This window comes from Amorphoplanes friuliensis DSM 7358, assembly GCF_000494755.1.
Taxonomy (GTDB): Bacteria; Actinomycetota; Actinomycetes; order Mycobacteriales; family Micromonosporaceae; genus Actinoplanes; species Actinoplanes friuliensis.
This window is the reverse complement of record NC_022657.1, coordinates 2,163,966-2,221,173: the sequence shown is the minus strand read 5'-3', so window position 1 is coordinate 2,221,173 and position 57,208 is coordinate 2,163,966. Positions and strand designations below refer to the sequence as shown.

General features: G+C 71.1%; 55 protein-coding genes and 1 pseudogene (2 of these 56 only partly in view). 15 read left to right on the top strand and 41 right to left on the bottom strand.

Features of this window, described 5'->3' with window-relative positions:
- Positions 1–113: the final stretch of a TetR/AcrR family transcriptional regulator gene (locus AFR_RS10370; RefSeq protein ID WP_023360126.1), read on the top strand. 490 nt of this gene lie to the left of the window's left edge; 113 of the gene's 603 nt are visible here — the last part of the coding sequence; its start codon lies off the left edge, out of view; it ends in the stop codon at positions 111–113.
- Positions 114–119: 6 nt separating this feature from the next.
- On the opposite strand, the gene AFR_RS10365 is transcribed toward AFR_RS10370, so the two are convergent.
- Positions 120–860, bottom strand: a complete 741-nt coding sequence (locus tag AFR_RS10365; RefSeq protein WP_023360124.1) for a DUF2470 domain-containing protein — start codon at positions 858–860, stop codon at positions 120–122.
- 86 nt (positions 861–946) lie between these two features.
- Between AFR_RS10365 and rpsD the strand changes: the two genes are divergently transcribed.
- On the top strand, positions 947–1,555 hold the full coding sequence (gene rpsD, locus AFR_RS10360; protein ID WP_023360122.1) for a 30S ribosomal protein S4: 609 nt from the start codon (positions 947–949) through the stop codon (positions 1,553–1,555).
- Between the two features lie 10 nt (positions 1,556–1,565).
- Here rpsD and AFR_RS10355 read toward each other — a convergent pair whose 3' ends face one another.
- Together AFR_RS10355 and AFR_RS10350 are read right to left on the bottom strand one after the other, a co-directional pair.
- Entirely contained in the window at positions 1,566–3,311 is a 1,746-nt protein-coding gene (locus AFR_RS10355; RefSeq protein ID WP_052359681.1) for an ABC transporter ATP-binding protein, read from the bottom strand.
- A gap of 32 nt (positions 3,312–3,343) precedes the next feature.
- Positions 3,344–5,140 carry an ABC transporter ATP-binding protein gene (locus AFR_RS10350; RefSeq protein WP_052359353.1) on the bottom strand — a complete coding sequence of 599 codons (1,797 nt, stop codon included), beginning with the start codon at positions 5,138–5,140 and terminating at the stop codon, positions 3,344–3,346.
- A 167-nt stretch (positions 5,141–5,307) separates the two neighbouring features.
- Here AFR_RS10350 and AFR_RS10345 point away from each other — a divergent pair, with 167 nt between their 5' ends.
- Both AFR_RS10345 and AFR_RS10340 read left to right on the top strand, forming a co-directional pair.
- Complete coding sequence (locus AFR_RS10345; RefSeq protein WP_023360116.1) at positions 5,308–5,937, top strand: TIGR03085 family metal-binding protein; 630 nt, start codon at positions 5,308–5,310, stop codon at positions 5,935–5,937.
- A 67-nt stretch (positions 5,938–6,004) separates the two neighbouring features.
- Positions 6,005–7,294, top strand: coding sequence for an APC family permease (locus AFR_RS10340; protein WP_023360114.1), 1,290 nt, complete (start codon positions 6,005–6,007; stop codon positions 7,292–7,294).
- On the opposite strand, the gene pdxR is transcribed toward AFR_RS10340, so the two are convergent.
- Together pdxR and AFR_RS10330 are read right to left on the bottom strand one after the other, a co-directional pair.
- Complete coding sequence (gene pdxR / locus AFR_RS10335) at positions 7,189–8,583, bottom strand: MocR-like pyridoxine biosynthesis transcription factor PdxR (protein WP_041840758.1); 1,395 nt, start codon at positions 8,581–8,583, stop codon at positions 7,189–7,191. The genes AFR_RS10340 and pdxR overlap by 106 nt on opposite strands.
- 63 nt (positions 8,584–8,646) lie before the next feature.
- Positions 8,647–9,132: a hypothetical protein gene (locus tag AFR_RS10330; RefSeq protein WP_238547260.1), complete on the bottom strand. Its 486-nt coding sequence runs from the start codon at positions 9,130–9,132 to the stop codon at positions 8,647–8,649.
- Between the two features lie 101 nt (positions 9,133–9,233).
- Between AFR_RS10330 and AFR_RS10325 the strand changes: the two genes are divergently transcribed.
- The 4 genes from AFR_RS10325 (at position 9,234) to AFR_RS43515 (ending at position 12,434) form a co-directional block, all read left to right on the top strand.
- Positions 9,234–9,917 carry a response regulator transcription factor gene (locus AFR_RS10325; protein ID WP_023360108.1) on the top strand — a complete coding sequence of 228 codons (684 nt, stop codon included), beginning with the start codon at positions 9,234–9,236 and terminating at the stop codon, positions 9,915–9,917.
- A complete protein-coding gene (locus tag AFR_RS10320; RefSeq protein WP_023360106.1) occupies positions 9,914–11,188 on the top strand; it encodes an ATP-binding protein in 1,275 nt (424 codons plus the stop codon). Before AFR_RS10325 ends, AFR_RS10320 begins: the two co-directional genes overlap by 4 nt.
- Before the next feature lie 20 nt (positions 11,189–11,208).
- Positions 11,209–11,940, top strand: a complete 732-nt coding sequence (locus AFR_RS10315; RefSeq protein ID WP_023360104.1) for a class I SAM-dependent methyltransferase — start codon at positions 11,209–11,211, stop codon at positions 11,938–11,940.
- Positions 11,941–12,029: 89 nt separating this feature from the next.
- Positions 12,030–12,434, top strand: a complete 405-nt coding sequence (locus AFR_RS43515; protein WP_023360102.1) for a PepSY domain-containing protein — start codon at positions 12,030–12,032, stop codon at positions 12,432–12,434.
- A gap of 79 nt (positions 12,435–12,513) precedes the next feature.
- Here the strand turns inward: AFR_RS43515 and AFR_RS10305 are convergent, their stop codons facing one another.
- Positions 12,514–13,713, bottom strand: coding sequence for a S8 family peptidase (locus tag AFR_RS10305; protein ID WP_023360100.1), 1,200 nt, complete (start codon positions 13,711–13,713; stop codon positions 12,514–12,516).
- 320 nt (positions 13,714–14,033) lie between these two features.
- Here AFR_RS10305 and AFR_RS10300 point away from each other — a divergent pair, with 320 nt between their 5' ends.
- Positions 14,034–15,857, top strand: coding sequence for an AMP-dependent synthetase/ligase (locus AFR_RS10300; RefSeq protein WP_023360098.1), 1,824 nt, complete (start codon positions 14,034–14,036; stop codon positions 15,855–15,857).
- Positions 15,858–15,886: 29 nt separating this feature from the next.
- On the opposite strand, the gene AFR_RS10295 is transcribed toward AFR_RS10300, so the two are convergent.
- A complete protein-coding gene (locus tag AFR_RS10295; RefSeq protein ID WP_023360096.1) occupies positions 15,887–16,741 on the bottom strand; it encodes a sigma-70 family RNA polymerase sigma factor in 855 nt (284 codons plus the stop codon).
- A gap of 91 nt (positions 16,742–16,832) precedes the next feature.
- On the opposite strand from AFR_RS10295, the gene AFR_RS10290 reads away from it, so the two are divergent.
- Positions 16,833–17,174 carry a VOC family protein gene (locus AFR_RS10290; RefSeq protein ID WP_023360094.1) on the top strand — a complete coding sequence of 114 codons (342 nt, stop codon included), beginning with the start codon at positions 16,833–16,835 and terminating at the stop codon, positions 17,172–17,174.
- The gene (locus AFR_RS10285; protein WP_023360092.1) at positions 17,171–17,638 is read left to right on the top strand and encodes a pyridoxamine 5'-phosphate oxidase family protein; all 468 of its coding nucleotides are present in this window, start codon (positions 17,171–17,173) and stop codon (positions 17,636–17,638) included. Before AFR_RS10290 ends, AFR_RS10285 begins: the two co-directional genes overlap by 4 nt.
- Here the strand turns inward: AFR_RS10285 and AFR_RS10280 are convergent.
- Positions 17,635–18,411, bottom strand: coding sequence for a polysaccharide deacetylase family protein (locus tag AFR_RS10280; RefSeq protein ID WP_041840756.1), 777 nt, complete (start codon positions 18,409–18,411; stop codon positions 17,635–17,637). The genes AFR_RS10285 and AFR_RS10280 overlap by 4 nt on opposite strands.
- A gap of 887 nt (positions 18,412–19,298) precedes the next feature.
- Positions 19,299–20,753, bottom strand: a complete 1,455-nt coding sequence (yczR, locus tag AFR_RS10275; protein WP_041840755.1) for a MocR-like transcription factor YczR — start codon at positions 20,751–20,753, stop codon at positions 19,299–19,301.
- Positions 20,754–20,812: 59 nt separating this feature from the next.
- Between yczR and yczE the strand changes: the two genes are divergently transcribed.
- Positions 20,813–21,460 carry a membrane protein YczE gene (yczE, locus tag AFR_RS10270; RefSeq protein ID WP_041840754.1) on the top strand — a complete coding sequence of 216 codons (648 nt, stop codon included), beginning with the start codon at positions 20,813–20,815 and terminating at the stop codon, positions 21,458–21,460.
- Between the two features lie 117 nt (positions 21,461–21,577).
- Positions 21,578–22,006, top strand: a complete 429-nt coding sequence (locus AFR_RS10265) for a hypothetical protein (RefSeq protein ID WP_023360084.1) — start codon at positions 21,578–21,580, stop codon at positions 22,004–22,006.
- A gap of 446 nt (positions 22,007–22,452) precedes the next feature.
- On the opposite strand, the gene hisF is transcribed toward AFR_RS10265, so the two are convergent.
- Positions 22,453–23,229 (bottom strand): imidazole glycerol phosphate synthase subunit HisF, encoded by a 777-nt coding sequence (gene hisF / locus AFR_RS10260; RefSeq protein WP_023360082.1) that lies wholly within the window; start codon positions 23,227–23,229, stop codon positions 22,453–22,455.
- 256 nt (positions 23,230–23,485) lie between these two features.
- Complete coding sequence (locus AFR_RS10255; protein ID WP_023360080.1) at positions 23,486–24,730, bottom strand: EamA family transporter; 1,245 nt, start codon at positions 24,728–24,730, stop codon at positions 23,486–23,488.
- 72 nt (positions 24,731–24,802) lie between these two features.
- On the opposite strand from AFR_RS10255, the gene AFR_RS10250 reads away from it, so the two are divergent.
- Entirely contained in the window at positions 24,803–25,696 is an 894-nt protein-coding gene (locus AFR_RS10250) for a LysR family transcriptional regulator (protein ID WP_023360078.1), read from the top strand.
- A gap of 23 nt (positions 25,697–25,719) precedes the next feature.
- Here AFR_RS10250 and AFR_RS10245 read toward each other — a convergent pair whose 3' ends face one another.
- The 8 genes from AFR_RS10245 to hisD are packed head-to-tail and all read right to left on the bottom strand — an operon-like array spanning position 25,720 to position 30,966.
- Entirely contained in the window at positions 25,720–26,130 is a 411-nt protein-coding gene (locus tag AFR_RS10245; protein WP_023360076.1) for a RidA family protein, read from the bottom strand.
- Positions 26,127–26,852, bottom strand: coding sequence for a bifunctional 1-(5-phosphoribosyl)-5-((5-phosphoribosylamino)methylideneamino)imidazole-4-carboxamide isomerase/phosphoribosylanthranilate isomerase PriA (gene priA / locus AFR_RS10240; protein ID WP_023360074.1), 726 nt, complete (start codon positions 26,850–26,852; stop codon positions 26,127–26,129). Before priA ends, AFR_RS10245 begins: the two co-directional genes overlap by 4 nt.
- A 30-nt stretch (positions 26,853–26,882) precedes the next feature.
- Positions 26,883–27,203, bottom strand: coding sequence for a hypothetical protein (locus tag AFR_RS10235; protein ID WP_023360072.1), 321 nt, complete (start codon positions 27,201–27,203; stop codon positions 26,883–26,885).
- Positions 27,200–27,823 (bottom strand): imidazole glycerol phosphate synthase subunit HisH, encoded by a 624-nt coding sequence (hisH, locus tag AFR_RS10230; protein ID WP_023360070.1) that lies wholly within the window; start codon positions 27,821–27,823, stop codon positions 27,200–27,202. The genes AFR_RS10235 and hisH overlap by 4 nt, the downstream gene beginning before the upstream one ends.
- Positions 27,823–27,990, bottom strand: a complete 168-nt coding sequence (locus tag AFR_RS47105; RefSeq protein ID WP_023360068.1) for a CG2302 family histidine operon protein — start codon at positions 27,988–27,990, stop codon at positions 27,823–27,825. The genes hisH and AFR_RS47105 overlap by 1 nt, the downstream gene beginning before the upstream one ends.
- Positions 27,987–28,598: an imidazoleglycerol-phosphate dehydratase HisB gene (gene hisB, locus AFR_RS10225; RefSeq protein WP_023360066.1), complete on the bottom strand. Its 612-nt coding sequence runs from the start codon at positions 28,596–28,598 to the stop codon at positions 27,987–27,989. The genes AFR_RS47105 and hisB overlap by 4 nt, the downstream gene beginning before the upstream one ends.
- Positions 28,595–29,659: a histidinol-phosphate transaminase gene (locus AFR_RS10220; protein WP_023360064.1), complete on the bottom strand. Its 1,065-nt coding sequence runs from the start codon at positions 29,657–29,659 to the stop codon at positions 28,595–28,597. Before AFR_RS10220 ends, hisB begins: the two co-directional genes overlap by 4 nt.
- On the bottom strand, positions 29,656–30,966 hold the full coding sequence (gene hisD / locus AFR_RS10215; protein ID WP_023360062.1) for a histidinol dehydrogenase: 1,311 nt from the start codon (positions 30,964–30,966) through the stop codon (positions 29,656–29,658). Before hisD ends, AFR_RS10220 begins: the two co-directional genes overlap by 4 nt.
- Positions 30,967–31,114: 148 nt before the next feature.
- Here hisD and AFR_RS10210 point away from each other — a divergent pair, with 148 nt between their 5' ends.
- The gene (locus AFR_RS10210) at positions 31,115–31,825 is read left to right on the top strand and encodes an LON peptidase substrate-binding domain-containing protein (protein ID WP_023360060.1); all 711 of its coding nucleotides are present in this window, start codon (positions 31,115–31,117) and stop codon (positions 31,823–31,825) included.
- Here the strand turns inward: AFR_RS10210 and AFR_RS10205 are convergent.
- The 22 genes and pseudogenes from AFR_RS10205 to AFR_RS10095 form a co-directional block, all read right to left on the bottom strand.
- Positions 31,740–32,474 carry a DUF2567 domain-containing protein gene (locus AFR_RS10205; protein ID WP_023360058.1) on the bottom strand — a complete coding sequence of 245 codons (735 nt, stop codon included), beginning with the start codon at positions 32,472–32,474 and terminating at the stop codon, positions 31,740–31,742. The genes AFR_RS10210 and AFR_RS10205 overlap by 86 nt on opposite strands.
- A gap of 43 nt (positions 32,475–32,517) precedes the next feature.
- Positions 32,518–36,054 carry a DNA polymerase III subunit alpha gene (gene dnaE, locus AFR_RS10200; protein WP_023360056.1) on the bottom strand — a complete coding sequence of 1,179 codons (3,537 nt, stop codon included), beginning with the start codon at positions 36,052–36,054 and terminating at the stop codon, positions 32,518–32,520.
- 84 nt (positions 36,055–36,138) lie between these two features.
- Entirely contained in the window at positions 36,139–37,800 is a 1,662-nt protein-coding gene (locus AFR_RS47720; protein WP_023360054.1) for a MinD/ParA family ATP-binding protein, read from the bottom strand.
- 182 nt (positions 37,801–37,982) lie between these two features.
- Positions 37,983–39,014: a hypothetical protein gene (locus tag AFR_RS10190; RefSeq protein ID WP_084297959.1), complete on the bottom strand. Its 1,032-nt coding sequence runs from the start codon at positions 39,012–39,014 to the stop codon at positions 37,983–37,985.
- A gap of 27 nt (positions 39,015–39,041) precedes the next feature.
- Positions 39,042–39,968: an RluA family pseudouridine synthase gene (locus tag AFR_RS10185; protein ID WP_023360050.1), complete on the bottom strand. Its 927-nt coding sequence runs from the start codon at positions 39,966–39,968 to the stop codon at positions 39,042–39,044.
- On the bottom strand, positions 39,965–40,555 hold the full coding sequence (lspA, locus tag AFR_RS10180; RefSeq protein WP_084297958.1) for a signal peptidase II: 591 nt from the start codon (positions 40,553–40,555) through the stop codon (positions 39,965–39,967). Before lspA ends, AFR_RS10185 begins: the two co-directional genes overlap by 4 nt.
- The gene (locus AFR_RS10175; RefSeq protein ID WP_023360046.1) at positions 40,552–40,974 is read right to left on the bottom strand and encodes a TraR/DksA family transcriptional regulator; all 423 of its coding nucleotides are present in this window, start codon (positions 40,972–40,974) and stop codon (positions 40,552–40,554) included. Before AFR_RS10175 ends, lspA begins: the two co-directional genes overlap by 4 nt.
- A gap of 293 nt (positions 40,975–41,267) precedes the next feature.
- Entirely contained in the window at positions 41,268–42,779 is a 1,512-nt protein-coding gene (locus tag AFR_RS10170; protein WP_023360044.1) for a potassium/proton antiporter, read from the bottom strand.
- Positions 42,776–43,114, bottom strand: a complete 339-nt coding sequence (locus AFR_RS10165; protein WP_023360042.1) for a DUF167 domain-containing protein — start codon at positions 43,112–43,114, stop codon at positions 42,776–42,778. The genes AFR_RS10170 and AFR_RS10165 overlap by 4 nt, the downstream gene beginning before the upstream one ends.
- Positions 43,115–44,442: 1,328 nt before the next feature.
- Positions 44,443–44,622, bottom strand: a pseudogene (locus AFR_RS48780) (hypothetical protein); the annotation flags it as partial.
- Between the two features lie 43 nt (positions 44,623–44,665).
- Positions 44,666–45,487, bottom strand: coding sequence for a DivIVA domain-containing protein (locus tag AFR_RS10150; protein WP_023360038.1), 822 nt, complete (start codon positions 45,485–45,487; stop codon positions 44,666–44,668).
- Positions 45,488–45,545: 58 nt separating this feature from the next.
- Entirely contained in the window at positions 45,546–45,851 is a 306-nt protein-coding gene (locus tag AFR_RS10145) for a YggT family protein (RefSeq protein WP_023360037.1), read from the bottom strand.
- Between the two features lie 23 nt (positions 45,852–45,874).
- Positions 45,875–46,567 (bottom strand): cell division protein SepF, encoded by a 693-nt coding sequence (locus tag AFR_RS10140; RefSeq protein WP_023360035.1) that lies wholly within the window; start codon positions 46,565–46,567, stop codon positions 45,875–45,877.
- Positions 46,568–46,790: 223 nt separating this feature from the next.
- Positions 46,791–47,504, bottom strand: coding sequence for a YggS family pyridoxal phosphate-dependent enzyme (locus AFR_RS10135; RefSeq protein ID WP_023360033.1), 714 nt, complete (start codon positions 47,502–47,504; stop codon positions 46,791–46,793).
- A 4-nt stretch (positions 47,505–47,508) separates the two neighbouring features.
- Positions 47,509–48,645 carry a cell division protein FtsZ gene (ftsZ, locus tag AFR_RS10130; RefSeq protein WP_023360031.1) on the bottom strand — a complete coding sequence of 379 codons (1,137 nt, stop codon included), beginning with the start codon at positions 48,643–48,645 and terminating at the stop codon, positions 47,509–47,511.
- Between the two features lie 282 nt (positions 48,646–48,927).
- Positions 48,928–49,698, bottom strand: a complete 771-nt coding sequence (locus AFR_RS10125; protein ID WP_041840753.1) for a cell division protein FtsQ/DivIB — start codon at positions 49,696–49,698, stop codon at positions 48,928–48,930.
- A 19-nt stretch (positions 49,699–49,717) separates the two neighbouring features.
- Positions 49,718–51,136, bottom strand: coding sequence for a UDP-N-acetylmuramate--L-alanine ligase (gene murC / locus AFR_RS10120; RefSeq protein ID WP_023360027.1), 1,419 nt, complete (start codon positions 51,134–51,136; stop codon positions 49,718–49,720).
- 31 nt (positions 51,137–51,167) lie between these two features.
- A complete protein-coding gene (murG, locus tag AFR_RS10115) occupies positions 51,168–52,277 on the bottom strand; it encodes an undecaprenyldiphospho-muramoylpentapeptide beta-N-acetylglucosaminyltransferase (RefSeq protein WP_023360025.1) in 1,110 nt (369 codons plus the stop codon).
- On the bottom strand, positions 52,277–53,731 hold the full coding sequence (locus AFR_RS10110) for an FtsW/RodA/SpoVE family cell cycle protein (RefSeq protein WP_023360023.1): 1,455 nt from the start codon (positions 53,729–53,731) through the stop codon (positions 52,277–52,279). Before AFR_RS10110 ends, murG begins: the two co-directional genes overlap by 1 nt.
- A 64-nt stretch (positions 53,732–53,795) precedes the next feature.
- Positions 53,796–54,899: a phospho-N-acetylmuramoyl-pentapeptide-transferase gene (gene mraY, locus AFR_RS10105; RefSeq protein WP_023360021.1), complete on the bottom strand. Its 1,104-nt coding sequence runs from the start codon at positions 54,897–54,899 to the stop codon at positions 53,796–53,798.
- Positions 54,896–56,293 (bottom strand): UDP-N-acetylmuramoyl-tripeptide--D-alanyl-D-alanine ligase, encoded by a 1,398-nt coding sequence (locus tag AFR_RS10100; RefSeq protein WP_041840751.1) that lies wholly within the window; start codon positions 56,291–56,293, stop codon positions 54,896–54,898. Before AFR_RS10100 ends, mraY begins: the two co-directional genes overlap by 4 nt.
- Positions 56,290–57,208, bottom strand: the 3' portion of a protein-coding gene (locus tag AFR_RS10095) for a UDP-N-acetylmuramoyl-L-alanyl-D-glutamate--2,6-diaminopimelate ligase (RefSeq protein ID WP_023360017.1). The gene runs 596 nt beyond the window's last position; only the last 919 of its 1,515 coding nucleotides appear in the window; its start codon lies off the right edge, out of view; its stop codon occupies positions 56,290–56,292. The genes AFR_RS10100 and AFR_RS10095 overlap by 4 nt, the downstream gene beginning before the upstream one ends.

Genomic DNA, 57,208 nt, shown 5'->3' with positions numbered 1-57,208 from the left:
GCTACGTCCTCAAGGTCGAGCCGGTGGCGTCCGCACCGGCGGAGCAGCTGGTCGCGGCGATCGGGCCCAGCGTCCAGCGGTACCTGACGGAGGATCTGCCCGGCGTTTTCTGAGCGACCTCAGGCGGCCTCGTGCTCGCTGGTGCAGCGGTGGCAGAGCACCGGGTGCAGCAGGTGGGCCAGGTCGTGGCGGTCGGCCACCGGGCGCGGGAAGGACAGGCGGGCCAGGCGCTCGCCGAGGCGGACGACAAAACCGTAGCGGTCGAGGCGGACGACACGCGGGTCGTCGCCGGGGCGGGCGGCCGGGCCGAGCTGACGGCGGACGTAGCCGGCCATCTCCTCGACGTGGTGGTCGGACAGGTCGGCGATCAGGTCGAACTCGATCGCGCTCAGCGGGTCCGGCGAGGCCAGGGCGTAGTCGTCGGGGTCGACGTCGGCCAGTACGCCGTTGCGTTCGTAGCGCACCTCGGCGACGTCCATGCGGTGCAGGACCTGGGTGTCGCCGACGTCGAGCAGGTCGGACGCCGGGTCGGTGTCGGCGTACTCGAGGGCGGCCTCGCGGGCCTCGTCCCCGGAGAGGGCGACGGCCCAGCCGGCCACCCAGACCCGGCCGAGCGACGGCGCGCCGGCCACGGGCGGGACGTCGCTGATGTCGAGCACGAGCGCCGTGTCGTCGGCGCCTTCCATCGGCCGCAGCGCCGTGGTCAGGGCGCCGTTCCTCGGCGCGAGCAGCAGCACCCGGCCCTGCGAGTCGGCCACGTGCCGCACCGGGTAGGGGCCCTGCCGGCACGCGATGTGCGCGGTGGCCGGCAGGTGGCCTGCGGCGAGGGTACGGGCGACCTCGGCGTGGGTGGGCTGCATGTCAGGTACCTCCGGGCGCAGGTTAGGCTGTCCTTAGTAAGGACAGGCTAACCGTACAGCACCCCTGAAACGAAGTGAGATCGCCCGTGAACAACTCCCGACCCAAGGCCCGGCTCTCGCGGGCTCTCGGCATCCCTTTGACGCGCAAGTGCGTGAAGTACTTCGAGCGGCGGCCGTTCCCGCCCGGCGTGCACGGCCGTGGCCGGCGCAAGGCCTCGGACTACCAGGTCCGACTGCTGGAGAAGCAGCGCCTGCGGCACCAGTACAACATCAGCGAGGCCCAGATGCGGAAGGCGTACGACGACGCCCACCGCAAGGAGGGCAAGACCGGCGAGAACATGGTGCAGCTGCTGGAGAGCCGCCTGGACGCGACGGTGCAGCGCTCCGGCCTGGCCCGCACGATCTACCAGGCCCGCCAGCTCGTCGCCCACGGCCACTTCACCGTCGACGGCAAGAAGGTCGACCGCCCGTCCTACCGGCTCAAGCCCGGCCAGGTCGTCGAGGTCCGCGAGAGCAGCCGGCAGAAGCCGCCGTTCCAGATCGCCGCGACCGGCGCCCACCTCGACGGCCCGACCGCGCCCTACCTGTCGACGGTGCTGGAGGACCTGCGCACCACGGTGATCCGCAAGCCGCTGCGCACCGAGGTCCCGGTCGTCTGCGACGAGCAGCTCGTCGTCGAGTTCTACGCCCGCTGAGCCGGTCTGTTCAGCGGGTCTGCTCGAGCCAGGACGCGTAGAGCTTGGCGTAGATCGAGTCCTCGTCCTGGATCAGGGTGGAGTGCGGGCCGCGTTGCACGACGCGGCCCGCGTCCACGACGATCACCTCGTCCGCCGACTGGGCGGTCGAGAGCCGGTGTGCGATGGCCACCGTGGTCCGGCCGCGGGTCACGGTGTCGAGCGCCCGCTGCAGGCGCACCTCCGTGGCCGGGTCGACGGCACTGGTCGCCTCGTCCAGCACGAGCAGGTCGGGGTCCGCGACGTACGCCCGGACCAGCGCGACCAGCTGCCGCTCCCCCACGCTGAGCGCCTCGCCGCGTTCGCCCACCGGGGTTTCGACGCCCTGCGGCAGCCCGGCCAGCCAGTCGGAGAGCCCGAGCTCGATGAAGGCCAGCTCGAGATCCTCGTCGGTCAGGCCGGGCTGGGCGAAGCGGATGTTCTCCGCCACGGTGGCGTCGAAGAGGAAGCCGTCCTGCGGGACCATGACCACCCGCGACCGCAGCGACGTGAACCGCACCGAGGTCAGCGGCGTGCCGGACAGCAGCACCTCACCACCGGCGGGGTCCATCAGACGCGTGAGCAGCTTGGCAAAGGTCGTCTTGCCGCTGCCGGTCTCGCCGACCACCGCGACCTTGGTCTTCGCGGCGATCTCCAGGTCGACGTCGTCGAGCACCACCGGACCGCCGGGATAGCGGTAGGAGACGTCGGAGAAGCGGATCGACAGCGGGCCCGGCGGCAGCGGCACACCCTGGGCGTCCGGGTCGGCCACGTCCGGCTCGATGTCGAGCACGTCGAGCACCCGGCGCCAGCCGGCCACGGCGTTCTGGGCCTCGTTGAGGACCTCGGTCGCGATCTGCACCGGCTGGATGAAGAGCGTGACCAGGAACAGGAACGCGGTGAGCTTGCCGACCGTCAGGCCCCCGCCGACGCCGAGCAGCACCCCGACGACCACCACGGCGGCCAGCGCAACACCGGCGGCGATCTCACCGGTGGAGAAGCTGATGACACTGGTACGCAGGGCCCGCTGTTGCGACACCCGCAGGCTCTCGATCGACGTGTCGAGACGCTTCTCGGTCCGCCCCGCCACGCCGTACGCCCGGATGACCGTCGCGCCGACCACACTCTCGGCCACCGCACCGAGCATCGTGCCGGTGCGCTCGCGCACGACCCGGTAGGCGCCGGCGAGCCTCTTCTGGAACAGCCGGATGACAATGACCGCCGGCAGGAACGCCGCGAACACCACCAGCGTGAGCTGCCACGAGTAGACGAGCATGACGATCGTGGTGACGACCAGCTGCCCGGAGGTGAGCAGCAGCATCACGCCGCCGGTCTGCAGGAACTGCGTGATCTGGTCGACGTCGCCGGTGACCCGCGAGACCAGTGAACCGCGCCGCTCGGACTGCTGGTGCAGCATCGAGAGGTCGTGGATGTGCCGGAACGTGCGCGACCGCAGCGCCGCCAGGGCGGTCTCGCTGACGGTGAAGAGCCGGCGCGTCATGGCGTACCCGCAGGCGGTCGAGACGACGAGGACCGCGAGGGTGAGACAGACGATCAGGGTGACGACGCCGAGGTCGGGGCCGCCGGGCGCGCGCAGGCCGCGGTCGATGCCCTGCTGGATGGCGATCGGCACGGCAACCCGGCCGGCCATCGAGACCAGGGCGAGCGCCAGGGTGCCGATCAGGCCGGGACGCAGCTCGGGTGAGAGCGCGATCCCCCGCCGCACGGTGGCGAGCATGCCCTCCTCGGGCTTCTCCAGCACGGCGGTGCTCACGCGATCACACTCTCGTCCTCACGGGCGGCCTCGGCCTGCTCGTACGCGGTGACCAGGTCCAGGTAACCGGGCTGGGTCGCCAGGAGGTCATGGTGGGTGCCGGTGGCGACGACGCGGCCGTTCTCCAGGAAGACCACCTCGTCGGCGAGCGCGATGGTCGCCCGCCGGTAGGCCACGACCAGGATCGACGCGCCGGAGTCGTGCCCGCGCAGCGAGGCCAGGATCGCCGCTTCGACCCGCGGGTCGACGGCGCTGGTGGCGTCGTCGAGCACGAGCAGCCGCGGGCGTCCGGCCAGCGCCCGGGCCAGGGTGAGCCGCTGCCGCTGGCCGCCGGAGAGCGAGGTGCCCCGCTCGCCGACCGCGGTGTCGAGGCCGTCGGGGAGCTTCTCGACGAAGCCTTCGGCCTGGGCGAGGCGCAGCGCAGTCCAGGCCGCCTCGTCGTCGAGGCCGTCGCGGTCGAGGGTGACGTTGCCGCGCACGGTGTCGTCGAAGACGAACGGGATCTGGGGCACGAGCGCGGTGGTCTCCGCCAGCGCCGGCACCGACAGCTCGGGCAGCGGTGTGCCGTCGGCGCGGACGCTGCCGCTGTCCGGGTCGACCAGCCGGACCGCCAGCGAGGCGATCGTCGACTTGCCGGCGCCGGTCGCCCCGACCAGCGCCACGGTCTTGCCGGCGGGGACGGTGAACGAGACGTCGTGCAGGACGTCGCCTCCGGTCGCGTACGAGAAGGTGACCCGGTCGAAGGTCAGGGCGGCCGGACCGGTGCGCTCGAGGGCGGACGTGCCGTAGGCGAGGTCGCCCTCGGCGCCGAGCACGGCCTGGACCCGCTCCCAGCCGGCCACGCTGCGCGGCAGCTCGGCGACGACCCAGCCGATCGCGCGGACCGGGAAGGCGAGCACGGTGAAGAGGAACGCGACGCTGACCAGCTCGGCCACGCTGACCGCGCCGGACTGCAGGCGGTACGCGCCGAGCAGCAGGACGGCGAGCGTGCCGACGCTGGGCAGGCTGTCCATCAGCGGGTCGAAGAGACCACGCAGCCGCCCGACAGAGATCAGCGCGTCGCGCAGCTCGGTCACGTGGACGGCGAAGCGCCGCGACTCGTCGGCCTCGCGGCCCATCGTCTTGACGACCAGCGCGCCGTCGAAACTCTCGTGCGCGACAGCGCTGACCTTGCCGCGCAGCTGCTGAGCGCGGATCTGGCGGGGCGACATGCGCCGCGAGTAGACCAGGTTGAGCAGGAACAGCGCCGGGAAGAGGCAGACGCCGACCAGCGCGAGCACCCAGTCGGTGAAGAAGAGGGAGACGATCGCGGCCGCGATCATCACCAGCGTGCCGACGGCGAACGGCAGCGGCGCGATCGGGACGAACGCGGCCTCGACGTCGGAGTTCGCGTTCGACAGCAGGGTGCCGGTGGCGTGCCGCTGGTGCCAGGCCGGAGGCAGCGCGAGATAACGCCGGGTCACGGCGCTGCGGTAACGCGCTTGGAGGCGGAATTGCATGTAGCCCGCACCTAGTCGCCGGCCGAAGATGCTGGCCACCCGCAGCAGCGCGATGCCGATGAACGCGCCGGCGATCAGGCCCAGCTCACCGGCGCCGGCGCGGTTCTCGGCGAACGCGGGCACGACGACGTGGCCGATGACATAGCCCACGACGTAGGAGTTGGCGATGACCAGCAGGCCGAAGAGGCTGCTGCCGACGGTGCCGATGGTGAAGAGGCGGGGTTCGGTGCGGATCGCACTGCCGAGCACGCGCAGGCCCCGGCCCAGCACGTCCCGGCTGGCCCTCGTGGTCAAAATGATCGCCCTGACGTAAGTCCGTGCCGGCTGTTCCGGCCTTACCGGTCCATCCTGCCGAACCGCCCGCGAAACACCACGGGTTTACATTGTGTCCACCATTACATCGCTGCGCAGCCCCGGACCGCCGACGGGCGGGGCGACGCTGGTCACCCTACGATCCGGGTATGACGGACTATGCGCGCTCGGAACGCCGGCAACTGGCCGACCTGCTCCTCGAGGTGGGCCCGGACGTGCCGACCGTGTGCGTCGGCTGGACGACCCGTGACCTGGCCGCGCACCTGGTGGTCCGCGAGCGCCGCCCGGACGCGATGATCGGCGCGCTGATCCCGCCGCTGGCCGGTCACGGCGAGCACGTCCGCCTGGCCAAGGCCGCACAGCCCTACACCGAGATCATCCACGAGATCCGTACGCCGCCCTGGTGGAGCCCGGTGAGCAATCCGCTGGTCGACTCGCTGAGCAACACCGTGGAGTTCTTCATCCACCACGAGGACGTCCGCCGCGCCGCACCCGGCTTCACCCGCCGTGAGCTGGACCCGGGTGAGCAGAAGGCGATCTGGAACGCCGCCAAGCTGACCGCCCGGCTGGCCCTGCGCAAGGTCGGCTTCGCGGTCCTGGTCGAGGCGCCGGGCCACGGCTCGGTCCGCATCGGCGACGGCGAACCGCGCGCGACGATCACCGGCGACCCGGGCGAGCTCGCCCTGTTCAGCTCCGGCCGGCAGCGGGTGGCCGAGGTCGACGTGACCGGCGATCCGGACGCGGTGGAGAAGCTGACCAACGCCCGGCTCGGCTTCTGAATTGGCTCCTCTGATCACCGCCTGATTGGCCCAGACGCAGGTCCAATCAGCCGCCTACGGTAGGCGCATGACACCTACCGGCGGGCTGTCCCGCGCACAAGGCACCGCGCTCTGCGTCGGCGCGGTCCTGGGCACCGGCGTCATCTCGATGCCCGCGCTGGCCGCGTCGGTCGCCGGGCCGGCCTCGTTGCTCGCCTGGCTCGCTCTGATCCTGCTCTCCGCGCCGCTGGCCTGGACCTTCGCCGCCCTGGGCGCGCGCTACCCGGACGGTGGTGGCGTGTCCACCTACGTCCGGCTGGCGTTCGGGTCCCGTGCCGCCGCCGCGGTCGGCTGGTGCTTCTACTTCGCCGTGCCGCTGGGCGCTCCCCCGGCGGCCGCTTTCGCGGGCGGGTACGTCGCCGACGTGCTCGGCGGCGGCCGGGCCACCGTCATCGCCACATTTGTCGTGATCATGGCGGTCGTCTTCGTGCTCAACTGGTTCGGCCTGCGGATCTCCGGCCGGGTCCAGCTCTACCTGGCCGCGACGCTGGCGGTCCTGCTGGTGATCACCGTGGTCGCCGCGCTGCCGCACGCCCGGCTCGCCAACCTGACACCGTTCGCGCCGCACGGCTGGGCCGGCGTCGGTGCCGCCGCCGCGATCCTGGTCTGGGGCTTCGCCGGCTGGGAGGCCGTGTCGTCGCTGTCCGGCGAATACCGCAACCCGCGCCGGGACGTCCCCCGCGCGACCGCAGCGGCCGTGCTGATCGTCGGCGTGCTCTACCTGGCCGTTGCCGCGACCAGCGTCCTCGTCCTCGGGCCGGCGGCCGGGTCGAGCGCGGCGCCGCTGGCCGACCTGCTCGCCGTCGGTGTCGGCGGACCGGTACGCCCGCTCACCGCCGTGGTCGCCGTGCTGCTGACCATCGGGGCGGTGAACGCGTACCTGGCCGGGGCCTCCCGGCTGGGCGTGGCGCTGACCCGCGACGGTGCGCTCCCGGCCCGGTTCGTCGGCACGCCGCGCAGGTCACTGGCCTTCGTCACGCTCGGCGGGCTCGCCTCGGTGCTGCTCCCGCTCGACCTGCACACCGCGATGCTGCTGGTCACCGGCTGCTTCACGCTGGTCTACGTGCTGGGCACGGCAGCCGCCCTGAAGCTGCTCCCGGCGGGCTGGTCGCGCCGCGGCGCCGGTGTTGCGTTCGTGGCCGTGCTCGGACTGCTGGTGCTCAACGGGCTGCCCGCCCTGCTCAGCCTGGCCGTGGCGGCGGGCGCGGTGCTCTACGTGTCCCTCAGGACGGCCCCGAAGATCGCCAGTCCCTCGTCGAGCAGCGCCGGATCGATCGCGCCGAACCCGAACACGAACCCGGTCGAGTCGCTGCCGTAGGCGCCCAGGTCGTCGAGCTCCACGCCGCGGCGGGCAGCGGCGGCCACCACCGCGGCGGAGTTCGCCCCGAGCGCGGTCACGTGCAGGCCTGCCGCCGACGGGATGACCTGCAGGCGGTCATGGGCCGAGAGCGCCGCGACGATCCGGGCGTGGCGTTCCGCGTACTCCTTGCCGGCGCGGCGCACGTGCCGGGCCAGCTGCCCCTCGTCGATGAAGCGGGCCAGGGCCGCCTGCACCGCGACCTGGCCGTACCCGTCCCCGAGCTGCCGGGCAGCGATCAGGGCCTCCCGCAACCCGGCCGGCGCCAGCACAAAACCGGTCCGCACGCCGGGCACCATGCTCTTGGAGAAGGTGCCGACGTAGAGCACCCGGCCGGCGGTGTCCAGGCTGTGGAGCGGCTCCAGCGGACGCGCCGAGAAGCGGAACTCGCTGTCGTAGTCGTCCTCGACGATCGCCACCTGCCGCCGCCGCGCCCAGTCCAGCAGGGCGTGCCGCCGGCCCAGGCTCATCGCCCGGCCGAGCGGGAACTGATGCGACGGCGTCGCATAGACCACCCGCGCGGTGCCGGGCAGGTCGTCCACCACCAGGCCGTGCTCATCCACCGGTACGCCGACCACGCGCGCACCCAGCGACTCGAACAACCGCCGCGCGGGCGGATAACCCGGCTCCTCGACCGCCACCACGTCACCGGGTCGCAGCAGCACCCGGCCGATCAGGTCCAGCGCGTGCTGGGTGCCGTTGGTGACGAGCACGTCATCCTCGCTCGCCCGGACCGACCTCGAATACCCGACGTAGCGCGCGATCGCCGCACGCAGCGCCGGGTGCCCGGCGGGTGTCGCGTACGCGCCGGGGTTGTTGGCCCGCAGCCGCAGCTCCGCCGTGACGAGCCGCCGCCACGAGTCGAACGGGAACAGCCGCGCGTCCGGCACCCCGCTGCGGAAGTCGTACCGGGGTGCGGGCGTGTCGCCGCTGGTCGGCTGGGGCGTGAAGGTCCAGCCGGCGCGGGGCCGCAGCGGGTCGGCCGCCACCCGCCGCGGCGCCGGGGCGTCACGGACGGGTGCCACGTACGTCCCCGCGCCGACGCGCGACACCAGGTAACCCTCGGCGACCAGACGCTCGTACGCGGTGGCCACGCTGTTGCGCGCCACCCCGAGATCGGCCGCCAGGACCCGCGTCGCCGGCAGCCGGTGCCCGACGGGCAACCGTCCGTCCACGATGGCCGCCCGCAGCGCGCGGTAGACACCTACCGTCTTCTCGCCGGTGCCGTCGAGGCTGATGACCAGATCCACGCCGCCCATTCTCGGGTGCCGGGCACCCCGTCCGGGTCACCGTGGTGCGAACGCGCACCGGTGTCAGTCCTCCCGGTCGAGCACCAGACCCGGGCGGCCGGCCGCGCAGACGACGTCGAACTTGACCCGGTCGTGGTTGTCGGCGAGGCCGCGGAACTCGCCCTCGGCCTCGCCGTCCTGCGGGCCGCGGTCGCGTTCGTGCAGCTCGAAGCCCTGTTTCGGGGACATGCTGACGATCTCCGGGCGGCTGCCGGCGCAGCGGCCGACAACCGTCCCGCCCCGGGTCGGCAGGGTGCGGGTGCCCGCGGTGGTGGACGGGGAGGCCGGTGGTCGCGTACCGGTGCCGGCCGACGCCGAGGGCACGGCCGACGCCACCACCGAGGCCTGCTGACGCGCCAGCTCGTCCGCGACCTCCGCGGCGCTCAGCGGACGGGCCTCGGAGCCGGTCAGGCCGTTGCCGATGACGCTGATCGCGGCCAGCCCGACCAGCACGGCGAGCACGGCGGCGCCGATCCAGCCGGCGGTCACGAGCAGAGGTCGACGAGTCACACGATCGACTATGCCCCGCCGGACCCTAAGGCAGGCCCGTGCGCACGCTAAGGGACGGTTAAGGGCGCTGTTGCGGGTCCGGCCGCGGGTTACCGTGCAGCGTGGCCCACCTCTTGCTGATCGAGGACGACCCGGCGATCCGGACGACCCTGCTGCGCGCCCTGCGCGAGCGCGGGCATGCCGTGGCGGCCTCGCACACAGCGATGGACGGCCTGCAGACCGCGCTGGCCGAGCGGCCCGATCTGGTGGTGCTCGACCTCGGCCTGCCGGATCTCGACGGGCGCGAACTGCTGCGGATGCTGCGGGCCGTGAGCACGATGCCGGTGATCGTGGCGACCGCCCGCGACGACGAGGAGGAGATCGTCCGGGTCCTCGACGCGGGCGCCGACGACTACATCGTCAAGCCGTTCACCGCGGCCCAGCTCGACGCGCGGGTGCGGGCGGTGCTCCGGCGCGGCGCGACCGCCGGGACCGAACCGGTGGCGCTGACCGTCGGCGGGCTCCGGATCGACGCGGGTGCGCGCACGGCCACTCTGGACGGGACGGATCTCGACCTCACACCCCGTGAGTTCGACCTGCTGCACCACCTGGCCGGCCGGGCCGGGCAGGTCGTGACCAAGCGTGAGCTGCTCAGCGAGGTGTGGCAGGTCCCGTACGGCGGCGCGGACAAGACCGTCGACGTGCACCTGTCCTGGCTGCGCCGCAAGCTCGGCGAGACGGCACAGGAACCGCGTTACCTGCACACCGTGCGCGGGGTGGGGGTCCGGCTGAGCGGTCCGGCATGAGACGCCGGCTCACCCTGCTCGTCGCGGCGACCACGTGCCTGGTGCTGATCGCCTTCCTGGTGCCGCTCGCGCTGCTGATCCGGCAGGTCACCGAGGACCGGGCGATCAGCCGGGCCAACGACGTGCTGCAGACGATCGTCCCGCAGGTCGGCACCAGCGACGACGCCGCGCTGGCCCTCGTGGTGGACGGGCTGCCGTTGCCGGTCAGCGTCTTCCCGCCGTCCGGTGCGGTGCTGGGGGCGGCGGCCGAACGCACCCCGGCGGTACGCCTGGCCCAGGCCAACGGGCGGTCCTTCACCGTCAGCAGCGACGCGGGACGCGAGATCGTCGTGCCGGTGTCGGGCACCGACGGCACCTATGTCGTGCGTACCGTGGTGCCCGCCGACCGGCTGACCAGCGGGGTCGTGCGGTCCTGGCTGGTGCTCGCCGGTCTGGGGCTGGCCCTGGTCCTGCTGGGCCTGGTCGTCGCCGACCGGCTGGCCCGCAACCTCATCGCGCCGATCGCCGACCTGTCCGCGGTCTCGCACCGCCTGGCCCGCGCCGAGCTGTCCGCCCGCGCCAGCCCGTCCGGCCCGCCCGAGGTGCGTGAGGTCGCAACCGCGCTGAACCAGCTGGCCGGGCGCATCCAGGACCTGCTGCGGGAGGAGCGTGAGCAGGTCGCGGACCTGTCGCACCGGCTGCGCACCCCGCTCACCGCACTGCGGCTCGAGGCCGAGTCGCTGCGCGACGAGGAGGAGGCCGCGCGGGTGACGGCCGCGGCCGACGGCATCGAGCGGGCGGTCACGGCCGTGATCCAGCAGGCCCGCCGCCGGGCCGGCGAACGGCCGGCCACGGCCGACGCCACCGCGGTGGTCACCGACCGGGTCGCCTTCTGGACCGTGCTCGCCGAGGACACCGACCGCCAGGTACGCCGGGAGCTGCCGTCCGCACCGCTGCCCGTGGCCCTGCCGGCGGACGACCTCGCGGCGGCCCTGGACGCGGTGCTGGGCAACGTTTTTGCCCACACGCCGGACGGAACGGCCCTGGCCGTGTCGCTCGTGCCCCGCGCCGGCGGCGGTGCCGTGCTGACAGTCTCGGACGCAGGTCCCGGTTTTCCCACCGGCGCGCTGCGGCGGGGCTCGTCCGGCAGCGGCTCGACCGGTCTGGGCCTCGACATCGCCCGCCGCGCCGCCGAAGCCGCTGGTGGCGCACTCTTCCTGGAGTCCGCTCCGGGCGGCGGCGCCCAGGTGCGCCTGGAACTGGCCGCGGTAAAGCAGTTGCCGCCCGCCTGACCCTCTGTTGTCCTGACGGCATGTCGATGTTCAACGATCCCGGGCTGTTCGGCCGGCAGTGGGCGGCGCAGTACGACGCCACGAGCAACCCGGATCCGGCGCGCGCCGTGGACTTCCTGGCCGGGATGGCCGGCCATGGTCCCGTGCTGGAGCTGGCCATCGGCACGGGCCGGGTGGCGCTGCCCCTGGCCGCGCGCGGCATCGCCGTCGAAGGTGTCGAGGGCTCCCCGGAGATGGTCGAGAAGCTGCGGGCCAAGCCGGGCGGCGCGGACCTGCCGGTGGTCATCGGCGACATGGCCGACGTCGGGGTCCGCGGGCCCTACACGCTGGCCTATCTGGTCTTCAACACGCTCTTCAACCTGGTCGACGCCCAACGGCAGGCGGACTGCTTCCGCAACGTGGCGCGGGTGCTCGCCCCCGGTGGTGCGTTTGTCATCGAGGCATTCGTGCCGAACCTCGCCGACTTCGAACGCGACGAGGCGCAACCCCAGGTGCGGCACGTGACCGAGGACTCGGCGTCGTTCCGGATGCACCGCTACGACCGGGCGGCGCAGACGTTCGTCCGGCAGAACGTGACGTTCTCGGCCGCCGGTGTCCGCCTGGAGCCGTTCGGGATGAGCTACCTGTGGCCCGAGCAGATCGACCGTCTCGCCGAGCAGGCCGGCCTGCACCTCGAGGCCCGGTACGCCGGCTGGGAGCGGGCGCCCTTCGACGCCGCCAGCACCGACCACGTGTCGGTCTACCGGCTTTAACCCGTCCTTAGCAATCACACAGCGCAGCCATGGTGCGCGGAGCGCGAACGTATCGGTGTCAACGTTCCACGACACCGGAGGTTCTCACGATGATTAGGCTTCGCACTGTCACTGCCCTCGCCGCCGGCACGGTTGCCGCACTCGCGATCGGCGGCACCGCCCTCGCCGCGGGCACCGACGACCCGCCGGGCGTCGAGATGCTGCCCGACGGGGACGTGGTGGCCGCACCGTCGCCGTCGTCCTTCCCGTCCTCAACGGCGCCCACCAGGGAGCCGTCGCCGTCCTCTTCCGCGGCCATCAGCCTCGGCGACGCGAAGGCGATCGCGATCAAGGCGGCTGGTGGGGGCCGCGTGACCGATGTGGAGCGCGAGACCGAGCACGGCCGCGCGGTCTGGGACATCGAGGTGCAGAAGGGCGCGATCGAGCACGACATCGACGTCGACCGCACCACGGGTGACGTGCTGCGCCACCGGAGCGAGCGCGACGACGACTGACGCCGTACCGGAAAGGGAGGATCCCCGGACCTGGCGGTCCGGGGATCCTGGTGTGTCAGGGAGCTGTGTTTCAGGAAGGTCAGGGGCCGACGTAGAGCAGGCGGTTCGGGGAGCCGCTGCCCGGGCTGGTGACCACACCGGTGACGGCGCGGTTGACCAGGTTTTCGCGCACCTGGGCCGGGCTGAAGCCCGTGTTGGCGGAGAGGACCAGCGCCGCGGCGCCGGCGACGTGCGGGGACGCCATCGACGTGCCGCTGATCGTGTTGGTGGCGCTGTTGCTCGAGTACCAGGCCGAGGTGATCGACGAGCCCGGCGCGAAGATGTCGAGGCAGGTGCCGTAGTTCGAGTACGACGCCTTGGCGTCGGTGCTCGTGGTCGCGCCGACGGTGATGGCCGAGGCGACGCGGGCCGGCGAGGAGTTGCAGGCGTTCGCGCTCGAGTTGCCGGCCGCGAGGGCGTACGTGACACCCGAGTTGATGGAGTTCGACACGGCGCTGTCGAGGGCGGAGCTGGCGCCGCCACCGAGGCTCATGTTGGCCACGGCGGGCTTGACGGCGTTCTGGGTGACCCAGTTGACACCGGCGATGACACCCGCGTTGGTGCCGCTGCCGGAGCAGTTGAGCACCCGGACACCGACGAGCTTGACGGCCTTGGCGACGCCGTACGTGGTGCCACCGACCGTGCCGGCGACGTGCGTGCCGTGACCGTTGCAGTCCACGCCGCCCGAGCCGACCGCGTCGTACCCGAAGCGGGCCCGGCCCCCGAAGTCGTTGTGCGTGTACTTGATGCCGGTGTCGATGATGTACGCGGTCACGTTGCTCGCGGTCACGTTGTACGTGTACGTGGTGCTCAGCGGCCGCGCCTTCTGGTCGATGCGGTCGATGCCCCAGGTGGCGTTGTTCTGTGTGACGAGCAGCGACACCCGCTGGTTCTGCTCGACGTAGGCGACGCTCGGGTCGGCCGCGAGCCGCTTGGCCGCGGACTCGCTCATGCTGGCCTCGAAGCCGTTGAGGGCCGACCCGAAGGTCTGCTTGACCTTCGCGCCGTAGCCGTCGGCCAGGTCGGCCGACCTGTCGGCGACCCGCGAGGCCTTGCCGGCCGCGCTGTCCTTCAGGACCACGATGTAGCTGCCGGCGATCGCGTCGGCCGTACCGGCGAGCTTGATCTGACCGGTGGCGGGTGCCGCCATCGCGGGTGTCACGGTCGCGGTCGTGGTCGTCGCCACGACGAGCAGAGTGACGGCCAGGAACCGGCCGTTTCGGGGGCGTCGAATCGCCATGCTGTTCCTCTCTCGCGCCTGCCGGACCGGAACGCGTCCGTTGACACCTGAGATTAAGGCCAAACGTCGACGACCTTCTATATCGATTGGGCCATACCAAGAATTGTTAACACTGTTGGCACGGTCGCCCGGCACTGCGGCGACGGCGACGCTTCCGCGGGCGCCCGCACGCGCGCGGCTAGGATTGTCGTGCAGGTCACTCCGAGGGCGAACGGAGAGCACCGGCCGGGTGGCTCTGGCCCTCGCGACTTCATGGCAATACCCTGCGGTAACACAGCTGTCACACCACTCCCCCCATAGACGCAAAGAGGCGGCGCCCGATGGCTCTCGAGGTTCCCTACCGGTCGATTCCGGACATGTTCCTGCAACGTGTGCGGGCGACCCCGAACGGTCAGGCGTTCGCCGTACCGAATGCGGACGACACCGCGATCACCTGGCTCACGTGGTCCCAGGTCGGCGAGCGCGCCAGCGCGATCGCCGCGGGCCTCGCCGGGCTGGGCGTGGGTCTCGAGGACCGGGTCTCCATCCTCTCGGGCACACGCCTCGAGTGGGTGCTGGTGGACCTCGGCATCAACTGCGCCGGTGCGGCGACCACCACGGTCTACCCGACCACCGAACCCGAGGACGCGGCCTACATCGTCGTCGACTCCGGCTCGAAGATCCTGGTCGCGGAGAACCCCCAGCAGGCGTTGAAGATCTCCGGTGCCGACACCGAGGTCACCCACGTCATCCTGATCGACGGCCTGGCCGACGCGAACGCGACACCGCCGCAGCTGACGCTGGCCGAGCTGGAGGAGCGCGGCCGGGCCGCCCTCGCCCAGCAGCCCGACCTGGTCGAGCGCATCGTCGAGACCGTCGGCCCCGACCACATCGCGACCCTGATCTACACCTCGGGAACGACCGGCCGGCCCAAGGGTGTGCAGCTGCTGCACCGCGGCTGGACCTGGGAAGGTGTGGCGCAGGCGGGCCTGGGGCTCTTCGAGTCCTCCGACCTGCAGTACCTGTGGCTGCCGCTGTCGCACTCGTTCGGCAAGACGCTGCTCTGCGGCATCCTGCACGTGGGTGTGCCGACGTACGTCGACGGCCGCGTCGACAAGCTCGTCGACATGCTGTCGGTGGTCCAGCCGACGCTGATGTGCGCGGCCCCCCGCATCTTCGAGAAGGTCTACAACAAGACCGTCACCACGGCGCTCGGTGCCGGCGGCGCCAAGGCCAAGATCTTCGGCTGGGCCGTCGGTGTCGGCAAGGAGAAGGTCGCCCTCGAGCAGGCCGGCAAGCCCGTCGGCGGAGTGCTCAAGGCCAAGTTCGCCGTCGCGGAGAAGCTGGTCTTCAGCAAGCTCCAGCAGCGCCTCGGCGGCCGCCTGCGGGTCCTCGTCTCCGGTTCGGCCCCGCTGAGCCGCGACATCGCCGAGTTCTTCGCAGCGGCCAACCTCCCGATCATGGAGGGCTACGGCCTCACCGAGTCGAGCGCGGCCAACTTCGTCAACCGCCTCGGCAAGCTCAAGATCGGCTCGGTCGGTCAGCCCCTCGGTGACCTCGAGTGCCGCATCGACAGCGACGGCGAGATCCTGCTGCGCGGCGCCCCGGTCATGCGCGGGTACCACAACCTCCCCAAGGAGACCGCGGAGTCGTTCACCGAGGACGGCTTCTTCCGGACCGGCGACATCGGCGAGCTCGACAGCGAGGGCTTCCTCAAGATCACCGACCGCAAGAAGGACCTCGTCAAGACGTCCGGCGGCAAGTACATCGCCCCGTCCGCGATCGAGGGCATGTTCAAGGCCGTCTGCCCGTACACCTCACAGGCGGTCGTGGTCGGTCAGGCCCGCAACTTCGTCACCATGCTGGTCTCGCTCGACGAGGACGCGATCGCGGGCTGGGCGGCCGGCGGGCCTCTGGCCGGCAAGAGCTACGAGCAGATCGTGACGGCGCCGGAGACGCAGGCGCTGATCGCCGGTTACATCGAGGAGCTCAACGGCAAGCTGAACCGCTGGGAGACCATCAAGAAGTTCACGATCCTCCCCCGCGACCTCACCATCGAGCACGGCGAGATCACCCCGTCGATGAAGATCAAGCGCCGCAGCGTGGAGACCAACTTCGCCACCCAGATCGACGAGATGTACGCCGGCAGCCTCGTCCAGATGTAAGTCGCAGCAACGGGTGCCGTGGTCGCTGATCACGGCACCCTTTGCACGTCCATCGCCGCCAGGTCGGCCGCGTCGGCGATCAGCTCGATGCCGGTGATGCGCCCGTCCGCCGCGACGGTGAAGGCGAAGGCGACCCGCGGCGTACCGCCCGGCGCCCAGAGCAGGCCTGCTGTGCCGTCGAGGAACGCCAGCTTCGCGCCCTGCGCCCGCCCGGAGAACGTCTCGGCCACCGCACTCGCGCCACGCAGCACCGCGGTCGCCCCGGTGCGCACCGCGGCGTCGTCCGCGTGCAGGACAACGTCGGGATCGAGCAACGCCAGCAGGGCCGCGAAGTCGCCGCCCCGCGACGCCGCCAGGAAGGCTTCGACCACTGTGCGCGTACGGGTGCGGTCGGATCCGGAATTGGCGCCCCGGCCCTGGACCTTGCGGCGGGCCCGGCTCGCGAGCTGACGCGCCGCCGCCGGCGAGCAGCCGACGATCTCCGCGATCTCCGGGAACGGCACCGCGAACATGTCGTGCAGCACGAACGCCAGCCGCTCCCCCGGCGCGAGGGTGTCCAGCACCACCAGCAACGCCGGCCCGATCGAGTCGGCCACGAGCGCCTCGTGCTCGGGATGCGCGTCGTCGGGAGCCGCGGTCTCCGGAAGTTCCGCGTCCTCCTCCCGCCGCGACGCCCGGGACCGCAGCATGTCGAGGCAGACGCGGGACACGACGGTGGTGAGCCAGCCGGTGAGGTTGCCGACGTCCGACGTGTCGCTGCGGCTCAACCTCAGCCACGCCTCCTGCACCGCGTCGTCGGCCTCCGCGGCGGAGCCCAGCATCCGCTGCGCCACCGCCCGCAGGTGCGGCCGGTCGGACTCGAAACGCCGCGCCAGCTGATCCATCCCACTCACTTGTCACACCTTCCCGTCGCCATCCGTCATCACCATGACGGGCCGCACGGGCCCGATGTGACACAACCGGAAGGACACCACCATGGCAACGTCGGGTCTCGGCACCATCGTCATCCCCGTCAAGGACCTCACCGCGGCCAAGACGCTCTACGGCACGCTGCTCGGCGTCACCCCGGACGTCGACCAGCCGTACTACGTCGGCTTCACCGCCGGCGGCCAGCACGTCGGCCTCGACCCCAACGGCGACACCACCGCCGGCCCGATCATGTACTGGCACGTCGACAACATCCGCACCACGCTCGACGCTCTCCTCGCGGCGGGCGCCGAGCAGCTGCAGGAGATCAAGGACGTGGGCGCCGGCAAAAAGATCGCCACGGTACGCGACCAGGACGGCACCACCGTCGGTATCCTCGAGCAGTCATGACCGGACTTCCGGAACCCCGCACCCGCGCCCAGCGGCTGGCCGACACCCTCGCCCGGCTGCAGGAGTTCACCGCGGACGCCTGGGTGGCGACCGCCTCGGCCCGGGGCGGTGAGCCGTACCTGGTCCCGCTGACCCTGGCGTGGCTGCGGGACCGGATCGTCCTCGCCTCCGACGGCCCCACGCGAACGATGACCAACCTCGCCGCCACAGGCACCGCCCGCCTGTCACTGGGCACGACCCGCGACGTCGTGATGATCGACGCCGAGCTGGAGGAGTCGTTCCCGGTCACCGACGCGCCGGCGTGGGTGGCCGACGGCTACGCCGGCGCGACGGACTGGGACCCGCGCGAGACGGGCAACACCTACGTCTACCTGGTCCTGCGCCCGACCCGCATCCAGGCCTGGCGCGAGGTCAACGAGATCCCCGACCGCACCCTCATGCGCAACGGCACCTGGCTGTCCTAACTGTTCAGCAGCTCGGTGACCGTCACAAAACGGTAGCCGCGCGCGCGAAGGCCAGTGATCATCGTGGGCAGGGCCTTCAACGCGACCAGCCGCCGCGCATCCCCGGCGTCATGGGCCAGCACGATCGAACCTGGGCGCACCGTGCCGATCAGATCCTCGGCCTGAGCCGCAGGATCGCCGGCAAAATTCCGCTCCCGCATCTGCTGCGACCACAGGGCGATGTCGTAACCCATCGCGTCCGCGGCGAGCACGGTCGACCCGCCCAGGTGACCGTACGGGGGCCGGAGCAGTGTCGCCTCGCGGCCGGTGTGGCGCTTGATCGCATCGTGGGTGCGTTCCAGCTCGGTCCGCGCGGCGGCGAGGTCCAGTGTGGCCAGATCAGTGTGCGACCACGAATGGTTGCCCACCTCGTGCCGATCCAGCCTCCCCCGGACCAGGCCGGCGTGCTCCTCGAGACGACTACCGACCAGAAAGAACGTGGCCGGTGCGCGAAGTTCATCGAGCACGTCGAGGAACCGCGGTGTGAACTCCGGCAGCGGCCCGTCGTCGAAGGTCAGCGCAACGAGCTTCTCGGTGGTCGGCTTGAAGTAGTGGATCTGCACACCGCCGTGGGCTACCGCGCTGAGGTTGTCGGCTGCTGAGGCGTACCCGCCGCCCAGCGGTGGCTTGTCCCAGCCCAGCCAATGCTCCACATGATCCGACCCGGCAAAAGCCGTGGCCGCCCCACCCACGGTGAGCAACGTTCCCCGCAACAGCGCCCTACGAGTGACCATGCGGCTCAGCGTGGTTGATCAAGGATGGTCCCCACCACGGTCCCCGGGCTGACTTCACGGGCGGCATGTATCGGCCATAAGTTGCATGTGCTGCGATTCGGCCCGGTCGAGACGGGGTTGTCGGCTCGTTATCGCCCGGGTGGCCCACGAAGGCCCAACTTCAACGATGTTGGGGTTGCCGACTCACCATCGCCCGAGTGGCCCTCCAAGGCCCAACTTCAACGAAGTTGGGGTTGCCGACTCGCCATCGCCGAGTGGCCCACCAAGGCCCAACTTCAACGATGTTGGCTAGCCGGCTCGCCATCGCCTGGACGGCTCACGAAGGCCCCAACTTCACCGATATTGGGCCTGCCTGCTCGCCATCGCCCGAGTGACCCACGAAGGCCCAACTTCAACGATGTTGGGCTCGCCGGCTGGCCATCGCCCGGACGGCTCACAAAGGCCCAACTTCACCGATATTGGGCTTACCGGCTTCTCATCGCTCGAGAGTGGCCCGCCAAAGCCCCAACTTCAACGAAGTTGGGCTCGCCGACTCGCCATCGCCCGTGGCCCACCAAGGCCCAACTTCAACGAAGTCGGGCTCGCCGACTCGCCATCGCCCGTGGCCCACCAAGGCCCAACTTCAACGAAGTTGGGCTCGCCGACTCGCCATCGCCCGGACGGCTCACAAAGGCCCAACTTCAACCATGTTGGGCTTGCCGACTCGCCATCGCCCGAGCGACCCACCAAGCCCAACTTCACCGAAGTTGGGCTCGCCGACTCGCCATCGCCCGGACGGCTCACAAAGGCCCAACTTCAACCATGTTGGGCTTGCCGACTCGCCATCGCCCGAGCGACCCACCAAGCCCAACTTCACCGAAGTTGGGCCCGCCGACCCAGCCGGCCTGTCAGGTGATGACGGCCGGGCTGCGCCAGGCCGGGCGGCTTGCGCGGTCCAGGTCGTGACGCACCGAGGCGATACGGCGGACCGCCTCCGTCAAATCGTCGGCGGGCAGAGCAAACGGCAGCCGCATGAACCTCTCCAGCGTCCCGTCCAACCCGAAGCGCGGCCCCGGCGCAAGACGCACGCCGACGTCCTCGGCCGCGCGGGCCAGAGCGCTGGAGATCGGGCCGTCCAGCTCGGCCCAGAGCATCACACCACCGGTCGGCACGGTGAACCGCCACTCCGGCAAGAACTCCCCGAGCGCCGCGACCAGCGCATCCCGCCGGATCGAGAGCTGCGCGCGCCGGGTCGCGACGATCGTTTCCGCGTCGCGGAGCAGGTGCACGGCCACCAGCTGCTCGAGCACCGGACTCGCCATGTCGACACCGACCCGCAGCGCGGCCAGTCGTTGCACCAGCGGGGCCGACGCGCGCACCCAGCCGATCCGCAGACCACCCCAGTACGCCTTGCTCATGCCGCCGATCGACACCACCCGCGAGTGGCGGTCGAAGACGGCGACCGGTGGTGGCACCGGGGTGCCGTCGAGCGGCAGGTCCACGAAGGACTCGTCGACGACCAGCTCCGTACCGGTGGAATGGGCCGCGGCGACGAGCCGCTCGCGCAGGTCGGCGTGCATCAGATGCCCGCTCGGGTTCTGGAACTCAGGGATCACGTAGGCCAGGCGCGGCCGGGTCTGGCGCAGCGCGCCGAGCAGCATCTCACCGTCCCAGCCACCGCCCGCGTCGAGTCCGTGCGTGCTGATCCGGGCGCGGCGCGCGGCCAGGGCGGCCAGCGCGTTGGGGTAGGTCGGCGACTCCACCAGCACCGACGCACCCGCCGGGACGGACAGGCGCAGCACCAGGTCGAGCGCGTGCTGAACGCCGCTGGTGATCAGGATCTGCTCGGGGCTGGTCGGCACGCCGCGGGCGGTGTAACCCTCCGCGACCGCCTCGCGCAGCTCCATCAGACCGGTCGGGTGGTAACCGGCGCTGCCCAGAAAACGCGGAAGATCGTCGGCGGCCGCCCGGGCCGCCGGCACCAGTTCGACCGGCGCGGCCGAGGCCGCCACCCCCAGATCGATCATGTCCATGTCGTCGTCGGGCGTCCACAGACCGGAGGACGCAACGCGATGGCCGTTCGGCAGGGTGGTCCAGCTCCCCGCGCCCCGCCGGCTCGTGAGATGGCCGGTCTCCCGCAAGGCCCGGTACGCCGCGGTCACCGTCGTCCGGCTGACCCCGAGCGACTCGGCGAGCTCACGTTCGGCAGGCAGGCGTACGCCCAGAGGCAGGCGGCTGTCGGTCAGCAGACCCCGGATCGCGCCCGCGAGAGCCGCATAATCAGGGCTGCGGTGCCGCCCCGGAAGCGAGTGCCACTGACCGAGGAGGCGCGCCAATTGGCCCCCTCGTACGGACGTCGTCATGGCCACCTCCCGCAAATTGGCACTTTCGGTGGCACCAATTGGCCTTCAGAGTGGCACTTATGAGTCGCCTGAGCAACCCTGGAGCCCGCCTCCCCCGCCGTGTGACCCAGCTCTTCGCGGGCCTGGTCCTGTACGGCATAAGCATGGCTTTCATGGTGGAGAGCAGCCTCGGCCTGACCTCCTGGGACGTTTTCCACCAGGGTGTGTCGAAGGCCACCGGGCTCAGCTTCGGCCTGGTGGTGATCCTGGCCGGCATCCCGATCCTCGCGCTGTGGATCCCGCTGCGTCAGAAGCCGGGCTTCGGCACCATCGCCAACCTCGTGGTCATCGGCTTTGTCGTCGACGGCGCCCTCGCCCTGCTGGCCCCGGGCGACTCGATGGCGATGCGGATCACGTACCTGATCGTGGGTATCGCTCTGAACGGCGTCTCGACGGCCATGTACATCGGGGCGAACTTCGGTCCCGGCCCGCGCGACGGTCTGATGACCGGCATCGTGAACCGCTTCCCGCGTCTGTCGATCCGCGTGGTCCGGACCAGCATCGAGATCCTCGTCCTGGCGGTCGGCTTCCTGCTGGGCGGCACGGTCGGCCTCGGCACCGTCGCGTACGCGCTGGCAATCGGCCCGCTCGTCCAGATCTTCATGCCGGTCTTCGCCATCCCGGCCCGCCCGGCTACCACGCCGGTACCCGCCCCGGCCGGCCGCTGATAGACGACTGACTATCTTCGGACACTCGGGCGATATGTCCCGGCTGCGGGACACAGCTTGGTGATCATCCAGACACATTCGCTTTCCGCCACGCCGACCGCACGGCATCATGGCGACATGGGGGCTGGCGACTGGCACTGGAACGACGCTTGGATCTTCGTGTCCGCAGTGATCGCCGAACGCCTCGAACGCGACCGCGCCCTCCACGCAGCCCTCCCCGTGACCGGCGCAAGCCTCGCGGACGTGCTCGCGGCCGCCGACTTTCTCCACCACAGCGTGCCCAGCCGCTCCGAGCTCGAAGACTCCGTACGCCGCCTCGCCGGCGCCGGCCTCCTCACGGTCGACGACGACTTGGTCGAGGTGGCGCCGGCCGGCGAGCAGCTTTGGCGCACCAGGCCGTTCAGCGGTCTGTCGTCCGCGGTGGTCACCCTCCAGACGCAGCTCAACCGGTCAGCCACCCCCGGCGAATCCGACTGGAAGCTCAGCGACCAGACGTACAACGCCGCCGTCCGCGAATACAGCCTCCGCCTCGCCGACGGCCGCTGACCAGCCGCTCTGGTCGAGCTGCACAACGCTTCTTAGCCGACTGTCGCTGAGCCTTCCTCGCCGACTGTCGCTGACCGGCCGTTCCCGTCAAAGCGCTCGCGAGCCCGCAACCCTCACAGTTCCGGTTGCTCCTCCACGCGGCCACGGGCCGTGTCCTCGAGGCCCGGCAGGCGTTTCCGACCTGCCCATCGCGGCCGGGATTGGTCTCGCCCGACCCCGCACCGCGCTCCCGGTAGGCGTTCACCTCAGCGATCTCCGAGGAGCAGCGACGGTGTGTCCAACGCGACAGCATCCGAGGACCACTGCAGTGCAGCCGCTAGAAAGCCAGCGAGTCGCCCCACCGGGCCAGCTGCGATCGAGAACTCGGGAGAACGCGCCGCAGGATTCATCGCCCATCGCCATCGCGGAAGCCGCTTCGGACCGCACTGCTTCCGGCGGGTGACCGGTCAGCGGATCGGGTTGCCGGCTTCGCGCAGGCTGGTCTTGACCTGGCCGATCGTCAGCTCTCCGAAGTGGAACACGCTCGCGGCCAGCACCGCGTCGGCGCCTGCAGCGACGGCCGGCGGGAAGTGCGACACCGCGCCGGCGCCCCCGCTGGCGATGACCGGAATGTCGACAACCGCGCGGACGGCGGCGATCAGGTCGAGGTCGAAGCCGGCCTTGGTGCCGTCGGCGTCCATCGAGTTGAGCAGGATCTCACCGGCGCCGAGCTCGGCCACCCGGCGCGCCCACTCGACGGCGTCGAGGCCGGCGCTCTTGCGACCGCCGTGGGTGGTGACCTCCCAGCCGCTCGGGTGCTCCGGCGACGGACCGCCGGCAACACGGCGGACGTCCAGCGAGAGAACCAGCACCTGGTTGCCGAAGCGGTCGGCGATCTCCGCGATCAGCTCCGGACGGGTGATGGCCGCGGTGTTCACACCGACCTTGTCGGCCCCGGCACGCAGCAGGGTGTCGACGTTGTCGACCGAGCGAACACCCCCACCGACAGTCAGCGGGATGAACACCGACTCAGCGGTGCGCCGCACCACGTCGAGCATCGTCCCGCGGTCGTCGGACGAAGCCGTCACGTCGAGAAACGTCAGCTCATCGGCACCGGCAGCGTCATAAGCGGCAGCCAACTCGACCGGATCCCCCGCGTCCCGCAGGTCGACGAAGTTGACACCCTTGACCACCCGTCCCGCATCCACGTCGAGACAGGGAATCACCCGCACCGCCACCGTCATGCCCCAACCCTATCGACCCTCCCACCGGCCCAGCGCACCCATATCCACAGGCTGGACCCCCGCGCCGCCCGCTCTCGATTCATCAGAGGCCAAACACCCACCCCTCCACCGAACGCCACCAGCCGCGCAATCATCGGCTTGTCGATCAGCTCCACGTGCTCGATCCGGTGCCCCGAACCCCAGATCGACCGATCCCGCTCAGAACGAGATCGATAGTGGCTGGGCGCTCGCCGCCACGTGGACCTCCGGGTCTCGCTCAGGGCTGATGCCTTTCCTGCGGCGCCGGGCTGAAGCCAGGAAGCGCGCCGGTGGGAGCAACGACCGGCCGGGTCGAGCCCGCCACCAGACCTGGTTCGCCGACTTCGACGAGGATCGGTCGCTGCGAGGTGGTGGCGGAAGTCGAGCTTGGTAAGGCAACGCTCGACCCTGATCCCAGGCCTCCGTCGACGGAAACGACCGGCTGCGGCAACGCGGAACTGGGAGCGGCGACCGGTAAGGGAAGGCTCGGCCCTGATTCCCGGCCGCGGTCGTCGGAAACGACCGGTTGCAGCAACGCGGAACTGGGACCGGCAATCGGTAGGGGAAGGCTCGGCGGGACGCGGCCATCCTCGTTGTCGGAGACCGCTCGAGGCGGCGTGAGGGCGGAAGCTTTGCGCAACACGCCCAGCAGGACACCGCCGACCACGAGGACGGCACCGGCGAGGTCTGTTGCGTGGATCTGTTCGTTGAGGAACAGGGCTGCGGAGGCGATGCCGAACACCGGGACCAGCATGGAGAAGGGAGCAACGGCTGAAGCCCCGTACCGTTTGATGAGGGATCCCCAGGCTCCGAAGCCGGCCAGGGTGGAGATCAGGGCGACGTAGAGGAGAGCGGCGACAGCCGCGGGGTTGATCGCGCGGAGGGCCGCCAGGTCCGCTGCCGGGCCTTCGATGAGCAGTGACAGGGCGATCAGCGGCAGGGACGCGACCGCACTCACCCAGACCATGAAGCGCAGTGTGTCGGCGGGCGCCGCCCGGCGGGTGGCGATGTTCGACACGCCCCAGGCCACCGCCGCGCCGAGGACCAGGCTGAACGCGCCGGCCGGGAGGCCGTCCGTGCCGAGCCGGGTGGCGACCACGCCGATGCCGAGGGCGGCGATTGCCAGGCCGGCCAGGCGGAGGCGGCCGGGACGTTCGCGCAGGAGGAGCACCGCGAAGATCGTGGTGAAGACGGCCTGGCTCTGCAGGACCAGGGAGCTGAGTCCGGCCGGCATTCCGGCGGCCATCCCGGCGAAGAGCAGGGAGAACTTGACCACGCCGAGGGCCAGGGCGACCGCGATCACCCAGCGCCACCGGGCCGGTGGGCGGCCGATGAAGAGCACCGCCGGGAACGCCGCCACGGTGAAGCGCAGCGCCGAGAAGAGGAGGGGCGGGAAGTGGTCGAGGCCGATCTCGATCACGACGAAGTTGATGCCCCAGGCGGCGGCGACGGCAACGGCGAGGGCGATGTCACGGGGTTTCACACCGTTCAGCCTGATGATGCTGATGGTGAAGCACCAGCGAATAGTGCTACACCGACGTTGTAGCGTGGCTACATGATCGATCTGGGCCGGTTGCGCGCGCTGCATGCTGTGGCCAGCTACGGGACGGTGCTGGCGGCCGGTGAGGCGTTGCACTGCACGCCGTCGGCGGTGTCGCAGCAGCTCGCCAAGCTGGAGCGTGAGACCGGCGCCACGCTGGTCGAGAAGGACGGGCGGCGGCTGCGGCTGACGGAGGCCGGGCGGGTGCTGGCCGATCATGCCGAGCGTGTCCTGGCGACGGTCGACGAAGCCGAGGCGGCGCTCGCCGCGCACCGCGACACGGTGGTCGGGCGTCTGACGGTGGCGGCCTTTGCGACTGCGTGCCGGGCGCTGCTCCCGTACGCATTGCATCGGCTGGCCACCGACCACCCGCAGCTGACCACGGGGTTGGTGGAGGTCAATCCGCACGAGGGTCTGGAGGTGCTGCGGCGCGGCCACGTCGACCTGGCTGTGCTGGACGACTGGCCGGAGGTCGCGCTGCGCTACCCGCCGGGTGTCTCCCACGTGGAGATCGGCCGGGACGTGGCCGATCTGATCGTCCCGGCCGGGCATCGTTTTGCGACCGCCCGGGAGGTACGCCTGAGCCAGGCCCGTGACGAGCGCTGGATCACGGCGAAGGCCGGCGACGTCTGCCACGAGTGGCTGGTGCGGATGCTGCCCGGGGTGCGGCCGGACTTCAACGTGGGCGAGTTCGAAACGCAGCTGACGCTGATCGCCGCGGGTCTCGGCATCGCGATCATCCCCCGGCTGGCCCGCCCGCCGCTGCCGCAGGGCGTGTGCGTGCTCCCCGTCCGCCCGGTCCCGACGCGCCGCGTGGTGGTGGCCTGGCGCGAAGCCTCCGCCGCCCGCCCGGCAATAACCGCCGCGATCACCGCCCTCCGCGAAGCCTGGCGCCGCCACGAAACGTAAGCCGACGCAGTGGGCCGGGACGGTCAGACCAGGACGGTTCGGGGGCGGCCGCCTGTGTAGGCCTCGACCTCGACCTCTACCAAGTGCTCCGGATCGAGCAGCCCGGCCACCACCACCAGCGTCGCCACCGGCCGCACCTCGGCGAAGATCGACCCGTGCGCTCCCGCCACCGCGTCGGCGTAGGTCGCATCAGTCACGTACATGCGGGTGCGGATCACGTCCTCGCGGGCCGCGCCGGCCCGGGCCAGGGCGTCGAGTGCGATACCGAACGCTGTCAGCGCCTGCGCCCGCGGGTCACCGACGCCGGTGACCACACCGTCGACCGTGGCCGTGCAGCCGGCGGTCAGCAGGAGGTTGCCGGCGCGGACCACGCGGGAGTAGCCGTACTTCTCCTCCCACGGGCCGCCGGAGCTGAAGCGTTCGATCGGGCTCATGCCTCGGCCAGCACCGCGAGGGCCTCGGCGACCGTGAACGCGCCCGCGTAGAGCGCCTTGCCGGCGATCACGCCTTCGACACCGACGGACTCCAGGGTCGCGAGGGCGCGGAGGTCGTCCAGCTTGGACACGCCACCGCTGGCGATGACGGGCTTGTCGGTCTGGGCGCAGACCTCGCGCAGCAGGTCGAGGTTCGGTCCGCGCATGGTGCCGTCCTTGGTGATGTCCGTGACGACATAGCGGGCGGCGCCGGCCTTGTCGAGCCGTGCGAGCACGTCGAACAGGTCTCCGCCGTCGCGGGTCCAGCCGCGGGCGGCCAGGGTGCGGCCACGCACGTCGAGGCCGATGGCCACGCGGTCGCCGAACTCCCCGCAGATGCGGTCGCACCACTCCGGGTCCTCGAGGGCGGCCGTGCCGATGTTGACGCGGGCCGCGCCGGTGGCCAGGGCGGCGCGCAGGGACGCGTCGTCGCGGATGCCGCCGGAGAGCTCGACCTTCACGTCGAGGCGGCTGACGACCTCGGCCAGCAGCGGGGCGTTGGAGCCCCGCCCGAACGCCGCGTCGAGGTCGACGAGGTGCACCCATTCCGCGCCGTCGTTCTGCCAGGCGAGGGCGGCCTCGAGCGGGTCGCCGTAGCTCGTCTCGGAACCGGCGGCGCCCTGGACGAGGCGGACCGCCTGACCGTCGGCGACGTCGACCGCGGGCAGCAGCTGGAGGGTCACAAAAGACTCCGATCAGGACAGAGTTGAACGTCAGTTACGACGGCCGAGGACCACGACGACCACGGCGGGCAGGACAAGGGCGATCATGGCGATCAGGACGATGCGCAGCGCCAGGTCGGGCACGACGAACCACACCAGCACGGCCACGATCAGCGGGACCACGATGATGCCGGTGCGCTGGGTGCGGCTGCGCCGGTAGAGCCGCCCCGAGCTCGGACGCCGCCCCGGTTTCAACGACCGGACCAGGGCCCGGCGACGCTGCCGGCGGTTCGAGCGGCGGGCCCGGGCGGCTTTCTCCTTCTCGAGGACGGCGAGCCGCTCGGTGCGCCGCTTGGCACGTTCCTTGCTCACCGCAGACCCGACACCCAGTTGTTCAGCAGCGCGTAGCCGGCGTCGGAGGACTTCTCCGGGTGGAACTGCGCCGCGGACAGCGCACCGTGCTCGACCACCGCCGCGAACGGCTGGTCGTGCGCGGCCGTGGTGACCCGCGCGCCGACAGCCTCGAGAGCACCCAGGTCGGACGCCGCGTAGGAGTGGACGAAGTAGAACCGGGTCGTGTCGTCGACCCCGTCGAGCAGCACGGACCCGTCCGGCACTGACACGGTGTTCCAGCCCATGTGCGGGATGCGCTGCGCGGTCAGCCGGGTCACCGCGCCCGGCAGCAGCCCGATCCCGCGGGTCTCGACGCCGTGCTCGACACCGGACTCGAAGAGGATCTGCATGCCGACGCAGATGCCCAGCACGGGCTTGCCGGCCGCGACCCGCTCGGCGATGACCGGTCCGGCGCCGAGCTTCTCGATGCCGGCCATGCACGCCGCATAGGCCCCGACACCGGGCACGACCAGGCCGTCCGCGTCTGCCGCGGCCAACAGATCGTCGGTCACGGTCACTTCCGCCCCGGTACGCGCAACAGCCCGCTCGGCCGACCGGAGGTTTCCCGAGCCGTAGTCGAGGATCACCACGCGCGCCATCAGCTGTCCCCGGGGATGAGCCAGACGACGCCACCGGCCAGCGCGAGCAGGGCGAGCGCCGCGACCAGGCCGATGCTGAACTTGGTGGCACCCTGGCGTGCCAGCGAGATCACACCGCCGACGAGGATGCCGGCCAGGCCGAGCAGCAGGACGGGGACGAGGCTCACAGCACGCCCTTCGTCGACGGGAGCGCACCGGCGTTGCGCGGGTCGATCTCGACGGCCTCGCGCAGCGCCCGCGAGAACGCCTTGAACTGCGTCTCCACCACGTGGTGGGCGTCGGCCTTGCCACCGTCGCGGGCCGCGCGCAGCACGCTGACGTGCAGCGTCACCCGGGCGGCGTGGCCGAACGACTCGAAGATGTGCCGGGTCATGCTGGTCGGATAGACCGGCCCGATGTACGGCGCCAGCTCCGGCTCCTCGTGCACGACGTACGGCCGGCCGGACAGGTCGACGGCCGCCCGCACCAGCACCTCGTCCATGGGGATCGTCGCCGAGCCGTAGCGCCGGATGCCGGCCTTGTCACCGAGCGCCCGGGAGAACGCGTCGCCCAGCGCGATGGCGGTGTCCTCCATGGTGTGGTGCGCGTCGATCTCGAGGTCACCCTCGGTGCGGACGGTGAGGTCGAAGCCACCGTGCTTGGCGAGCTGGTTGAGCATGTGGTCGTAGAACCCCACACCCGTCGACAGGTCACCCTTGCCGGTGCCGTCGAGGTCGATCTCGACGAGCACCTTGGTCTCGTTGGTGACGCGCTCGATGCGCGCGAAGCGACTCACTTCAATGCTCCCAGGAAGGCGTCGGTTTCGGATTCGGTGCCGGCGGTGACCCGCAGCCAGCCGGGCAGGCCGACGTCGCGGACGAGGACACCCCGGTCGAGCAGGCGTTGCCAGGCGGCGTGCTGATCGCCGCCGACCTCGAAGAGAACGAAGTTGGCGTCGCTGTCGGCGACCCGGACACCGCGGGCGCGCAGGGTCTCGACGATGCGGTCGCGCTGCTGCTTGATCGCGTCGACCGTGACCAGCAGGGCGTCACGATGGGCGAGCGCCGCCCGCGCGGCCGCCTGCGTCAGCGCCGACAGGTGGTAGGGCAACCGGACGAGCTGCACCGCGTCGACCACGGCGGGGTCGGCGGCGAGATAACCGAGCCGCCCGCCGGCAAAACCGAACGCCTTGCTCATCGTGCGGGTGACCACGAGCCGCGGGTGTCCCGGCAGCAGCCCCAGCGCGCTGGGTGTGCCCGGCCGGGCGAACTCGGCGTAAGCCTCGTCGACGATGACCATGCCCGGCGCCGATTCGAGGACGGCGTCGACCACGGACGGGTCGAGGGCGGTGCCGGTCGGGTTGTTGGGCGAGCAGAGGAACACCAGGTCGGGCGCGTGCTGAGCGATCTGCTCGACCGCGGACGCGGGTGTGAGCCCGAAGTCGGGGTCACGCAGAGCGCCGACCCAGCGTGTGCCGGTGCCGGCCGCGAGCAGCGGGTGCATCGAGTAGGACGGACCGAAGCCCAGCGCGGTGCGTCCCGGCCCCGCGAACGCCTGCAGCAGCTGCTGCTGGACCTCGTTGGAACCGTTGGCTGCCCACACGTTCGCCGTGCTCAGCCCGTGACCGAGGTAGTCGGCGAGGTCGGTGCGCAGCGCCACCGCGTCCCGGTCGGGGTAGCGGTTGAGGTCCTTCAGCTCCGCCTGCACGGCCTTGGCGATCGCGTCGACCACGGCGTCGGGTACGGAATAGGAGTTCTCGTTGGTGTTGAGCCGCACCGCGACGTCGAGCTGCGGCGCGCCGTAGGGCGACTTGCCACGCAGGTCGTCGCGCAGCGGCAGGTCGTCGAGACTGGTCACGACGGGAACCTCGCCGTCACGGCCTGACCGTGCGCGGGCAGGTCCTCGGCGTTGGCCAGCGCCACCACGTGCGGCGCGGTCTCCCGCAGCGCCGCCTCGTCGTACTCGATGACGTGGATGCCGCGCAGGAACGACTGCACCGACAGGCCGGACGAGTGCCGGGCGCAGCCCGCGGTCGGCAGCACGTGGTTGGAGCCCGCGGCGTAGTCACCCAGCGAGACCGGCGAATAGGCGCCGACGAAGATGGCGCCGGCGTTGCGTACCCGCATGGCCAGGGCCCGCGCGTCCCGGGTCTGGATCTCGAGGTGCTCGGCGGCATACGCGTCGACCACCCGCAGACCCTGCTCGAGGTCGTCGACGAACACGACCCCGGACTGCCGGCCGCCGAGGGCCTCACGCACCCGCGCCTCGTGCTTGGTCGCCGGCACCTGCACGGCGAGCTGTGCCTCGACCGCCTCGGCCAGCTCGGGCGAGTCGGTGACCAGCACACTCGCGGCGAGCGGGTCGTGCTCGGCCTGGCTGATCAGGTCGGCCGCGACGTGCACCGGCGAGGCGGTGCTGTCGGCCAGGATGGCGATCTCCGTGGGACCGGCCTCGGAGTCGATGCCGACCGTGCCCTGCAGCAGCCGCTTGGCCGCCGTCACCCAGATGTTGCCCGGGCCGGTGATGACGTCGACGGGAGCACAGCGGTCGTCCTCGTCGGCGCCGTCCGACCCGTACCCGAGCATGGCGACGGCCTGAGCGCCACCGACCGCGTAGACCTCGTCGACGCCGAGCAGCGCGCACGCGGCGAGGACACGGGCGTCGGGCAGGCCGCCGTTCTCCGGCTGGGGCGGGCTGGCCACGACCAGGGACTCGACGCCGGCCACCTGGGCGGGCACGACGTTCATCACCACGGTGGACGGATAGACCGCCAGGCCACCGGGGACGTAGAGGCCGACCCGGCTGACCGGCACGTGCCGCTCGATGACGGTGCCACCGGGCACGACCTGGGTGGTGATGTCGGTGCGCCGCTGGTCGCCGTGGACCTTGCGCGCACGCTCGATGACCACGAGCAGGGCGGCCCGCACGTCGGGCTCGAGGTTGTCGACGGCCGCCGTGATGGCCTCCTTGGGCACCCGCAGGCGTTCCAGGACCACACCGTCGAATCGCTCCGTCGCCTCGCGGATCGCCGAGAACCCATGCTCCCGGACCGCCTCCACGACGGGGCGGATCTTCTCGACGGCGGTGGAGACGTCGAGCTGGGCACGAGGCAGCAGACCGCGGGGGTCCCGGTGGGAGCCGCGCAGGTCGATCCGGTTCAGCACGGGTCAAGTCTAGGCGGCACCCCCGACAGCCTTCCGGCGCCATTCCAGGCACTGGGAACGCACGCTTTGCCGCTTTTGGGGGTACCGAGGGGGAAGATCACCGGGGCGGGAGGCGCGCGGACCGCGACCATCCCGATACGCTCGCACCGTGGGCGCGATTATCCCGGTCTTCCCGCTGGGCACGGTGCTCTTCCCCGGCCTGGTTCTGCCCCTGCACATCTTCGAGGAGAGGTACCGCTCGCTCGTGCGCGACCTGGTCGCGTCGACCGACGACGAACCGCACGAGTTCGGTGTGGTGACCCTGCGGCACGGCTGGGAGGTCGCGGCGCCCGACGGTGACGCCGAGCGACCCGCCGACGAGACCCCGATCACCGTCGACCAGCTCTACGCCGTGGGCTGCACCGCCGAGCTGCGGCAGGTCACCGAGCTGCCCGACGGCCGCTTCGACATCGTCACGGTCGGACGGCGGCGGTTCCGGGTGGTGGCGATCACCGCGGACACGCAGCCCTACGTGACCGCCGAGGTCGAGTGGCTGCCCGACGAGGAGGTCACCGACCCCGTGTCGACGCTGCTGGCTCCCCGGGCGCTGGCGGCCTTCCGCACCTATCTCGACCTGCTGCGACCCGACTCCGAGGTGCTCGACCAGGTGCCGGACGACCCGACCGTGCTGTCGCACCTGATCGCGGCGACCGCGCAGCTGACCACCGACGAGCGTCAGGAGCTGCTCGCCGCGCCCGACACGGCCACCCGGCTGCGCACCGAGCTGCGGTTGCTCAACCGCGAGGCGGGTCTGCTGGCCAAGGTGCGGGCGGTGCCGGTGCCGCTGTCGGACCTGGCCCGTCCGGTGAGCCCGAACTGAGCTCGTCGTCCAGGTTGTTGCCGTAACCGGGCTTGGCGCCGGGACGCTCGAGGTCGGGGTCGTTGGACCAGCCGGCCAGCAGCGTCGTGACGATGACCGCGGCGAAGGCGATCACCAGCAGGGCGCCGTACGCCTGCAGGTCCGGCGGCCGGGAGTACGTGTCACCGGGCGCCGAGGTGTCCTGCCACGAGTTCCAGGCGCTGAGCCCGACCAGGCGGCCGACCTGCCAGGCCACGACCGAGCAGGCCAGGCCGCCGAAGGCCACCCCGAGCAGCAGGGCCGGACCGCGGTCGCGGCGCAGGACGAGCCAGATCAGCACGGCGACGAGCAGACCGAAACCGAACCCGAGCAGCGTGAACCACCCGTCCGCCGCGATGTACTCCTCGGGTGAGGGGTCGTTGACCACGATGCCGTTCTGGCCGGCGTTGATCACCGGCACCGACGGCGAGAGCCACGACCAGAGCAGACCGAGCGGTGCGCCGGCGACGGCCAGCGCCACGGTCAGCAGCACGGCGACCGACACCATGCGGCTCCACGAGCGGCGCAGCGGCCGGGGCTGCTCCCAGGCCACCACCTCGGGCGGCGGCGGGCCGTAGGAATAGCCGGCCTGCTCGTAATGCTGTGGGGCCGGCTCCTGGCTGGGGTTCACTCCCCGATCCTGCCAGGTCCGTCTGTGCGGCCGCTGCGGACCATCAGAGCACCGCCGACGGCCCGAGGATCATCTTCAGGTCGGCCCGCAGCGCCGGTGTCGGCGCGACACGCACGGCGCCGAGCCGGAAGATCGTGGTGCGGCTGCCGTTCTGCAGATGGACGTGCACCTCGGCGTCACCCGGGTGCGAGACCAGGATCTCCTTGAGCTCGTCGACCAGCGGCGGGGTGCACCGGGTGATCGGCATGGTCAGGGTGATCGGCTTGGTGTCCGGGTTGTGGGTCACGTCGGGCATCGACATGTCCATCGCCATGATCCGCGGTGTGTCGTCGCGGCGGTCGACCCGGCCCTTGACGATCACGATGGCGTCCTCGGCGATGTACTGGCCGATCACCTCGTAGGTGTTCGGGAAGAACAGCGCCTCGACCCCGCCGGCCAGGTCCTCCAGGGTGGCGGACGCCCACGGGCGGCCCTGCTTCGTCATGCGCCGCTGGACACCGGTGAGGATGCCGGCGAGCGTGACGATCTGGCCGTCCGGGACCGAACCCTCCTCGTTGAGGGCGGCGATCGTCGTGTCGGCCGAGTTGTGCAGCAGCTGCTCGAGCCCGGCCAGCGGATGGTCGGAGACGTAGAGGCCGAGCATCTCGCGCTCGAAGGCGAGCTTGTCGCGCTTGTCCCACTCGCTGTCACCGATGGTCGGCATCGCGACGGTCGCCGCGCTGCCCGCGCCGGAGTCCTCACCGAACGACGCGAACAGGTCGAACTGACCGGCCGCCTCGTTCTTCTTGACATCGGCGTACGCGTCGATGGCCTCGGCGTGCACGGCGAGCAATCCCTTGCGGGTGTGCCCCATCGAGTCGAACGCACCGGCCTTGATCAGGGATTCGATGGTCTTCTTGTTGCAGGCGACGGCGTCGACCTTCGACAGGAACTCGTAGAAGTCGCCGTACTCGCCCTTTTCCTTGCGGCAGCGCACGACCGCCTCGACCACGTTGTGGCCGACGTTGCGCACGGCGGCCAGGCCGAAGCGGATGTTCTTGCCGACCGGGGTGAACGGGCCGGCGGACTGGTTGACGTCCGGCGGCAGGACCTGGATGCCCATGCGCCGGCAGTCCGCCAGGTACATCGCCATCTTGTCCTTGTCGTCGCCGACGCTGGTCAGCAGACCCGCCATGTATTCCGCGGGGTAGTTCGCCTTGAGGTAGCCGGTCCAGTACGAGACCAGGCCGTAGCCCGCCGTGTGCGCCTTGTTGAAGGCGTAGTCGGCGAACGGGACGAGGATGTCCCACAGCGCCTTGATCGCGTCGTCGGGATAGCCGTTGTTCTTCATCCCGTCGCGGAACGAGACGTACTCCTTGTCGAGGACCTCGCGCTTCTTCTTACCCATGGCCCGGCGCAACAGGTCGGCCTGGCCCAGCGAGTAACCGGCCAGTTTCTGCGCGGCCCGCTGCACCTGCTCCTGGTAGACGATCAGGCCGTAGGTCGGGCCGAGGATCTCCTCGAGGTCCTTCTCCAGGGCGGGGTGGATCGGGGTGATCTCCTGGAGCTTGTTCTTGCGCAGGGCGTAGTTGGTGTGCGAGTCGGCACCCATCGGGCCGGGCCGGTAGAGCGCCAGCACCGCGGAGATGTCCTCGAAGTTGTCAGGCTTCATCAGGCGCAGCAGCGAGCGCATCGGGCCGCCGTCGAGCTGGAAGACGCCGAGCGTGTCACCCCGGGCCAGCAGGTCGTACGTCGGCTTGTCGTCCAGCGGCAGCGCCAGCAGGTCGAGCTTGCGGCCGTGGTTGAGCTCGATGTTCTTGACCGCGTCGTCGATGATCGTCAGGTTGCGCAGGCCCAGGAAGTCCATCTTGAGCAGGCCGAGCGTCTCGCAGGTCGGGTAGTCGAACTGCGTGATGATCGCGCCGTCGGCCGCCCGGCGCATCAGCGGGATGTGGTCGATGATCGGCTCGGCACTCATGATGACGCCGGCCGCGTGCACACCCGTCTGGCGGATCAGCCCCTCGATGCCGCGGGCCGTGTCGATGACCTTCTTGACGTCCGGATCGGTGTCGTACAGCGTGCGCATCTCGCCGGCTTCGCCGTACCGTTTGTGGTCCTTGTCGAAGATGCCGGAGAGCGGGATGTCCTTGCCCATCACGGCCGGCGGCATCGCCTTGGTGATGCGGTCACCCACGGCGTACGGGTAACCGAGCACCCGCGCGGAGTCCTTGATCGCAGCCTTGGCCTTGATCGTGCCGAAGGTCGCGATCTGGGCGACCTTGTCCTCGCCCCAGCGGTCGGTGACGTACCGGATGACCTCGCCGCGGCGGCGCTCGTCGAAGTCGATGTCGACGTCGGGCATCGACACACGCTCGGGGTTGAGGAAGCGCTCGAAGATCAGCCCGTGCGGCAGCGGGTCCAGGTCGGTGATGCCCATCGCGTACGCGACCAGCGAGCCGGCGGCCGAGCCACGGCCCGGGCCCACCGCGATGCCCTGCTTCTTGGACCACTGGATGAAGTCCGCGACCACGAGGAAGTAGGACGGGAAGCCCATCTGGATGATGATGCCGAGCTCGTACTCCGCCTGCTTGATGTGCGTCTCCGGGATGCCGTCCGGGAAGCGCCGCTTGAGGCCCTCGAACGCCTCCTTGCGGAACCAGGACTCCTCGGTCTCGCCGTCGGGGACCGGGAAGCGGGGCATCAGGTTCTTGAAGGTGAACATGCCCTCGGTGTCGACCTTCTCGGCCACCAGCAGGGTGTTCCGGCAGCCCTGCAGCCAGGCGTCGGAGGAGTCGACCGCGCGCATCTGGTCGGCGGACTTCACGAAGTAGCCGCCGCCGTCGAAGCGGAACCGGTTGGGGTCGGCGATGTTGCTGCCGGTCTGCACGCAGAGCAGGACGTCGTGCGCCTCGGCCTGGGACTCGTGCGTGTAGTGCGAGTCGTTGGTGACCAGCGGCGGGATGTTGAGCTTGCGGCTGATCTCCAGCAGGCCGTCGCGGACCCGTCTTTCGATCTCGAGACCGTGGTCCATGATCTCGAGGAAGTAGTTGTCCTTGCCGAAGATCTCCTGGTATTGCCCGGCGGTCTTCAGCGCCTCGTCGAACTGGCCCAGCCGCAGCCGGGTCTGCACCGCGCCGGACGGGCAGCCCGTCGTCGCCATGATGCCCTCGGCGTGCTCCGCGATGATGTCCATGTCCATCCGGGGCCACTTGACGTAGTGGCCCTCCATGGACGCCCGCGAGCTCAGGCGGAACAGGTTTTTCAGGCCCTGGGCGTTGCGGGCCCACATCGTCTTGTGGGTGATCGCGCCGTTACCGGAGATGTCGTCGCTCTTCTGCTCCGGCCGGCCCCACTTGACCCGCGCCTTGTGCAGCCGCGACTCGGGGGCGACGTAGGCCTCGATGCCGATCACCGGGGTCACCCCGGCCGCGGTCGCCTGCTTGAAGAAGTCGTACGCCCCGTGCATGTTGCCGTGGTCGGTGATCGCCACCGCCGGCATGCCGAGGCGATTGGCCTCGACGAACAGATCCTTGAGCCGGGCTGCGCCGTCGAGCATCGAATACTCGGTGTGCACATGGAGGTGCACGAACGAGTCAGACACCCAGGGCCCCCTTTTACCGCCTGCGGATCCGGACTCCGAGAGCCTAGTCCGGACCGGTGGCGGGTGGCACCGGTGACACCCGTCCTATTCGGCGAATGGCTCGATCATCACAGCGGCGGCGCGCATCCAGGCCTGCCGGGTCTCCGGTTGCAACACGCTGTATTCGATCGATGACCCGACCTCGAGCGCCGGGTCGTACGGCACGACCGCGACCGCACGGGTCCGGGTGGCGAAGTGCTTGGCCAGATCGTCGAGCAGCGGCAGCTTGCCGGGCGACGGGCAGGAGATCAACGTCACGGCGTTGGAGACGAGGTCCTCCATGCCGGTCTCGTTGAGCACGTCCAGCATCCAGTCGGCGGTGAACGCGGCGTCCTCGCGCGGAACCGTCGTGATGACCAGCTGGTCGGCGCTGCGCATGACGGTCTGCCAGTTGACACTCTCGACGTTGTTGCCGGTGTCGACGCAGATCACGTCGTGGGTCCGCCGGAGCAGGTCCATGACGCGGCGCACGGTGCTCTGGTCGAGCCGCTGGGCGAACCGCGGATTTTCCTCACCGGCGAGCACGTCGTAGGAGCCGTCGGAGGCGTGCCGCAGGAAGTCGTCGAGGTGCGACATCAGCGCCTCGCCGTGCATGTTCTCGATCTCGAGCAGCTCGCTGACGAGGTGGCGGATCGTCCGGGCGTGCCGGGCGCTGCCCGCGCGCAGGCCCAGCGTGCCGCGCAGCTCGTTGTCGTCCCAGGCGACGACGCCGCGGCCGCGGACGCTGCCGATCGTGGCGGCGGCCAGCACCGTGGCGGTCGTCTTGTGCACGCCACCCTTGGGGTTGGCGAAGGCCACGACCCGCGGTTTGTCGAGCTTGCGGCGCAGCACGGCGACCGAGCGGTCCTCCTGCTCGGGCCGGGCCTGACGCCACTCGATCCGGGCCGGTGCCGGTGAGGTCGGCGCGGGAGCGGTCGTCGCCGGAAGCGCCGGTGGCGCGACCGGCGGTGCCAGGGCCGGCGGTGCCAGCGCCGGCGGAGACAGCGCCGGCGGAGACAGCGCCGGCGGAGACAGCGCCGGCGGAGACATGGTCGGCGGAGACATGGTCGGCGGAGACATGGTCGGCGGCGGCATCACGGAGGCCGAACCGACCGAGGCGGCGCCCCGGCTGGTCGGCGGGGGCGCCAGATCGGGGCCACCGCGGCCGGTCGACGGGGACCGGGTCGGGGGGTTGAAGAAGCTGTGCGGTTCCTCGTTCGCCGCGGGCCGCGCCTGGAAGCCCTCGCCGATGCGGGACTGACGGCGCGACTCGGCGAGCGGATTGACCGGCCGGTGCTCGGCCAGCGGGTTGACCGGGCGCTGCTCGGCGAGAGGACTGAGCGGGCTGAGCGGACTGAGCGGGCGCTGCTCGCGACGGCCCGGCTCGACCGGCGGCGGGGCCAGCGGCTCGGACTGGCCCAGGCGCTCGCCCAGGGTGGCCCGTCCGGGCCGGCGATCTAGTGGGTTCACCGGGCGTGGCGGCGGCTGACGCTGCTCGTAACCCCCGCGGGACTGCTCGCTCTGCCGGGGATCGAGAGGATTGAACGGACGGCCGGTGGGTCGCTGTTGACCGCCCGCCTGACGGCGGGCCTCGGCCTCCGCGTCCTCACGCTCGGCGTCGGCCTGCTCCTCGGCGGCCCGGGAACCATGACGGGCACGGTCGAGCAGCGCCCGCCAACGCGGGGCTGGTTCCGCAGGCCGGCCCCAGCCGGTCTCGGTCCCGTCCACGGCTGTCCTCCCTGCGACTGCTCGGTGTGCCTGCTCGACTCTTTTCCTTCGCCCTCGACAGGCTACGGACGCCAACCCTATTCAGGCCACACCCACAGCCCGCAAATGCCAGGCGGTCTTGATCACCCATCGGCACAACGCTCGTGCACGTGCACCCACGCGTACGCGCCGGCCCGGGGATTTCAACGCCCGGAAGCGCCGCGAGATGCTCCTGGTGCAGTGGACGGCACGTCAGGGCCCGCGCTCGGCGGGGGTGCGGAGGGTACGGCAGCGCTCTCCTGAACTGCCGGGGCTGAAGGGCCGGACCCCACTGCGGGGCCATCGGGTGAGGCAGATGTCACAGCCGCCCCGGAGGATGAGGGTAGTGGCGCAGGGGTTACCGGGGCAACACTCTCCGACCGCGATGGCACGGCCGCCCGGGACGACTCGTCGTCCTCGGGCACCGTGGTGGTCTGCTCGGGCAGGACGGGCCGGAATTCGGTGCGGTCCAGCCGCCTGACCTCCGGCGCGGGATCCACCACCCGGACCTCCGGACGGCCCGCGAGCGCTTCGAGCACACCCGGCGCCGCGCGCACCACGGCCGCGAAGACACAGGCACAGTGCGCCCTGTACGCCGCCGCTTCCGACGCCGCGGTCTGCGCGGCGTTGTCGTACGCCCGCCGCAGCCGGATCTCGTTGACACCGTCACCCTCGAGCTCGTCGGCGAGCTTGCGGTAGTCGGCCTGCTCCTGGTCGCGGGCCAGCGCGGCGTTGAGCATCCCGGCGACGACGTCCTGCGGCATCCGGTAGACGGGGATCTTCACGACCGGCGTGCGGAGACCCTCCAGCGGCGCGCGGGCGTAGACCTGCGCCACCGGGGTGCCCTCGAGCACGGCCTGCAGCTTGTCCGGTGCGAGATAGGCGGTCAGGCTGACCAGCGCCCAGGTCTCCCCCGCGGCCGGCGAACCGGACGACGGCAGCAGCGCGGCCAGCTCACCACGGCTCGACCGCAGGTAACCCGAGACCGACTGGCCCTCGACCACACCGACCCGGACCACGTCACCGGTCGGTTTTTCCAGCTCAGGGCCGCGGTCGGCGACCCGGACCACGGTGACCAGCAGGGCGGCCGCCGAGGCGAGCGCCAGCCCGGTCATGATCCGCAGCCGGGCCGGGGACGTGCCTCCACGCGCCAAGCCGCGGGTCAGCGGCGGCAGCATGCGGTCCCCGGGCCTCATGAGGTGGTCCCCCTCGCAAGGTCGATGTCAGCCGGCGTCGCGGAGCACGTCCAGCGCGTGCCCCAGGTCCTCAGGGTAGTCGCTGACAAAACGGACCTCGTCCTGCGTACGGGGATGCAGGAAGCCGAGCTCCTTGGCGTGCAGCCACTGGCGGTGCAGGTCGAGCCGGGCCGCGAGCGTGGGGTCGGCGCCGTAGGTGATGTCGCCGACGCACGGGTGCCGCATCGCGGAGAAGTGCACGCGGATCTGATGCGTACGCCCGGTCTCCAGCTTGACGTCGACGAGGCTGGCCGAACGGAACGCCTCGAGCGTGTCGTAGTGCGTCACGCTCGGCTTGCCGTCCGACATCACCGCGAACCGGTAGTCGGCGGTCGGGTGCCGGTCGATCGGCGCGTCGATGGTGCCGCGCAGCGGGTCGAGGTGCCCCTGGACGATCGCGTGATAGCGCTTGTCGACCTCGCGCTCCTTGAACGCCCGCTTGAGCGCGCTGTAGGCCATCTCGCTCTTGGCGACGACCATGAGCCCGGTGGTGCCGACGTCGAGACGGTGCACGATGCCCTGGCGCTCGGCGGCGCCGCTGGTCGCGACGTTCTGACCCATCGCGGCGAGTCCGCCGATGACGGTCGGGCCGGACCAGCCCGGGCTCGGGTGCGCGGCCACGCCGACGGGCTTGTCCACCACCACGATGTCGTCGTCGCTGTAGACGATCTTCATGCCGTGGACGGGCGTCGCCTCGAACGTCGGCGCGGTCACCGGCGCCGGCAGGGTGACCTCGAGCCAGGCCCCGGCGCTGACCTTGTCGGACTTCGGCCGCGGATAACCGTCGACCAGCGCGTCCCCCGCCTCGACGAGCGACGCGGCCGCCGTCCGGGACAGGCCGAAGAGGCGCGACACGGCCTGATCGAGCCGCATCCCGTCAAGACCGTCGGGTACGGGTAACGAGCGCGCGGTCATGCTGTTTTCTCGGCTTTCGTCTTCGTGATCCTGGAACCGTCACGCTGACGACCCGTGAGTTCGAGCAGGACGGCCAGCACCACACCGACCGAGAGGCACGAGTCCGCGATGTTGAACACCGCGAAGTGCTCGCCGTAGGGCCCGAACAGGCTGACCATGTCGACGACGTGCCCCTGGAACGGGCCCGGCGCCCGGAACAGCCGGTCACCGAGGTTGCCGAGCGCACCACCGAGCACGAGGCCCAGTGCGATCGCCCACGGCACCGACCGCAGCTTGCGGGTCATCCAGCCGATCCAGCCGATGACCACCAGCGTGACCAGCGGGAACACCCAGGTGTAGCCGCTGCCCAGGCTGAACGCCGCCCCGCTGTTGCGCAGCAGCGACAGGTAGATCAGCCCGCCGAGGATCCGGACGGGCTCACCCTCGGTCAGACCGTTGGTGCTGAGGTGTTTGACGACCTGGTCCACCACCACGGCGACCAGCGCGGTGATCGCGAGCACGAGCACGGCCCGGCCCGCAAAACCGGGGCTTGACCCCGGTGCGGGCTCGGTCGCCGTGGAACCGCCCGCAGCCTCGTCGGCGTTCAGCGTCGTTCCTCCAACTGCTTACAGGAAACACAGAGAGTCGCGACCGGGAACGCCGCCAGCCGCTCGACGGGGATGGCGTTGCCGCATCGCTCGCACCAACCGTAGTTGCCCTCGCCGAGACGCTCGATGGCGCGTTCCACCTGAGTGACCCGCTCCAGCAGATTGTTCGCCAGAGTGATCTCCTGCTCACGCTCGAACGTCTTCGTCCCTGTGTCCGCCTGGTCGTCCCCGGCGGAGTCGGCCAGACGTTCCCGCTGCAGCTCGGTGATCTCGGTCAGTGACTGGTCGTACTCCGCCTGCAGCTCCTCGCGGCGCTCCTCGAGCGCAACGCGGATCGTCTCGGTCTCCTCCGCACTGCGTGCCTTGCGCGGCGCGGTCTTCGCGGCCGACGCCGACCTGGTCTCGGTTGCCTTGGCCATCGTCGCTCCCCTGAGCCGCGCCGAACGCGGCGAATCAGCTTGGTTGTTCAGCGGTCAGCGGGGGTCACGGCCGCCCGCCTGCCCCCGCACAAAAGCTCCGGCCGCGCCCCCACGCGACCTCGTGCACCATCCCCCACGTGCACAAACGGCGCGGCAAAAGCTCGCCGCGCACTCCAGAGGGTGGCAAGGATACGGAACGTGAAGAGCAGCGACAACACGGCACACCGGTCCGCCCACCCCCGAACCGGGACGAACCGCCTGAACGTACCGTCAGATTCCCGACCATGGGCCGATCAGCGCTGGTCGTGGCCCTCCTCCCCGAACCAGCGGGCCAGACGCCCGCGCCGGCTCACGGCACGCAACCGCCGCTCGGCCAGATCGCGCGCCGCTGCCGTCGTGACGATCAGCAGGTCGTCGCCCGTACGCAACCGGGTGTCCGGACCGGGCACGAACCCGGCGCCACCCCGCACCACCAGCGTGACCACGGCACCGGCGGGCAGCCGCAGTTCGTCGATGTGGACACCGGCCAGGCGCGAGCCCGGCTCGATCTCGATCTGCAGCACGTCGGCGTGCATCCGTTCCAGCGGAGCCGCCTCGACGTGGATCTCCACCGCCTCGGCCGGCGCGGTGATCCCCAGCCGGCGCGCGACCGGCGCCAGCGTCCCCGCCTGCACCAGCGTGAAGATGATCACCAGCACGAACACCGCGTCGAACAGACCCTCGGCGCCCGGCGCGGAACTGGACAACGGGATCGTCGCGAGCACGATCGGCACCGCCCCGCGCAGCCCCGCCCACGACAGGAACGTCTGAGCACGCCACCCCAGCCGCCGCCCGCTGCGGGTCAGCAGCGCGGACACCCACACGGACAGCGGCCGGGCCAGCAGGACCAGCGCAAACCCGACCACGAGCGCCGGCACCAGAGCGCGACCCAGCCGGTCGGGCGAGACCAGCAGGCCGAGCAGCACGAACAGCCCGATCTGCGCCACCCACGCCAGCCCGTCGGCAAACCCGAGGATCGCCCGGCGGTGCGGCAACCGCCCGTTGCCCAGCAGCACCCCGGCCACGTAGACGGCCAGGAAACCGGAGGCGTGGGCGACGGCGCCTGCGGCGTACGCGAGGAAGGTGAGCCCGACCGCCGCGATCGGATAGAGACCCGCGGAGGGCAGGGCCGCGTTCCGCAGCAGCCAGCGCCCGACCATGCCGACCGTGAGCCCGATTGCGGCACCGGCAGCGAGCTCGTAGCCGACCAGCAGCAGCTCGTACCACCAGGGGTGCGTCATCCCCGCGGTCGCCGAGAGCAGCACGACCAGCAGGACCACCGGGGCGTCGTTCATGCCGGACTCGGCCTCGAGGGTCGCCACCAGCCGCGGCGGCAGCCTGAGCACACGCAGGGTCGCGAAGACCGCGGCGGCGTCCGTCGACGACAGCACCGCGCCGTAGAGCAGCGCGAGCCGCCAGTCGAGATCGAGGACGAAGTGCACGACCACGCCGACCACCGCGATGCTCACCGCCACCCCGAGCGTGGCCAGGGTCGCGGACAGCCCGAGAACAGGCCGCAACGTGCTCCAGCGGGCGGTCAGCCCACCCTCGGCGATGATCATGATCAGAGCGCAGAACCCGAGGGTACGGGTGAGCTCGGCATCATCGAACCGGATGCCCAGCCCGGCCTCCCCGATCACCATGCCGATGAGCAGGTACACCAGCAGACTGGGCACCCCGAGCCGGCTGGACACCCGCACCGCCGCCACGGCGACCAACAGCACCGCGGCGCCGATCAGCAGCGCGAAGTCCAGCCCCGCGGTCATGTGCCGTCACGCAGGGCGGCAACCCGCTCGCCGACGTCCCCGGCCACCACAAAAACCTTGTCCCGGCTGGTCGCACCCAGCTTCAGCTCAACGGCCCGCGGCCGCACACCGAGCGCCTCGGCCAAGGCTCGCCGAACCGCCTCGGTCGCCTTCCCGTCGACAGCGGGCGCACCCACCGCAACGATCAGCGCCGGCCCGTGCGGCCCCTCGTAGCGCCCACCGACCTGCGTCCGCCCAGCCCCCGGACGCACCCGCACCGCCACCGTTGCGCCGCCGGTCTGTTCGGCACCGGAAAGGCTGGCCGGGCCGGGTGGGGAGACGCGCCGCTTGGCCATGCCTCATTGTGCCGATCTTCGATCCCGCCCCGAACCGGGGTCGCCCCGCAACCCAGCGTGACCACACGCCGGGCACGCTGGGTTGCCCACCCACCCGATCCCCAGGTCTGCCCCTTCACACCCCAAGATCCAAACAACCGCGCACCCGAACCCTCGCGCGGCGGCACACGACAGCCAAGCTTGACCGAGACAGCTACACCTCCCGCCGCCCCGGAACCGCGCCCACCCACCCCCGGCCCTGACAGGAGTGCCGCCGGGTTCGCCACCCGACCCAGACGTCGGCGAGCCCAGGACCTGATCGGTCCCCGCCCAGCCCGGGTTGTACAGCGCCCATTCCGCCACGTCCGGGATGATCTGCACCGGTACCGGCAGGCACGGACCGAAGCGACCGGACACCAGCAGCGAACGCGACCTGGCGGAGGGATCACTGATCAGGCGCACCAGGCGAGTCGATCGGGCGCCAAGGAGTTCTCGCGCGAAGCACAGACGAGCCAGGCACCCACCCGGCCGGGCAGGCAGCTCCGAAGACCACCGATCAGCAGGCCAGACCGATGGGCGGCCAGACCGGCGGGCAGCCAGGTGATCTGGCGGGCCGGTGAAGGTCGGAGCGGGCCGGAGGGTCAGCTGCGGGCGGCGGCGGCGACCAGGCGGTCGACCGGCCGGCACAGGCCGCACGGGCTGAAGCCCAGCTCGACCGCTTCGGCGACCGGGAGGCCCTCGGTCAGGCGGCCGACCAGGTGCGGGCAGTCGGCCAGGTGGTACCGGGGGCGGCCGTCGACTACCAGGACCTCGGCGTCGAGGCGGGCGACGCGGACCGCGTCGGCCGGGCGGACGGCCTGGGGCAGTGGCTCGTCGTCGGGGTCTTCGGGGTCGGGTTCGTCGAATTCTTCCGAGGGGCCGGTGTCCTGCAGCCGGTTGAAGTCCGGCTCGCTGGTGGAGCCGGCCGGGGCAGCGGCTGCCGCTTCGTCGGAGGAGGAAACAGACGAGGACGAGGACGCAGACGTCGGCGGGGCCGGCTCGCGACGCCAGGCGTTGTCCTCCGCGGCGTCCGCGCGGGCCGCACCGATGACGGTGGAGGCCTGGTCGTAGGCGGGGTCGTCGTCACGGGAGGCCGCGCCGGCGGGCTGGACCGAGGATGCCCGGCCGGCGGCGGCTTCGTCGTGGAGGTCGGCGTCCGGGTGGACGCGCTGGGTCACGTCGGGGGTCGCGAGGTCGTCGTCCTCTTCCCGGCGGGCCGTTTCGTGACCGGACTGGGGTTCAGGGAGGTCGTCGAGGTCGGCCATGCGGACCGTTGCCGGGCGGCTGAGCGCCGGGTCGGCGGCAGCGTCGTCCGAAGTCGTGCCCGCGCGGCGGGCCGCGGAGGCCTGGCGGGCGCCGATGACCAGGGCCACCGCGGCCAGCAGGCTGGCGACGATGGAGCTGATCAGCAGAGAGCTCGATCCACCGGCGAGGCCGATGACGAGCAGCGTCACGGCGACGAGGATGAGCAGCAGACTAGCAACGATCATGGCTCATCCCCGCCGACGTGGAACCGTTCCGCAAAGCTGTGGCTCAGCGGCCGGTCTCGATGGAGCCGGCGCGGCTGCCGCCGTACGAGCCGGCGAGGCCCGCAGCGGCGAGGCCGCCCGAACCGCCGACCGAACGGTTGGCGTCGGCGCGGGTCATCTCCGCTTCGAGGCCCTGGCCGCGGCCGTCGAGGTCGCGCAGCTGGCTCTCGAGGTACGCCTTGAGCCGGGTGCGGTACTCGCGCTCGAACTGCTTGAGCTCCTCGATGTGCTTCTGCAGCGCGGAGCGCTTGGCGTCCAGGCCGCCCATGGCCTCCTGGTGCCGCTGGCGCGCGTCGCGCTCAAGGGCGTCCGCCTTGGCGCGGGCCTCGCGGGTGACCTCTTCGGCCTTGGAGCGGGCGTCGGAGAGAAGCTTGTCGGCCTCACGGCGGGCGTCGGACACGTGGTCGTCGGCCGTGCGCTGGGCCATCATGAGGACGCGCAGTGCCTGCTGCTCGCCATCGGCGCCCGTGGGGGCACCCGCTCCGGCGCCGACCGGGCCCTGGGCCCGGACCTGCTCCAGCTCGGCCTGCATCTGACGGGCAGCCTGCTCAGCGGCGGACTTGTCGCGCTGCACCCGGTCGAGCTGGGCTTTCATGTCGTTGAGCTCCGCCGCCAGACGCGGGTCGGCGCTCGGGCCGGCTGGTGCGCCACCCCGACCGCCGCGCTCCACCTGGGCGCGCAGCTCGTTGTTCTCCTCGATCAGACGGGCGAGTTCGCGCTCGACCTCGTCCAGGAAGGCGTCGACCTCCTCCTCGTCGTACCCCCGCTTGCCGATAGGGGGTTTCTTGAAGGCGACGTTGTGCACGTCGGCCGGGGTCAGCGGCATCGAAACTCCTCGGGTCAGTTGCGGCCGCGTGGGGCGCAGCCGATCAGGGCGGTCGCTGTCACGCGAACGCCATGATCAGACGCGCTAACACGAAGTTCAAAAGCACGAACAGGATAACCAGCAGGACCAGGGACGCCAGGTCCAAACTCACGGTACCAATTCGAAGCGGTGGGATCACACGCCTCAACGCCTTGAGGGGTGGATCAGTGACGCTCCACACCGATTCGAGTGCCGCCGACGCCCCTCGGCCCGGCTGCCACCGACGCCCGTACTGCAGCACCGCACCCAGGACGAACCGGGCGAGCAGGGTCAGGAAGAACACATAGAGCAGCAGATAGATGATCTGAAACACGATCGACAGCACGTCAGGCGAGTCCCTCGTTAGGGTCAACTCTGGTTGAAGAAACCGCCCTCAGCGATCTTGGCCTTGTCCTCGGCGGTGACCTGGACGTTGGCCGGTGAGAGCAGGAATACCCGGTTGGTCACGCGCTCGATCGTACCGCGAAGGCCGAATGCCAGCCCGGCAGCGAAGTCGACCAGTCGGCGGGCATCACCCTCATCCATCTCGGTGAGATTGATGATCACAGGTACACCGTCGCGGAAATGTTCACCGATCGTGCGCGCTTCACGGTAAGTGGTCGGGTGCAGCGTCGTGATCTGGTAACGCTGGTCCTCCTCCACCACCCGCTGGTGCACCTGTGTCTGCGGGGCGAGCGCCAGGTTGTCCCGGGTGGGATAGCTGGTCTCGGCCACGGGTGTGGACGGCCGGGTGATCGAGCGGACGCTGGCCCGCTCCTGACGCTCGGGCCGGTCGTGCTCGTCACGGTCGAGGTCGAGGCGGGCGGCGGCACGCTCGAGGCGGCCGCTGCGCTCCTGGCGCGCACGGGGCAGCGCCGGCGCTTCCTCGACGTCGTCGTCCTCGTCGGCGAACTCGTCCGCGTAGCGGTACCCGGAGTCGCGGTCACGGTCGCGGTCCCGCTCACGCTCGCGGTATCCGCCGCCGTCGCGATAGCGGTCGTCGTACTGGTCGTCCTCCTCGACGAGGCCGAGCCATACACCGGCCTTACGCAAAGCGCTCATGACTTCACCAGCCCCTGCTCGGCGCCGAACCGCTCGTCCATGCCCCCACCTCCGTCCGCTTTGCGGCGCGCGCCCCCTCGGCGTGCCGCGTCCCCCCTTGCACGGAATCCGCGGTCGTCAAACTTTTCGACCACGGTCCGCCACGACGCTGCGTCGTCGGACGCGTCGGCCGAGGCACGTCGCGCGTAAACAACACGTATGTAGTTTGCTGCCCGCCGCAAGGCTACCGCAGCGTGTTTCGCATCCCGAGCAAAGAAGTGCCGATCCGTACGTGTGTCGCGCCGTACCGGACAGCGTCCTCGAGGTCGCCACTCATGCCCGCCGAAACGACCGTCGCGTCGGGATGGTCGGCGCGCAGCCGCTCGGCCAGGCCGGCCAGGTCCGCGAACGCGCGGGCCGGCTCCCAGCCGCGCGGCGCGACAGCCATCACGCCACCGAGTCGCAGGCCCTCGGCCTCCTGCACCGCTGCCGCGACCCGCCACAGGTCCCGGTCGGGCTCGGCCGCACCGTCGATCGCGCCACCCCGGGCGGGATCACCGTCGATGCTGACCTGCACGAGCACGTCCAGCGGGCGCTCCCGCAGCCGTGCCGCCGCGGTGGACAGTGCCCCGGCCAGGCGCATCGAGTCCACCGATTCGACGACGTCGGCGTACGTGACGACCGACTTCGCCTTGTTGCGCTGCAGCTGGCCGACAAAATGCCAGCGCAGTGGTTCGTCCACGGCGGCCGCCTTGGCGGCGGCCTCCTGGTCCTTGTTCTCACCGACGTCCGTGACGCCGAGCCCGGCGAGCAGCACCACATCGCTCGCCGGGTAGGTCTTGGTGACCGCCACCAGGGTCACCGACCCCGGATCCCGGTTCACCGCCGCGCAGGCACGCCCGATGCGCCGGCGCACCTCGTCGAGCGAGGCCGCCAGTTCATCGCGGCGTGTCGTCAAGCGATCAGGAGCCGTTCTTCAGGAAGTCCGGCACGTCGACGTCGTCGAAGAGCACCCGGCGCGGCGGCGGGGTGGTCTGCGCGGGCGGCGACGGTGGTGTCACCGGCACCGGTGCGGTCGGAGTGACCGCGGGCGGCGACGCGGGCGCCGGCACCTTGTTGCGGACGGGTGCCTCGGCCGGCTTGTAGGAGGGCGTGCCCCCGTCGAAGCCGGCGGCGATGACCGTGACCCGGACCTCGTCACCCAGGGCGTCGTCGATGACGGCACCGAAGATGATGTTGGCGTCGGGGTGGGCCGCATCGGTGACCAGCTGCGCCGCGTCGTTGATCTCGAACAGACCGAGGTCGGAACCACCGGCGATCGAGAGCAGTACGCCGCGCGCACCGTCCATGCTCTGCTCGAGCAGCGGGCTGGAGATCGCCTTCTCGGCGGCCTCGACGGCGCGGTTGTCGCCGCGCGCGCTGCCGATGCCCATGAGTGCGCTGCCCGCGCCGCTCATGACGCTCTTGACGTCGGCGAAGTCCAGGTTGATCAGACCCGGCGTGGTGATCAGGTCGGTGATGCCCTGAACGCCGGACAGCAGCACCTGGTCGGCCTGGCGGAACGCGTCCATCATGCTGATGCCGCGGTCGCCGAGCGCGAGGAGCCGGTCGTTCGGGATGACGATGAGCGTGTCGCACTGGTTGCGCAGCTCGTCGATGCCCTGCTCGGCCTGGACCTGGCGGCGCTTGCCCTCGAACGAGAACGGCCGGGTGACCACGCCGATGGTCAGGGCGCCCAGCTTGCGGGCGATGTTGGCGACGACGGGCGCGCCACCCGTACCGGTGCCACCGCCCTCGCCGCAGGTGACGAAGACCATGTCGGCGCCCTTGAGCACCTCTTCGATCTCGTCGCGGTGGTCCTCGGCGGCGTTCTTGCCGACATCCGGCTGTGCACCGGCGCCGAGGCCCCGGGTCAGCTCACGGCCGACGTCGAGCTTGACGTCGGCGTCGCTCATCAGGAGCGCCTGGGCATCGGTGTTGATCGCGATGAATTCGACTCCCTTGAGCCCAACCTCGATCATGCGGTTCACGGCGTTGACGCCGCCGCCACCGATGCCTACGACCTTGATGACCGCAAGGTAGTTGTGCGGAGGTGTCATCGGGCTCAGCCTTCCCTTCCAGGGTTTTCGGTGTCGAGGGCCCCAGCGGCCCGGCCAAGAACCGCCATCGACATCCGCTCCGTACAAGGGAGGGCGAGGAAACCCTCACCCTCTACTAGAGGCTTAGTGTTATGTCAACTACTCAACCTCTCGTGGGCAACGTAAGCGGAGGCCAGGCGACAACCAAGGACCGACGCGGCGTGTCGGCGTCCGCTTACGTGGCGAGTATCCGACTCAGCCGTAACCTCGGACAGAATGCGCCGTTCCGGCCACTTCGTCCGATTAACGGATCGTGACCACGTCCGGGGCGCTGACATCGATCGTGTCGCCCTTGCGCTCCAGCAGAGCGGTCGCCACGCGCGCTTTGTTCTCGCTCTGGGTGTCGTCTCCCCAGATCACCGTGCGGTCTTTCCGGAGCCCCAGACTGACCTGCGCCGGGGCCGGCACCGAGATCGAGACCAGCTGATCGCGCAGCTCCGCGGTGAGGGCCGACAGAACGATCAGGGCCGAGCGGGTGTTGATGTCCTCCGGGCTCGGTGCGGCCAGCTTGGCCACCGGCAGACCGGACGGCCGCTTCGAGACGGTCCGGTAGGCGACGCCCTCCGCGTCGATGAGGGTGAACTCCTCACCGGCGGGCACGGCCGCTACCGGGCTCCGCTCGACGACCTCGATGACGATCGTCGACGGCCAGCTGCGGGAGACGATCGCGCGGTCCACCGGGGGCAGGGCCTCGACGCGGCCCCGGATCCGGTCCAGGTCGGCGCCGGCGAGCGGCTGGTCCATGCGTACGGCCGCGGCCTGCTCGACCTGCAGGGCCGAGAGTGACTCGGTGCCCACCACGTCGACGGAGCGCACGCCGAGCACCGAGGTGCCGTAGACCATCCAGACGAGGGCTCCGACGACCAGGACGACACCGGCGGAGACCGCCCACGGCAGCGCGGCGCGGAGCCGGCGCCGGCGGGCACGGGCCATGAACCGCCGGACGGAGGTCGGGACGGCATCCGTGTCCGCCCGCACCAACCGCCAGCTCCGCCCGCCCCCGCCGTCGCTCATCGTCCTCGTTCCCCGCTTGTCAGGCCTCGGCCAGCGCGGCCAGCAGCTCGTCGCCCATCATGGAGATCGGCGGTGCGCCCATGGTGACCACGACGTCGCCGGGCCGGCTGCGCCGCACGACCTCGGCCGCCACGTCCTCCCACGACGGCACGAAGACCTTGTGCTCGGGGCTCAGGTCGATGGCCGCGGTCAGCGCCACACCACCCTCGCCGGGGCCGCGCTGCTCACCCGGTCCGAAGACCTCCATGACGATGACCTCGTCGGCGATCGCCAGGCCCTCGGCCAGCTCGCTCTGCAGGTCCCGGGTGCGGTAGACGCGGTACGGCTGGAACACCACCACGAGCCGCCCGTCGCCGGCCACCTCACGCAGGGTCCGGAGCGCCGCCTTCACCGCGGTCGGGTGGTACGCGTACTCGTCGTACACGCGGACCCCCGCGACCGTGCCCTTGCGCTCGAACCGGCGCCGGACACCGGGGAACGAGCTGAGCGCCTCGGTGATCTTCTGGAGCGGCAGCCCGAGACGCATCGCGGTCAGCACGGCGGCGGCGCTGTTGAGGCCCATGTGCCGGCCGGGCAGCGCCAGCTGGATCTCGCCGAGCGGCTTGCCGTCGAGCGTCGCCTGGTAGCGCACACCCTGCACGGACGAGACCACGTCGCTGATGCGCAGGTCGGCACCCTCGGACTCGCCGTACGTGTAGACCGTGCGTCCCGCGGCCCGGAGCCCGGCGATGAGCTCTCCCACACCCTCGTCGTCGATGCAGGTGACCACGAAGCCGTCGGTGTCGGTGAGCTGGGCGAACTCCAGGAAGCCCGCCTTGAGCCCGGCGAGGTCACCCCAGTTGTTGAGGTGGTCGCCCTCGATGTTCGTGATGATCGAGACGTGCGGGCGGTAGATGAGGAACGACTTGTCGCTCTCGTCGGCCTCGGCCACGAAGTAGCTGCCGGAGCCGTGGTGGCCGTTGGAGCCGGCCGCCGAGATCTCGCCGCCGATCACGAACGACGGGTCCTCGCCGGCGTGCTGCAGGATCACCGTCATGATCGAGGTGGTGGTGGTCTTGCCGTGGGTGCCGGCCACCGCGATCGTGCGGCGCCCGGTCATCGCCGCGGCGAGGGCCTCGGAGCGGTGCATGACCCGCAGGCCGCGGCGGCGCGCCTCGACGATCTCGACGTGGTCCTGCGGGATGGCGGTCGAGTAGACGACCGTGTCGACGCCGTCCAGGTTGGAGGCCTCGTGCGCCATGTGCACGGTGCCGCCGAGGGCCCTCAGCGCGGCCAGGGCCGGCCATTCCCGCAGCTCACTGCCGGACACGGGTACGCCCCGGGTGAGCAGCAGGCGGGCCAGGCCGCCCATGCCCACTCCCCCGATGCCGATGAGGTGGACGGTGCCCAGTTCCTCGGCGGTCAACTCACCGGCCGGCGTCAGCTCAGCGGTGTTCACAGCGGCACTCCCCGAATCGAGCAGACAAAGGTCATCGTCCGGCCACCGCTTCGCACACGAAGTCCAGCAGTGCCTCGTCACCGTCACGCCGGCCGTACGAGCCGGCGGCGGCACCCATCGTGGCCAGCCGCTGCGGATCACGGGCCAGCGGGATGATCGTGCGTTCGATCCATTCCGGGGTGAGCTCGGCGTTGTCCACCAGCACACCGCCGCCCGCCTCGACCACGGGCAGCGCGTTGCGCTTCTGCTCCTGGTTGCTGAACGGGTACGGGACGTAGACCGCGGGCATGCCGATCGCGGTGGTCTCCGCCACCGTGATCGCCCCGGCACGGCACAGCATCAGGTCCGCCGCGGCGTAACCCAGCTGCATGTCCGACAGGTACGGCACCACGACGTACGGCACGGGCAGGTCGCTGGGTACCTCGAACGGGTCGTTGCGCCCGCCCTGCACGTGCAGCACCTGGATGCCGGCGTGGGCCAGCTTCTTCGCCGCTCCGGCCACCGCGAGGTTGATCGTGCGGGCGCCCGACGAGCCACCGGAGACGAAGAGCACCGGCAGGTCGGGACGCAGCCCGAAGTGGGCCAGGGCCTGCGGGCGCAGCGCCTGCCGGTCCATCCGGGCGATGGCCGTGCGCAGCGGCACACCGACGACGCGGGCGTCCTTGAGCGACTCGGCCTGCTGCGGCTGGGTCGGGAACCCCACCGCGATGTTCTTGGTGAACTTCATGCCCATCCGGTTGGCGACACCCGGCGGCACGTTGACCTCGTGGATGACGATCGGCAGCTCGCGCCGCCAGGCCGCCAGGTAGGCCGGCACCGACACGTACCCACCGAAGCCGACCACGACGTCCGCCTGCACCTCGTCGAGGATCTGACCCGCGGCGTGCGCCGACTTGTACATCCGGTCCGGGGTGCGCAGCAGATTGAGGTTGATGGAGCGCGGGAGCTGGAAGGCCGGGATGACCCGCAGGTCGTACCCGGCCGGGGGGATCAGCTCGTTCTCCATGCCCTTGGGGCTGCCCAGGGTGGTGATCCGCACCTCGGGGAAGTGGCGTCGCAGGGCGTCGGCAAAGGCGAGCAGCGGATAGATGTGACCGCCGGTGCCTCCTCCGGCGAGCACGACCGACCGCAGCAGACCCATCACCGTCTCCTGTCTCCCCCCGCGTTTGCGGGTGCCCGGTTGCCCGTTTTCTGGGCAGATGGGCGCGACGGACCCGGCCGCCGCGGCGGGGGGAGCGGCGGCAGCGGGGCCCAGACTAGCCGTACCCACCGAGCGGGCGGACGGGCGTGCAGGGCGCGGGCCGCGTCGGGCTCCGCACGGGCGAAGGAGGCGAGCATGCCGATGGCGGCGAGGGTAACGACGAGGGCGCTGCCACCGGCGGAGATGAACGGCAGCGGCAGGCCGGTGATCGGCAGCAGGCCGACCACACCGCCGATGTTGATCACGGCCTGGGCCACCAGCCAGGTGGTGATCGCGGTGGCGGCGAGCCGGCGGAACGGGTCCTCGACGCGGCGGGCGATGCGGAAGCCGGTGTAGGCCAGAACGGCGAACAGCGCCAGGATGACGGCGCAGCCGACCACACCGAGCTCCTCGGCGACCACGGCGTAGATGAAGTCGTTGTCGGCGGCGGGCAGCCAGTTCCACTTGAGAGCGCCCTTGCCCAGCCCGACGCCGAACCAGCCGCCCTCGTAGATCGCTGAGCGGCCCTGCAGGAGCTGGTAGCAGAGGTCCAGGTCGCAGTTCTCCGGCGCCTTCAGGAACGTCGTGAGGCGCAGCAGGCGGTAGTTCTCGGCGCCGTCGGTGCCCGAGCCGGCGCCGCGGGAGGCGGCCGCGATGAGCAGTCCGATGCCGGAGAGGCCGAGCACACCGAGGGCCGCGAAGACCCGCAGGCGTACCCCGGCGGCCCAGAGCAGACCGATGATCAGCGCGAGCAGGACCAGCATCGTGCCGAGGTCGTTGTACCCGACCAGCACGAAGAGCAGGCCGACCACGGGGAACAGCGGCATGGCGAGCTCACGCCAGTGCCCGAGGGAGGCGCCCTTGCGGGCGATGATGTCGGCGCCCCAGAGGACCACGCCCAGCTTGGCCAGCTCCGAGGGCTGCACGCCGACCGGGCCGATGTAGAGCCAGAGCAGCTCGGCGTGCACCGGCCCGAGCCGCGGTGAGTCGACCAGCTTGACCGCCTTGAGCGCCATCAGCAGGTCGAGGATCGCGAGCAGCACGATGGCCGCACCGAGCACGTACTTGCCGAGGAAACGCAGCGTGCCCGAGGGCAGGCGCTGGCACACCCAGAAACCGACCAGACCGAGCACGGCGAAGATCAGCTGGTTGCGGATGGCCGAGAACGCGTTGCCGTCCTGGGCGTACGCCTTCACGCTCGTCGCGGAGAAGACCATGGTCAGGCCGATGAGCAGCAGCAGACCCGAGCTGGCGATCAGCAGGTAGTACGACGACAGGGGCCGGGCGAGGAGCCCATGCACCGCCGGCAGCAGCTGCTGGCTGAGCGATTTCGGCTTCGCAGCGGCTTTCGCGGGCTGCGCTGTGGCGGCCGGCGACACCACCACCGGCCGGCTGTCAGGCTTGTCCTCCCCCATGTCCACCATCATGGTGGCGCGACACGCCAGCCCCGGGATGCGGAGCAGGCGTGTCGCGAGAGATCTATCCCATCACCGACAGGAAGTCGCTGTAGAAGAGGCCGAGACCGATGGCCACGCAGATACCGGCGACGATCCAGAACCGCACCACGATGTTGACCTCGCTCCAGCCCGCGAGCTCGAAGTGGTGCTGCAGCGGCGACATCCGGAACACCCGTTTACCCGTGGTCTTGAACGAGATGATCTGGATCACGACGGACATCGTGATGATGACAAAAAGACCGCCGATGATGATCGACAGCAGCGTCGTACGGGTCGCCATGGCCAGACCGCCGATGAGGCCACCGAGGCCGAGCGCGCCGGTGTCACCCATGAAGATCCGGGCCGGGGACGTGTTCCACCAGAGGAAGCCGACACAGGCGCCGGCCGCCGCCGCCGCGATCAGGGCGACCTCCAGCGGGTCCCGCACCTCGTAGCAGTAGTTGGCGGTGGTCCGGTAGGTGTCGTCACCGCACCAGTGCCTGTACTGCCAGAAACCGATCAGCGAGTACGCGCCGAGCACCAGGATCGAGGCGCCGGTCGCCAGGCCGTCGAGACCGTCGGTCAGGTTGACGCCGTTCGACATCGACATGATGACGAAGACGAAGACGAGCACCGAGCCGACCTTGCCGACGTCGAGGAAGCTGATGTCGCGGATGAACGAGATGTGCTCGCTCGCCACGGTCTGGCCGTTGGTGCTGGGCACGTAGAGCGCCGCGATGCCCAGGCCGCCGCCGACCAGCAACTGGCCGAGCAGCTTGCCCTTCGCGCTCAGGCCCGCGGAGTTGCGCTTGCGGACCTTGATGAAGTCGTCGAGGAAGCCGACCGCGCCGCAGAAGACGAAGAGCCCGAGCAGGACCAGCGCCGTCATGGTCGGCTGGACCTGCGCGATCTGCTCGGTCGGCAGCGTGGTCAGGGCGATGTGACCGGCCACGTAGGCCAGGACCGTGGCGAAGATGAACGCCACACCGCCCATCGTGGGCGTGCCCTTCTTGCCCTGGTGCGTGGCCGGGCCGACGGCCCGGATCGGCTGGCCGGCCTTCAGCGCGGTGAACACGCGGATGGCGACCGGAGTGCCGAACAGCGAGATGATGAACGCGACCGCGGCCGCGACGATGACTGCCCTCACGGGCTTACCTCCTCGGTGGCCGCGTCCGCGCGGAGCGCGTCGGCCACCTCCCACGTCCGGTACCGCGAACCCTTGACCAGCACCACGTCGCCCGGCTGCAGGTCGTCGCGCAGCAGCGCGACGGCCTCGGCCTGATCGGCCGCCAGGACGGCCTCACCCTTGAAGGCGGGCACCGTTGCCGCGCCCTGCAGGATCGGGGCGGCGTCACCGGCGACCGCGACGAGCCGGTCGACACCCAGCTCGGCGGCGAGCCGGCCCACCTCCTGGTGGCCGGAGATCTCGTGCTCACCGAGCTCGGCCATGAAGCCGAGGACGGCGATCGTGCGCCGGCCCTCTCCCATCGCCGCCAGCGCGCGCAGCGCCGCGGCGGTCGAGGACGGGTTGGCGTTGTAGGAGTCGTCGATGACCGTGACACCGTCGGCGCGGTCGAAGACGTCCATCCGGCGGCCGGAGACGATCCCGACCTCGCCCAGGGCGGCGGCCACGGCGGCGGGACCCATCCCGGCCTCCAGCGCGACGGCCGCGGCGGCCAGCGTGTTGCCGACCTGGTGGCGGCCGGTCACCGCCAGGCGCACCGGCGCCGACCCCGAGGTCGTCACCAGCGTGTACGCGGCCCGCCCGCGATCGTCCAGCGTGACGTCCTCCGCGCGTACCGTGGCGGCGGCAGCCTCACCCACCAGGACCACCCGCGCGCCGGTGCGGGCCGCCATGGCCGAGACCAGGGGGTCGTCGGCGTTGAGGATCGCGACGCCGGTGTCGTCGAGCGCCTCGACCAGCTCTCCCTTGGCCTGCGCGGTGCCCTCGACCGACCCGAACTCGCCGATGTGCGCGGCGCCGACGTTGAGCACCACGCCGATCCGCGGGCGCGCCATGTCGGTCAGGTAGCGGATGTGGCCGATGCCCCGGGCGCCCATCTCGAGCACCAGGAAGCGCGTGGCCGGCGTCGCCTTCAGCACCGTGTAAGGGAAGCCGAGCTCGTTGTTGAGCGAACCGGCCGGCGCCACGGTCTCACCGAGGTGGGCCAGCAGCTGGCCGATGTAGTCCTTGGTCGTGGTCTTGCCGGACGACCCGGTCAGCCCGACGACAACCAGGTCGGGAAGCCGGGTCACCACGACGGCGGCCAGCGCGGCGAGCGCCCGCAGCGGGTCGTCGACGACGATTCCCGGCTGCCCGGTGTCCCGGGTGCCGAGCACACCGGTCGCACCCGCGGCGATCGCGCCCGCGGCGAAGTCGTGGCCGTCGACCTTCTCGCCCGCGAAGGCCACGAAGAGCCCGCCGGGCAGCAGGGCCCGGGTGTCGTACTCGACCCCGCCGGTGACGGTCGCGGCCGGGTCGGCGTTGACGAGGTGCCCGCCCGTGATCGCGGCGATCTCGTCCAGCGTCATGCGGATCAAGCGGCACCACCCGGGCGCGCGGCCAGTGCGGCGGTCAGCTCGACCCGGTCGTCGAACGGCAGCACCTGGCCGTTCACCTCCTGGCCCCGCTCGTGTCCCTTGCCCAGCACCGCCACCACGTCCCCGGTGCCGGCCAGGCGCACCGCCTCGTCGATGGCGGCCCGGCGGCCCTCCACCTCGATGATCTTCGCCGCGGCACCGGCCTGCTCGGCGCCCTGCCGGACGGCCGCGCGGATGCCGGCCGGGTCCTCGGTGCGCGGGTTGTCGTCGGTGACCACGACCAGGTCGGCGCCGCGGGCGGCGGCCGCACCCATCAGCGGGCGCTTGCCGCGGTCACGGTCGCCACCGGCGCCGATGACACAGACCAGGTGACCTCCGCGGGCCGTGGCCAGCTCCCGCAGGGCGGCCAGGGCGGCGACGATCGCGTCGGGCTTGTGCGCGTAGTCGACGACACCGAACACGTCGCCGGGCGAGTCGACACGTTCGAGCCGGCCGGGCACACCCTTGCAGGCCGCGATGCCGTCGGCGGCGACCTGCGGGTCGATCCCGGCGGCGACCAGCGACGCGAGGGCCAGCAGCGCGTTCGCGACGTTGTGCCGGCCGGGCAGCGCCACTCCGGCCGCCACCGGCCCCGCAGGCCCGTACGCGGTGAAGCGCTGACCGAACGCATCCCCGGCGATGTCACCGGCGGACCAGGTCGCGTCCCGGTCACCGGCCGCGGAGTAGGTGATCGTGGCCGGCTTGTGCAGCGGCGCGAGGGCCGGCTCGTCGGCGTTGAGCACCTCGAAGCGGCAGCGGCCGTCGAAGAGGCGGGCCTTGGCGGCGAAGTAGTCGTCGGCGTCGGCGTGGAAGTCGAGGTGGTCCAGCCCGAAGTTGGTGTAGCCGCCGACCGTGAACCGGACACCGCCGACCCGG

Bases quoted from the DNA above. Each gene is read 5' to 3' on its own strand.
- AFR_RS10365 (WP_023360124.1), bottom strand. From the start codon at position 860: ATGCAGCCCACCCACGCCGAGGTCGCCCGTACCCTCGCCGCAGGCCAC.
- AFR_RS10355 (WP_052359681.1), bottom strand. From the start codon at position 3,311: ATGCTCGCCACCGTGCGGCGGGGGATCGCGCTCTCACCCGAGCTGCGT.
- AFR_RS10345 (WP_023360116.1), top strand. From the start codon at position 5,308: ATGACGGACTATGCGCGCTCGGAACGCCGGCAACTGGCCGACCTGCTC.
- AFR_RS10340 (WP_023360114.1), top strand. From the start codon at position 6,005: ATGACACCTACCGGCGGGCTGTCCCGCGCACAAGGCACCGCGCTCTGC.
- AFR_RS10320 (WP_023360106.1), top strand. From the start codon at position 9,914: ATGAGACGCCGGCTCACCCTGCTCGTCGCGGCGACCACGTGCCTGGTG.
- AFR_RS10315 (WP_023360104.1), top strand. From the start codon at position 11,209: ATGTCGATGTTCAACGATCCCGGGCTGTTCGGCCGGCAGTGGGCGGCG.
- AFR_RS43515 (WP_023360102.1), top strand. From the start codon at position 12,030: ATGATTAGGCTTCGCACTGTCACTGCCCTCGCCGCCGGCACGGTTGCC.
- AFR_RS10305 (WP_023360100.1), bottom strand. From the start codon at position 13,713: ATGGCGATTCGACGCCCCCGAAACGGCCGGTTCCTGGCCGTCACTCTG.
- AFR_RS10300 (WP_023360098.1), top strand. From the start codon at position 14,034: ATGGCTCTCGAGGTTCCCTACCGGTCGATTCCGGACATGTTCCTGCAA.
- AFR_RS10295 (WP_023360096.1), bottom strand. From the start codon at position 16,741: ATGGATCAGCTGGCGCGGCGTTTCGAGTCCGACCGGCCGCACCTGCGG.
- AFR_RS10290 (WP_023360094.1), top strand. From the start codon at position 16,833: ATGGCAACGTCGGGTCTCGGCACCATCGTCATCCCCGTCAAGGACCTC.
- AFR_RS10285 (WP_023360092.1), top strand. From the start codon at position 17,171: ATGACCGGACTTCCGGAACCCCGCACCCGCGCCCAGCGGCTGGCCGAC.
- AFR_RS10280 (WP_041840756.1), bottom strand. From the start codon at position 18,411: ATGGTCACTCGTAGGGCGCTGTTGCGGGGAACGTTGCTCACCGTGGGT.
- yczR (WP_041840755.1), bottom strand. From the start codon at position 20,753: ATGACGACGTCCGTACGAGGGGGCCAATTGGCGCGCCTCCTCGGTCAG.
- yczE (WP_041840754.1), top strand. From the start codon at position 20,813: ATGAGTCGCCTGAGCAACCCTGGAGCCCGCCTCCCCCGCCGTGTGACC.
- AFR_RS10265 (WP_023360084.1), top strand. From the start codon at position 21,578: ATGGGGGCTGGCGACTGGCACTGGAACGACGCTTGGATCTTCGTGTCC.
- hisF (WP_023360082.1), bottom strand. From the start codon at position 23,229: ATGACGGTGGCGGTGCGGGTGATTCCCTGTCTCGACGTGGATGCGGGA.
- AFR_RS10250 (WP_023360078.1), top strand. From the start codon at position 24,803: ATGATCGATCTGGGCCGGTTGCGCGCGCTGCATGCTGTGGCCAGCTAC.
- AFR_RS10245 (WP_023360076.1), bottom strand. From the start codon at position 26,130: ATGAGCCCGATCGAACGCTTCAGCTCCGGCGGCCCGTGGGAGGAGAAG.
- hisH (WP_023360070.1), bottom strand. From the start codon at position 27,823: ATGGCGCGCGTGGTGATCCTCGACTACGGCTCGGGAAACCTCCGGTCG.
- AFR_RS10190 (WP_084297959.1), bottom strand. From the start codon at position 39,014: ATGAGGCCCGGGGACCGCATGCTGCCGCCGCTGACCCGCGGCTTGGCG.
- AFR_RS10185 (WP_023360050.1), bottom strand. From the start codon at position 39,968: ATGACCGCGCGCTCGTTACCCGTACCCGACGGTCTTGACGGGATGCGG.
- AFR_RS10175 (WP_023360046.1), bottom strand. From the start codon at position 40,974: ATGGCCAAGGCAACCGAGACCAGGTCGGCGTCGGCCGCGAAGACCGCG.
- AFR_RS10170 (WP_023360044.1), bottom strand. From the start codon at position 42,779: ATGACCGCGGGGCTGGACTTCGCGCTGCTGATCGGCGCCGCGGTGCTG.
- AFR_RS10165 (WP_023360042.1), bottom strand. From the start codon at position 43,114: ATGGCCAAGCGGCGCGTCTCCCCACCCGGCCCGGCCAGCCTTTCCGGT.
- AFR_RS10150 (WP_023360038.1), bottom strand. From the start codon at position 45,487: ATGCCGCTGACCCCGGCCGACGTGCACAACGTCGCCTTCAAGAAACCC.
- AFR_RS10140 (WP_023360035.1), bottom strand. From the start codon at position 46,567: ATGAGCGCTTTGCGTAAGGCCGGTGTATGGCTCGGCCTCGTCGAGGAG.
- ftsZ (WP_023360031.1), bottom strand. From the start codon at position 48,645: ATGACACCTCCGCACAACTACCTTGCGGTCATCAAGGTCGTAGGCATC.
- AFR_RS10125 (WP_041840753.1), bottom strand. From the start codon at position 49,698: ATGAGCGACGGCGGGGGCGGGCGGAGCTGGCGGTTGGTGCGGGCGGAC.
- murG (WP_023360025.1), bottom strand. From the start codon at position 52,277: ATGGGTCTGCTGCGGTCGGTCGTGCTCGCCGGAGGAGGCACCGGCGGT.
- AFR_RS10110 (WP_023360023.1), bottom strand. From the start codon at position 53,731: ATGGGGGAGGACAAGCCTGACAGCCGGCCGGTGGTGGTGTCGCCGGCC.